Origin of the sequence: Pseudomonas sp. NPDC089918 (assembly GCF_050280605.1) — a bacterium.
Classification (GTDB): domain Bacteria; phylum Pseudomonadota; class Gammaproteobacteria; order Pseudomonadales; family Pseudomonadaceae; genus Aquipseudomonas.
Genome location: NZ_JBNNVP010000037.1, coordinates 1 through 57671, shown reverse-complemented (window position 1 = coordinate 57671; position 57671 = coordinate 1). Strand labels below are relative to the sequence as shown.

Annotated in this window: 48 protein-coding genes, 1 tRNA gene and 1 pseudogene (1 of these 50 running past the window's edge); 19 read left to right on the top strand and 31 right to left on the bottom strand. The window is 59.5% G+C overall.

What is annotated here, in order from left to right:
- From ACQKPC_RS23050 to creD, 4 genes are all read left to right on the top strand, one after another.
- A protein-coding gene (locus ACQKPC_RS23050; RefSeq protein ID WP_007904116.1) for an ATP-dependent zinc protease family protein crosses the window boundary here: on the top strand, positions 1-265 show its 3' portion. It extends 242 nt beyond the left edge of the window; 265 of the gene's 507 nt are visible here — the last part of the coding sequence; the start codon falls outside the window, past its left edge; it ends in the stop codon at positions 263-265.
- Positions 266-324: 59 nt separating this feature from the next.
- Entirely contained in the window at positions 325-1005 is a 681-nt protein-coding gene (gene creB, locus ACQKPC_RS23045; RefSeq protein ID WP_218395226.1) for a two-component system response regulator CreB, read from the top strand.
- Positions 1005-2432, top strand: coding sequence for a two-component system sensor histidine kinase CreC (creC, locus tag ACQKPC_RS23040; RefSeq protein ID WP_427626540.1), 1428 nt, complete (start codon positions 1005-1007; stop codon positions 2430-2432). The genes creB and creC overlap by 1 nt, the downstream gene beginning before the upstream one ends.
- A gap of 158 nt (positions 2433-2590) precedes the next feature.
- Positions 2591-3961 carry a cell envelope integrity protein CreD gene (gene creD / locus ACQKPC_RS23035; protein ID WP_427626538.1) on the top strand — a complete coding sequence of 457 codons (1371 nt, stop codon included), beginning with the start codon at positions 2591-2593 and terminating at the stop codon, positions 3959-3961.
- Positions 3962-4172: 211 nt separating this feature from the next.
- Here the strand turns inward: creD and ACQKPC_RS23030 are convergent, their stop codons facing one another.
- The 8 genes from ACQKPC_RS23030 to ACQKPC_RS22995 all read right to left on the bottom strand — a co-directional run bounded on the left by ACQKPC_RS23030 (position 4173) and on the right by ACQKPC_RS22995 (position 13495).
- Positions 4173-4802 (bottom strand): glutathione S-transferase, encoded by a 630-nt coding sequence (locus ACQKPC_RS23030; RefSeq protein ID WP_427626536.1) that lies wholly within the window; start codon positions 4800-4802, stop codon positions 4173-4175.
- Positions 4803-5085: 283 nt separating this feature from the next.
- A complete protein-coding gene (locus tag ACQKPC_RS23025; protein WP_427626534.1) occupies positions 5086-5265 on the bottom strand; it encodes a hypothetical protein in 180 nt (59 codons plus the stop codon).
- On the bottom strand, positions 5262-6392 hold the full coding sequence (locus ACQKPC_RS23020) for a PepSY-associated TM helix domain-containing protein (RefSeq protein WP_427626532.1): 1131 nt from the start codon (positions 6390-6392) through the stop codon (positions 5262-5264). The genes ACQKPC_RS23025 and ACQKPC_RS23020 overlap by 4 nt, the downstream gene beginning before the upstream one ends.
- Positions 6393-6464: 72 nt before the next feature.
- On the bottom strand, positions 6465-8894 hold the full coding sequence (locus ACQKPC_RS23015) for a TonB-dependent siderophore receptor (RefSeq protein ID WP_427626530.1): 2430 nt from the start codon (positions 8892-8894) through the stop codon (positions 6465-6467).
- Between the two features lie 220 nt (positions 8895-9114).
- Positions 9115-10086 (bottom strand): FecR domain-containing protein, encoded by a 972-nt coding sequence (locus ACQKPC_RS23010; protein WP_427626528.1) that lies wholly within the window; start codon positions 10084-10086, stop codon positions 9115-9117.
- A complete protein-coding gene (locus tag ACQKPC_RS23005; protein ID WP_032830771.1) occupies positions 10083-10601 on the bottom strand; it encodes an RNA polymerase sigma factor in 519 nt (172 codons plus the stop codon). Before ACQKPC_RS23005 ends, ACQKPC_RS23010 begins: the two co-directional genes overlap by 4 nt.
- Positions 10602-10850: 249 nt before the next feature.
- The gene (locus ACQKPC_RS23000) at positions 10851-11558 is read right to left on the bottom strand and encodes a 3'-5' exonuclease (RefSeq protein ID WP_063342325.1); all 708 of its coding nucleotides are present in this window, start codon (positions 11556-11558) and stop codon (positions 10851-10853) included.
- Positions 11555-13495 carry a putative nucleotidyltransferase substrate binding domain-containing protein gene (locus tag ACQKPC_RS22995; RefSeq protein WP_123497319.1) on the bottom strand — a complete coding sequence of 647 codons (1941 nt, stop codon included), beginning with the start codon at positions 13493-13495 and terminating at the stop codon, positions 11555-11557. Before ACQKPC_RS22995 ends, ACQKPC_RS23000 begins: the two co-directional genes overlap by 4 nt.
- Before the next feature lie 264 nt (positions 13496-13759).
- Here ACQKPC_RS22995 and ACQKPC_RS22990 point away from each other — a divergent pair, with 264 nt between their 5' ends.
- Positions 13760-14206 (top strand): response regulator, encoded by a 447-nt coding sequence (locus tag ACQKPC_RS22990; protein WP_007904163.1) that lies wholly within the window; start codon positions 13760-13762, stop codon positions 14204-14206.
- Positions 14207-14437: 231 nt separating this feature from the next.
- Here ACQKPC_RS22990 and ACQKPC_RS22985 read toward each other — a convergent pair whose 3' ends face one another.
- On the bottom strand, positions 14438-16615 hold the full coding sequence (locus ACQKPC_RS22985) for a malate synthase G (protein ID WP_427626525.1): 2178 nt from the start codon (positions 16613-16615) through the stop codon (positions 14438-14440).
- Between ACQKPC_RS22985 and ACQKPC_RS22980 the strand changes: the two genes are divergently transcribed.
- Entirely contained in the window at positions 16598-16864 is a 267-nt protein-coding gene (locus ACQKPC_RS22980) for a hypothetical protein (RefSeq protein ID WP_131816009.1), read from the top strand. The genes ACQKPC_RS22985 and ACQKPC_RS22980 overlap by 18 nt on opposite strands.
- Positions 16865-17199: 335 nt before the next feature.
- Complete coding sequence (locus ACQKPC_RS22975; protein ID WP_427626522.1) at positions 17200-17718, top strand: glycine cleavage system protein R; 519 nt, start codon at positions 17200-17202, stop codon at positions 17716-17718.
- A gap of 214 nt (positions 17719-17932) precedes the next feature.
- Here the strand turns inward: ACQKPC_RS22975 and rarD are convergent, their stop codons facing one another.
- From rarD to ACQKPC_RS22950, 5 genes are all read right to left on the bottom strand, one after another.
- Positions 17933-18820 (bottom strand): EamA family transporter RarD, encoded by an 888-nt coding sequence (gene rarD, locus ACQKPC_RS22970; protein WP_427626520.1) that lies wholly within the window; start codon positions 18818-18820, stop codon positions 17933-17935.
- Between the two features lie 160 nt (positions 18821-18980).
- Positions 18981-19955, bottom strand: a complete 975-nt coding sequence (locus ACQKPC_RS22965; RefSeq protein WP_192344821.1) for a serine/threonine protein kinase — start codon at positions 19953-19955, stop codon at positions 18981-18983.
- Between the two features lie 207 nt (positions 19956-20162).
- Entirely contained in the window at positions 20163-22064 is a 1902-nt protein-coding gene (locus tag ACQKPC_RS22960) for a PhoX family protein (protein WP_427626518.1), read from the bottom strand.
- Positions 22065-22280: 216 nt separating this feature from the next.
- On the bottom strand, positions 22281-23045 hold the full coding sequence (locus ACQKPC_RS22955) for a TOBE domain-containing protein (RefSeq protein WP_427626516.1): 765 nt from the start codon (positions 23043-23045) through the stop codon (positions 22281-22283).
- 185 nt (positions 23046-23230) lie between these two features.
- On the bottom strand, positions 23231-23971 hold the full coding sequence (locus tag ACQKPC_RS22950) for a ComF family protein (RefSeq protein ID WP_427626514.1): 741 nt from the start codon (positions 23969-23971) through the stop codon (positions 23231-23233).
- Positions 23972-24061: 90 nt separating this feature from the next.
- Between ACQKPC_RS22950 and bioB the strand changes: the two genes are divergently transcribed.
- From bioB to ACQKPC_RS22915, 7 genes are all read left to right on the top strand, one after another.
- Positions 24062-25117, top strand: coding sequence for a biotin synthase BioB (gene bioB, locus ACQKPC_RS22945; protein ID WP_427626512.1), 1056 nt, complete (start codon positions 24062-24064; stop codon positions 25115-25117).
- 238 nt (positions 25118-25355) lie between these two features.
- Positions 25356-26534, top strand: a complete 1179-nt coding sequence (gene bioF / locus ACQKPC_RS22940; protein ID WP_427626510.1) for an 8-amino-7-oxononanoate synthase — start codon at positions 25356-25358, stop codon at positions 26532-26534.
- Positions 26527-27258 (top strand): alpha/beta fold hydrolase, encoded by a 732-nt coding sequence (locus ACQKPC_RS22935; protein ID WP_427626508.1) that lies wholly within the window; start codon positions 26527-26529, stop codon positions 27256-27258. The genes bioF and ACQKPC_RS22935 overlap by 8 nt, the downstream gene beginning before the upstream one ends.
- Positions 27251-28063: a malonyl-ACP O-methyltransferase BioC gene (gene bioC / locus ACQKPC_RS22930; RefSeq protein WP_427626506.1), complete on the top strand. Its 813-nt coding sequence runs from the start codon at positions 27251-27253 to the stop codon at positions 28061-28063. The genes ACQKPC_RS22935 and bioC overlap by 8 nt, the downstream gene beginning before the upstream one ends.
- A complete protein-coding gene (gene bioD, locus ACQKPC_RS22925) occupies positions 28060-28740 on the top strand; it encodes a dethiobiotin synthase (RefSeq protein WP_063342337.1) in 681 nt (226 codons plus the stop codon). Before bioC ends, bioD begins: the two co-directional genes overlap by 4 nt.
- Before the next feature lie 120 nt (positions 28741-28860).
- The gene (locus ACQKPC_RS22920; RefSeq protein ID WP_008076394.1) at positions 28861-29157 is read left to right on the top strand and encodes a hypothetical protein; all 297 of its coding nucleotides are present in this window, start codon (positions 28861-28863) and stop codon (positions 29155-29157) included.
- Between the two features lie 277 nt (positions 29158-29434).
- Positions 29435-31240 carry a phenylacyl-CoA dehydrogenase gene (locus tag ACQKPC_RS22915; RefSeq protein WP_007904189.1) on the top strand — a complete coding sequence of 602 codons (1806 nt, stop codon included), beginning with the start codon at positions 29435-29437 and terminating at the stop codon, positions 31238-31240.
- A gap of 89 nt (positions 31241-31329) precedes the next feature.
- On the opposite strand, the gene ACQKPC_RS22910 is transcribed toward ACQKPC_RS22915, so the two are convergent.
- Positions 31330-32916: a hypothetical protein gene (locus ACQKPC_RS22910; protein ID WP_427626503.1), complete on the bottom strand. Its 1587-nt coding sequence runs from the start codon at positions 32914-32916 to the stop codon at positions 31330-31332.
- Positions 32917-33321: 405 nt separating this feature from the next.
- Between ACQKPC_RS22910 and ACQKPC_RS22905 the strand changes: the two genes are divergently transcribed.
- The 4 genes from ACQKPC_RS22905 (at position 33322) to ACQKPC_RS22890 (ending at position 39107) form a co-directional block, all read left to right on the top strand.
- Entirely contained in the window at positions 33322-34611 is a 1290-nt protein-coding gene (locus ACQKPC_RS22905; RefSeq protein ID WP_427626501.1) for a GGDEF domain-containing protein, read from the top strand.
- A gap of 90 nt (positions 34612-34701) precedes the next feature.
- Positions 34702-36498 carry an acyl-CoA dehydrogenase C-terminal domain-containing protein gene (locus tag ACQKPC_RS22900; protein WP_427626499.1) on the top strand — a complete coding sequence of 599 codons (1797 nt, stop codon included), beginning with the start codon at positions 34702-34704 and terminating at the stop codon, positions 36496-36498.
- 268 nt (positions 36499-36766) lie between these two features.
- Positions 36767-38545 carry an acyl-CoA dehydrogenase C-terminal domain-containing protein gene (locus tag ACQKPC_RS22895; protein ID WP_427626497.1) on the top strand — a complete coding sequence of 593 codons (1779 nt, stop codon included), beginning with the start codon at positions 36767-36769 and terminating at the stop codon, positions 38543-38545.
- A 403-nt stretch (positions 38546-38948) separates the two neighbouring features.
- On the top strand, positions 38949-39107 hold the full coding sequence (locus ACQKPC_RS22890; RefSeq protein ID WP_007904205.1) for a YqaE/Pmp3 family membrane protein: 159 nt from the start codon (positions 38949-38951) through the stop codon (positions 39105-39107).
- A 152-nt stretch (positions 39108-39259) separates the two neighbouring features.
- Here the strand turns inward: ACQKPC_RS22890 and ACQKPC_RS22885 are convergent, their stop codons facing one another.
- The 11 genes from ACQKPC_RS22885 to ACQKPC_RS22835 form a co-directional block, all read right to left on the bottom strand.
- The gene (locus ACQKPC_RS22885) at positions 39260-41092 is read right to left on the bottom strand and encodes a S9 family peptidase (RefSeq protein WP_427626494.1); all 1833 of its coding nucleotides are present in this window, start codon (positions 41090-41092) and stop codon (positions 39260-39262) included.
- On the bottom strand, positions 41058-42194 hold the full coding sequence (gene pqqE, locus ACQKPC_RS22880; RefSeq protein WP_192345008.1) for a pyrroloquinoline quinone biosynthesis protein PqqE: 1137 nt from the start codon (positions 42192-42194) through the stop codon (positions 41058-41060). The genes ACQKPC_RS22885 and pqqE overlap by 35 nt, the downstream gene beginning before the upstream one ends.
- 10 nt (positions 42195-42204) lie before the next feature.
- Positions 42205-42480 (bottom strand): pyrroloquinoline quinone biosynthesis peptide chaperone PqqD, encoded by a 276-nt coding sequence (gene pqqD / locus ACQKPC_RS22875; RefSeq protein ID WP_192344807.1) that lies wholly within the window; start codon positions 42478-42480, stop codon positions 42205-42207.
- Positions 42477-43229, bottom strand: coding sequence for a pyrroloquinoline-quinone synthase PqqC (pqqC, locus tag ACQKPC_RS22870; RefSeq protein WP_063342344.1), 753 nt, complete (start codon positions 43227-43229; stop codon positions 42477-42479). The genes pqqD and pqqC overlap by 4 nt, the downstream gene beginning before the upstream one ends.
- A 148-nt stretch (positions 43230-43377) precedes the next feature.
- A complete protein-coding gene (gene pqqB / locus ACQKPC_RS22865) occupies positions 43378-44289 on the bottom strand; it encodes a pyrroloquinoline quinone biosynthesis protein PqqB (RefSeq protein ID WP_192344806.1) in 912 nt (303 codons plus the stop codon).
- An 84-nt stretch (positions 44290-44373) separates the two neighbouring features.
- Entirely contained in the window at positions 44374-44448 is a 75-nt protein-coding gene (gene pqqA / locus ACQKPC_RS22860; RefSeq protein ID WP_009045898.1) for a pyrroloquinoline quinone precursor peptide PqqA, read from the bottom strand.
- A gap of 156 nt (positions 44449-44604) precedes the next feature.
- Positions 44605-47043, bottom strand: a complete 2439-nt coding sequence (gene pqqF, locus ACQKPC_RS22855) for a pyrroloquinoline quinone biosynthesis protein PqqF (protein ID WP_427626491.1) — start codon at positions 47041-47043, stop codon at positions 44605-44607.
- 38 nt (positions 47044-47081) lie between these two features.
- Positions 47082-47876, bottom strand: coding sequence for a carbon-nitrogen hydrolase family protein (locus ACQKPC_RS22850; protein WP_427626489.1), 795 nt, complete (start codon positions 47874-47876; stop codon positions 47082-47084).
- A gap of 12 nt (positions 47877-47888) precedes the next feature.
- Positions 47889-49571, bottom strand: coding sequence for a flavin monoamine oxidase family protein (locus tag ACQKPC_RS22845; RefSeq protein WP_008067390.1), 1683 nt, complete (start codon positions 49569-49571; stop codon positions 47889-47891).
- Positions 49572-49790: 219 nt separating this feature from the next.
- Positions 49791-50252 (bottom strand): Lrp/AsnC family transcriptional regulator, encoded by a 462-nt coding sequence (locus ACQKPC_RS22840; protein ID WP_090179061.1) that lies wholly within the window; start codon positions 50250-50252, stop codon positions 49791-49793.
- An 81-nt stretch (positions 50253-50333) separates the two neighbouring features.
- Positions 50334-51431, bottom strand: coding sequence for a pyridoxal phosphate-dependent aminotransferase (locus ACQKPC_RS22835; RefSeq protein ID WP_427626487.1), 1098 nt, complete (start codon positions 51429-51431; stop codon positions 50334-50336).
- A 175-nt stretch (positions 51432-51606) separates the two neighbouring features.
- Here ACQKPC_RS22835 and ACQKPC_RS22830 point away from each other — a divergent pair, with 175 nt between their 5' ends.
- On the top strand, positions 51607-52254 hold the full coding sequence (locus ACQKPC_RS22830) for a peptidase M41 (RefSeq protein ID WP_427626485.1): 648 nt from the start codon (positions 51607-51609) through the stop codon (positions 52252-52254).
- A 54-nt stretch (positions 52255-52308) separates the two neighbouring features.
- Here the strand turns inward: ACQKPC_RS22830 and ACQKPC_RS22825 are convergent, their stop codons facing one another.
- From ACQKPC_RS22825 to ACQKPC_RS22805, 5 genes and pseudogenes are all read right to left on the bottom strand, one after another.
- A complete protein-coding gene (locus ACQKPC_RS22825) occupies positions 52309-52749 on the bottom strand; it encodes a transcriptional regulator (RefSeq protein WP_008067397.1) in 441 nt (146 codons plus the stop codon).
- Positions 52750-52754: 5 nt separating this feature from the next.
- Entirely contained in the window at positions 52755-53078 is a 324-nt protein-coding gene (locus tag ACQKPC_RS22820) for a DUF4258 domain-containing protein (protein ID WP_427626483.1), read from the bottom strand.
- Positions 53079-53254: 176 nt separating this feature from the next.
- Positions 53255-53331: transfer RNA gene (locus ACQKPC_RS22815), tRNA-Ile, on the bottom strand.
- 15 nt (positions 53332-53346) lie between these two features.
- Positions 53347-57093, bottom strand: coding sequence for a bifunctional diguanylate cyclase/phosphodiesterase (locus tag ACQKPC_RS22810; RefSeq protein ID WP_427626481.1), 3747 nt, complete (start codon positions 57091-57093; stop codon positions 53347-53349).
- 122 nt (positions 57094-57215) lie between these two features.
- Positions 57216-57578 (bottom strand): annotated as a pseudogene (locus tag ACQKPC_RS22805) (sigma-70 family RNA polymerase sigma factor); the annotation flags it as partial.
- Between the last annotated feature and the right edge of the window lie 93 nt (positions 57579-57671).

Sequence of the window (57671 nt, the reverse complement as noted above, 5' to 3'; positions counted from 1 at the left end):
CTACGAACACAAGGTCGCGCGGATCAGCAAGATCAAGACTCGCTCCGAAGAAGACGACGATGACAAAGAAGCGATCGAACCCACCAAACGGCCAGTGGTTGATCTGGAACTGTGCCTGGGCAATGTCAAGCGCACCGTCGAAGTCAACCTCACCGACCGCAGCAGCTTCAATTACCCGCTGTTGATCGGCGCCAAAGCACTGCGTGAATTCGGTGCGGCGGTGAACCCGGCACGGCGTTTCACGGCAGACAAACCCGACTGCTGATTGACGGCGAATCAGCCTTGGGGCACCGTTCGCCCACTTAACTAGCGGGCTCGGATGCCATGCCTCATATCCTGATTGTCGAAGACGAAGCGGCGATTGCCGACACCCTGATTTTCGCCTTGCAGGGCGAGGGCTTTACCACCACGTGGTTGAACCTTGGCGCGGCGGCACTCGAGCATCAGCGCGCCACGCCGGCCGACCTGATCATCCTCGATATCGGCCTGCCGGACATCAGCGGCTTCGAGACCTGCAAGCAATTGCGGCGTTTCAGCGAAGTGCCGGTGATGTTCCTCAGCGCCCGTGATGCCGAGATCGACCGCGTGGTGGGTCTGGAGATCGGCGCCGACGACTACGTGGTCAAACCGTTCAGCCCCCGGGAAGTGGCGGCGCGGGTCCGGGCGATTCTCAAGCGCATGGCGCCACGACCGGTGGCGGAGGCGGCGTCAGCGCTGTTTCGCATCGACAGCGAACGGGTGCAGATCAGCTATCGCAACCAGCCGCTGAGCCTGACTCGCCATGAGTTTCGTTTGCTGCAATGCCTGCTGGAACAACCCGAGCGAGTCTTCAGCCGCGAGCAATTGCTCGATGCGTTGGGTGTGGCCGCCGACGCGGGCTATGAGCGCAGCATCGACAGCCACATCAAAAGCGTGCGCGCCAAGTTGCGCCAGGTGAAGGCCGACGCCGAGCCGATCCAGACTCACCGCGGCCTCGGTTACAGCTACAGCCCGGGGCACAGCTGATGCCATTGGGAATCCGGATTTTTCTGGTTTATGTGCTGTTCATCGGCCTGACCGGCTACTTCGTGCTCAACACCGTGATGGAAGAAATCCGCCCCGGCGTGCGCCAATCCACCGAAGAAACCCTGGTGGACACCGCGAACCTGATGGCCGAGATCCTGCGGGACGACTTCAAGGCCGGCACCCTCAGCCAGAACCGCTGGCCCGAGTTGCTCAAGGCTTACGGTGAACGGCAACCGAAGGCGAAAATCTGGGGCATGCCGAAGAATCAAGTCAACCACCGTATTTACGTGACCGATGCCAAGGGCATCGTGGTGCTCGATTCCAGTGGCATCGCGGTTGGCCAGGACTACTCGCGCTGGAACGACGTCTATCTGACCCTGCGCGGCGAGTACGGCGCACGTTCGACGCGCAGCAACCCGGATGATTCGAATTCGTCGGTGATGCATGTCGGGGCACCGATTCGCGACAACGGCCAGATCATCGGCGTGGTGACGGTGGCCAAGCCCAATAGCTCGCTGCAGCCTTACGTTGATCGCACCGAGCGGCGATTGCTGATTTATGGCGCCGGGCTGATTGGCCTTGGTTTGCTGTTCGGTGCGCTGTTGTCGTGGTGGCTGAGCGCGGCGCTGCGGCGGTTGACGGCGTATGCCCAGGCCGTCAGCGATGGCCGGCGGGTCGAGGTGCCGCATTATCGTGGCGGCGAGCTGGAACAACTGGCCACGGCGGTGGAGCAGATGCGCACCCAGCTTGAGGGCAAAGCCTACGTCGAACGTTATGTACACACCCTGACCCATGAATTGAAAAGCCCGCTGGCGGCGATCCGTGGTGCGGCGGAGTTGCTGCAAGGCGAGATGCCGCTGGCTCAGCAGCAGCGTTTCGTCAGCAACATCGACAGTGAAAGCGCACGTATGCAGCAGTTGATCGAACGACTGTTGAACCTGGCGCAGGTGGAACAGCGCCAAGGGCTGGAAGAGCGGGTGGCCGTGCCGCTGGCGGGTTTGGTCGATGAGCTATTGAGCGCGCAGGCTGCGCGAATCGAAGGCAAGCAGTTGCGTGTGGAACTGCAGATTACAGCGGATCTGAACCTGCTCGGCGAGCCGTTTCTGTTGCGCCAGGCGCTGGGTAATCTGCTGGAGAACGCTCTGGATTTCACCCCGGATCGTGGCTTGCTGCGATTCAGTGCCGCAAAGCTCGGTGAGCAAATCGAATTCAAGTTTTTTAACCAGGCCGAGGCGATTCCCGACTATGCGTTGCCGCGCTTGAGCGAGCGCTTCTACTCACTGCCGCGTCCGGACAGTGGGCGTAAAAGTACGGGGTTGGGGCTTAACTTCGTTGAAGAAGTGGTCAAGTTGCATGCCGGTGCGATGAGTGTCGGTAATGTCGATGGCGGCGTGCAGGTGAGTTTGCATCTGCCTTTAGCCCGATAAAGATCGCAGCCTTCGGCAGCTCCTACATGGGTACGCGTTCGGCGTAGGAGCTGCCGAAGGCTGCGATCTTTTCTAAAATCCACACACTCTCCACATTCCCCCCACAAAACCCCCACACATCGACTCCAGACTTTCCCCATCCAAACAGGGAGAGTCCCATGAACCGTAGCTTGACCCTAAAACTGGGGGCGATTGCCCTTTTGATTCTGTTGCTGCTGATCCCGTTGCTGATGATCAACGGCGTGATCCAGGAGCGCCAGCAACTGCGCGACGGTGTGCTCGAAGACATCGCCCGCAGTTCCAGTTACAGCCAGCAATTGAGCGGCCCGCTGATGGTGGTGCCCTATCGCAAAACGGTGCGCACCTGGAAAACCAACGAAAAAACCAACCAGCGTTACCAGGACGTTCGCGAGGAACGCGGCCGTTTGTATTTCCTGCCGGAGCGCTTCGAACTGGACGGCCAGGTCCAGACCGAACTGCGCGCCCGGGGTATCTACGAGGCGCGGCTGTTTCATGCCGACAACCGTATCAGCGGGCATTTCTCGGTCCCGGCACAATTGGGCATCAAAGAGGACTTCGCCGATTACCGCTTCGATCAACCGTTCCTGGCCGTCGGCATCAGCGACATTCGCGGCATCGAGAATGCATTGAAACTCGAACTCAATGGCCAAAGCCTGGACTTTGTACCGGGTAGCCAGGTGGGCTGGTTGGGCGAGGGTGTGCATGTGACGCTACCAGCGCTGGATACCCGGCAGGCCACGGAACTGGCCTTCGGTTTCGACTTGCGCCTGCAAGGCACCGGCCAGTTGCAGGTTCTCCCGGTGGGCAAGACCAGCAAGGTTTCACTGGCCGCCAACTGGCCACATCCCAGCTTCATCGGCAACTACCTGCCGGCCCAGCGTGAAATCACCGATCAGGGTTTCACCGCCAATTGGCAAACCTCGTTTTTCTCCACCAACCTGCAAGAGGCGTTGAACAGTTGTGTGTCTGGCGGCCAGTGCGAGGCGTTCAGCGGTCGCAGCTTCGGCGTGAGTTTCATCGACCCGGTGGACCAGTACCTGAAAAGCGACCGGGCAATCAAATACGCGCTGCTGTTCATCGTCCTGACCTTCGCCGGTTTCTTCCTCTTCGAAGTGCTGAAAAGCCTGGCGGTCCACCCGGTGCAATACGCGCTGGTGGGCGTGGCGCTGGCGTTCTTCTACCTGTTGCTGTTGTCGTTGTCCGAACACATCGGCTTTGCCCTGGCGTATCTGCTGTCGGCGAGTGGCTGTGTGGCGTTGATCGGTTTCTATGTCTGCCATGTGCTGCGCAGCGTGCGCCACGGCTTGAGTTTCTCGACGGGGCTGGCGGCGTTGTATGGCTTGCTCTACGGCTTGCTGAGCGCCGAGGATTACGCGCTGTTGATGGGCTCGTTGCTGTTGTTCGGGCTGCTGGGCGTGTTCATGGTGCTGACCCGCAAGCTGGACTGGTATGGGATCGGGCAGAAAACCGCGAAACCTTTGGTCTTTGATATTGGAGCCGTGGAATGAGCCGGTCGTTGGGGTTGCGCGAAGATCAGCGGGTGGGTGAGGTATTGGCGACGCGGATTGCCGGGTTGTTTCCGTTAGATCCGGTGTGGTGCATTCGCGAGCAAGCCCGCTCCCACATTGGCTCTGTGTTGTTACAAATATGGAATGAACAACACAAATCCCCTGTGGGAGCGGGCTTGCTCGCGAAGAGGCCGGTACAGCCAGCGAATATCTAAACCTTCGGCATCGTAGCAATCATCGAAGGCCGCTGACTCACCTCAAAATACCACTCTGCCAGCTTCGGATTCTCTTTGCGCCATTCCAGATCCGGATGGCGCAGATCCAGGTAACCCAAGGCACAGGCCACACTGATCGCCGCGACATCGAAATGGCTGGTCAGCTCGGCAATCGCGTCGGCTTCCAGCAGGGCCAGAGCGCGACGAATCTTGTCGCGCTGACCGTCAAGCCATTCGTCCCAGTGTTTTTCCGGCGCGCGCAGGGCTACTTCATAGCGAATCATCACCGCGGCATCCATGATCCCGTCTGCCAGTGAAGCCAGTGTCATGCGCCGCCAGCGCGCCGAGCCTTCACGAGGAATCAGCGGATTGCCGACGTGCTGATAGTCGAGGTAATCGAGGATCACCCGGCTGTCGTACAACACATTGCCGTCGGCCAGGCGCAGCGCCGGAATCTTGCCCAACGGGTTGTCTTCGTTGAGGGCCAGATCCGGGCTGACAGGCGTGAGCTGGCTGGCTTGCAGCGCCACACGGTTCGTCTGCCCGGTTTCATGCAGCAGCACCATGACTTTGCGAACGAAGGGCGACGCGGGGTTGTGGAACAAGGTCATGCTGGGGGCGGACATGGCAACCTCTCGATCGTGGGCAGTGTCGGCAGCATAGCGCTTTAATGCTTGAGCTCAAGCACGAGCTCACGGCTGAGCACGGAACGAAATGTGGGAGCGGGCCTGTGTGGCGAGGGGGCTTGCCCCCGTTGGGGTGCGCAGCGCCCCTGAAACCAGCCGCCACGATCTTGAATCAGAAAGTGGTGACCGGTTTACGATTGCTTCGCAACCGAACGGGGGCAAGCCCCCTCGCCACACAAGCCCCTCTTGCCACACAAGCCCGCTCCCACAGGTTTTGTGGCGTTCAATGGCGTTGCAGCAGCCCGCGCATGGCGAGGAAGGCAGGGATGCCCAGGCCGAGCCAGCTCAATGCATCCCACACGCCATCGCCCAGCAACGCGGCAAACAGCCCCGCGGCGCTGAGCAGGGCAATGACGGTGGGCGTGGCGAAGACCTTCCAGAAGCTCGACTGTCTCGGTCTCATGTCGGGCACTCCGCGTTTTCGAGTACAGGTTTCGCGACCTTGCGCCGCACCACCCACAAGTAAACCCCACTGCCGAGCACAATGATGGTCAGCACATCGAGGGTCGCCCAGAGGATTTTCATCGGCATGCCGCCGTAATCTCCGAAGTGCAGCGGCTGCGACATGCCCATGGCGTCCATGTACCACGGCCGTTCGGCCACCGCCGTGACTTGCAGGGTGCTGGCGTCGATCAACACCGGTGTCAGCAGGTGCGAGGTCAGGTGAGTGCTGCCTTTCATGAATACGGCGTAATGGTGTTCGCTGGAAAACCGGGTGCCGGGGAAGGCGATGAAGTCGGGCTGCATGTCCGGCGCGACGTCTTTGGCGATGTCGAGTAAGCGAGTCGCAGGCGCCAATTGAGTCAGCGGCGGCGCATCGCGGTAAGGCGCGATCATCGCGCTCAGGCTGTCGTTGCGCCACGCAGCGATCAATAAGTCGGCACAGGCGCTGATCACGCCAGTCACGCCGACCACCAACGCCCAGGTCAGCGTCACCACGCCGATCAGGTTATGCAGGTCGAGCCAACGCAGGCGGGTGGATTTGTCGTGGCGCACGGTGGCGAACTTCAAGCGCCGCATGAACGGCAGGTACAGCACCGTGCCGGAGACAATCGCCAGCACAAACAGGATGCCCATGAACGCCAGCAGCAACTTGCCCGGCAGGCCAGCGAACATGTCTACGTGCAAGCGCAACATGACCATCATCAACCCGCCATTGGCCGAGGGCATTTCCAATGCTTCGCCGGTGCGAGCGTCGAGCATGAAGGTGTGGGACGAGTTCGGCTCGGTGCCGGCAGTGGGCGCCATGATCGCGATGACGCCGTTGGGGTCTTCGTCGTCGTAGCCGAAATACTGCATGACCTCGCCGGGACGATGCTTTTCAGCCGCGTGCACCAACTGCTGCAAATCCAGCTGCGGGGTATCGGCCGGCATCGATTTCAACTCGGCGGCATCGCCCAGCAGATGGTCGATCTCGTGATGGAAGATCAACGGCAGGCCGGTGAGGGCCAGCATCAGCAGGAATACCGTGCAGATCAGGCTGGTCCAGGTGTGAATGCAGGACCAGCGGCGGATGGTTTTGCTTTTCATTTCATGGCCTTCAGAAAGACCAAAGCCGTCCTCGAAGGACGGCCTGGTCGTGGCGCGTGTCAGTTCAGGCGATTACCACTTGTACGTAGCACTGGCGACGACACTGCGTTGGTCGCCGTAGTAGCAGTAGAAGCTGTCGCAAGTGGAGATGTAGTCCTTGTCGAACAGGTTGGTGGCATTGAGTGCCAGCGAGGCACCTTTCAGACTGTTATCCAGACGGCCCAAGTCGTAATGGACCGTCGCGTCGAACACTGTGTAGGCATCAGCCTTGCCCAGCCAGGTGTTGCCCTGGTCGCCATAAGTATTGCCGGTATAACGTGCGCCGGCACCGATGCCGAAACCATCCAGCACGCCGTTGTGCCAGGTGTAATCGGCCCACAGCGAGGCTTGCTGGTTAGGCATCAGTTGCAGGCGATTGCCCTTGAAGTCACCCTTTTGTACTTCGGACTTGGCCAGGGTGTAGGCGGCGATGACTTTCAGGTTGTCGGTGACGTCGGAAACGGCTTCCAGCTCCAGGCCTTTGACTTTCACTTCGCCGGTCTGGCTGGTAATCGAGACGTTGTCCGAGTTGGTCGTGGTGACGGAGACGTTTTTCTGGGTCAGGTTATAGACCGCAGCCGTCAGCAGGGTGTTGCTGCCCGGCGGTTGGTACTTGATGCCCAGTTCCCACTGCTTGCCTTCAGTCGGCTTGAACGACTCGGTCGGCGATGCCGTGGCTTTGCTGGTCGGCTGGAACGACTCGGCGTAGGACAGGTAGGGCACGAAGCCCGAGTCGAACACATAGCTGATCGCTGCGTTGCCGCTGAATTTTTTGTCCCGTTCGGTGTTGGTGGCATCACCCTTGTTGAAGAATTTGGTGCCCGTGTGGATCCAGTCCTCACGACCACCGAGGGTCAGACGCCATTGGTCGAGGGCCATTTGGTCCTGGACATACAAACCGGTCTGGTAGGTCTTCTGGTCATAGTCATAGAACGCCGTCGAGCGTGACGGGCGAACGATTGGCTGGCCATAGATCGGGTTGTTGACGTTGGTGGTCAGACCGTCACCGAAGATCGAGGTGTAGTTGGTATTGGTGCGCTGGTGATCGAGGCCGATCAACAGGGTGTGACGGATGTCGCCGGTCGCGAAGTCGCCCTGGAAGTTGTTGTCCACAGCGAACTGGCTGATGTCCTCGTCGACACTGGTGCTAGAGCGGCCAACGTTGCCCTCGGCATCGACCTGGGTGAACGGGTAGGCGCCCGGCGTGAGAGCCTGGAAGGACAGGTCCGACTTGGTGTAACGCAGGTTCTGCTTGAACTGCCAGACATCGTTCAAGCGATGTTCAAAGGCGTAGCCCAGTGCGTAGTAGGTGCGGTCGTAGTATTCCCAGTCCGGGTCACCGAGGTTTTTGTGATGGGAGATATCGCCGAGCGGCGAATGGATCTTCGTGCCTTGCACCGGCAGGAACTGGCTGGTGATGCCTGTGTCGTCACGGGTAAATTGCGTCAGCAGCGTGAACTTGGTGTCAGGGTCGATGTTCCAGGTCAGGCTCGGTGCAATGTTGTAGCGTTTGTTGTCGATGTGATCGACCTGTGTGCCGCTGTCGCGCAATACACCACTCAGACCATAGGTAAACCGGCCTTCGTCATCGATCTTGCCGGTGCTGGCGAAGCTGATTTGACGATGGTTGTCGCTGCCGTATTGCAGCTGGATTTCATGGCTCGACTCGGCGCTGGGACGGCGGCTGACCATGTCCAGCAGACCGCCCGGCGGCGTCTGGCCGTAAACCGAAGAGGCCGGGCCGCGCAACAGGGCGAGGCGATCAAGGTTCCAGGTTTCCTGTTTCGGGTTGGCGTACACGCCTTTAGGCAGTGGCAGGCCATCGAGGAATTGCGTCGGTTCGAAACCGCGCACGAGCAACCAGTCGGCGCGGGTGTCGCTGCCGTAGCTGCTGGCGACGATGCCGGGCATGTAGCGCACGGCATCATCGATGTTTTGCACACCGCGATCTTCCATTTGCTGGCGGGTGGCGACGGAAATCGAACGCGGTGCTTCGACCAGTGCGGTGTCGGTCTTGGTGCCTGCGGCGGTGCGCGTGGCAACGTAACCTTCGACCGGGCTCCAGGCAGTTTCCGCATTTTCCAGGCCAATGACGGCGGTTTCCGGCAAGGCCATCACGCCCTCGGGCACGGCCACCAGGCTGTAGGTACCGGCGCTGCTCTGTTCCAGTTGCAGGCCGGTGCCGCGCAGGGCTTCACGCAGGGCGCCGGTGGCGTCGAATTGGCCCTTCACCGGGGCCGAGGTCTTGCCCGCCGCCAGCGATGGATTCAACGACAGCGCCAAGCCGGCCTGGCTGGCGATCTGGTTCAGGGTGCTGGCCAATGGCGCAGCCGGCAGGTTGTAGGCGCGAACACTGGACGCCTGTTCGGCGGCCATCAGTGGACCGCTGGCCAAAGGGGCGCAAAGGGCAATGGCGACCGCCAGCAAATGGGGGCGCAACACGGTGTCTAGCGAACGGGACATACAGCGGCTCCTGAATGGAAATATTTCTCAATTGCCTAGGTGCCGGACGAGAATTCAAAAGTGATAGGGCGAGATGAAAATAATTTCGATTCAGTAAACCAGTCGCTAAGGGATCGTTCCCACGCTCTGCGTGGGAATGCCTCAATGGACGCTCTGCGTCCGCTTCGGCATGTGACGCGGAGCGTCACGCGCTGCATTCCCACGCAGAGCGTGGGAACGATCATTTAGCGTCAGTTTTTGCTGCGACCGTCACCCACCATGGCGTGTGCTGTTCGATCTGCACCGGCAGGGTCGGTAAAAGCGCACTCAACGCCTTGTCGGTATCGTTCAGCGGGAAGCTGCCGGTGATGCGCAGGTCGGCGACCTCTGGCGTGACGCCAAGATGCCCGCGACGATAGCGAGCGAGTTCCTGGACCAGATCCTCTAGCCGCGCGTTGTCCACCACCAGCATGCCGCGGGTCCAGGCATCGGCGCCGAGGTTGAGGGCGATGATGGGGCCCAGGCCATTGCTGCGCATCAGCACTTGCTGGCCTTCGCGCAGGATCTGTTCCTCGGGGCTCGATTCGGGATGGGCGGCTACCGCTGATTGCAACACGCTCAGGCGTGTGCCTTTATCTTCACGCTTGACCAGGAACCGTGTCCCCAGCGCTCGCATGCTGCCTTCGCGAGTTTCGACGATAAACGGCCGGGCATCGCCATGGCCGGTTTCGACGAGGATTTCCCCTTCCTGAAGGACGATCAGCCGCTGCTTCTCATCGAAACGCACATCCACTGCGCTGTGGGTGTTGAGGTTGATCTGCGTGCCATCGGTCAGGCGCAGGGTGCGTTGCTCGCCGGTGGCGGTGCGCTGGTCGGCCAGCCAATAGTCGATGGGCAGATAACGATCACCGGCGAACAGCGCCAGGCCGATCACCGCGACGACGCTGGCCAGACCACTGCCGAGCTTGCGCACCCGGCGCCGGATGCTTTCACGCGATTGCAGCAGGGCAGTGCGGGCCGGGCCGCTGGCGACGCTGAAACGCTGGTCGAGCATGCCTAACTGACGCCACGCCCGAGCATGTTCTTCGTGGGCGGCGTGCCATTTGGCAAACTCTTCGCGCTCGACTACGTTGCCGGAATCCAGCGACAGTTGCCAGGCAATCGCGGCATCCAGCACCTGCGCCGACACGGGCTTAGAGTTGACCGGGCTCATACCGGCTCACCATACAACGCGATGTAGCACTGGCGAATGCCTTGGGCGAGGTACTGACGAACTCGCGGCACCGACACACCCAGACGCTGAGCGATTTCGGCGTGGCCGAGACCATCGAGACGGTTATAGAGAAACGCTGCCCGGGCCTTGCTCGAGAGCTTGCCCAGCAGGCGATCGATGGCTTTGAGGTCTTCGAGGATCAGTTGCTGTTCTTCCACCGAGGGTTGTTCGCCTTCGGGAACCAGCATCAATTCGGTGAGGTAGGCCTGTTCCAGTGCGGCACGGCGGAAATAGTCGAACAGCAGACCCTTGGCGATCGCCACCAGAAATGCCCGGGGTTCGCGAGGTGCCTTCAGTTCGTCACGGCCCAGCAAGCGCACGAAGGTGTCCTGGCTCAGGTCTTCGGCCCGTTGCGGGCAGGCCACGTTGCGCCGTAGCCAGGCTAATAGCCAACCGCGATGGTCGCGATACAACGCACCAACGAGCTCACTCTGGGGGCTTTGGACTGACGACACGCAACATCACCGAAGGGGAAGTGTTAAGTAACGAGAATTGTTCGCGATTGTGGCAGAGGCGGGGGAGGTAAGCAATTGGCGCTGGTCGGGTGGTTTTGGCGGGGGAAATATCCAGTCAGACCAAGTTATCGTTCATCGCGGGCAAGCCACGCTCCCACAGGTTTTGTGCCGTTTGCGAAATCGGCGGACGACGAAAAACCTGTGGGAGCGTGGCTTGCCCGCGATGGGGCCCGAACAGTCACCGAAGATCTAGAAAGACGGAGCCTGTCGCCGCCGCTTCCACTGACTCAGCCGCTGTTGCAAATTCAACGGGCTATGAATCTGCTGCTGTCGCGCCCGGCTGAATAAAATCAGCACCAGCTCCGCCGTCGCCAAGGCATCGGCACTGGCGTTATGCCGCTCGAAAACCTCCAGCTTGAACCAGTCGATCCACTCGTCCAGCCCGGCCTCGCGAATATGTGCCTGTGGACAAAGCAATGGCGCGATGTCGGCCACATCCAGAAACGGATGCTGCAATTTGTAGCCCAGATGTTCTTTCAGCGCCCGCCCCAGCATGTGCTGGTCGAACGGTGCATGAAAGGCCAGCACCGGACTGTCGCCGACGAACTCCATGAACTCGAGCAAGGCTTGTGCGGGGTCGCTGCCGGCGGCAATGGCGCTCGGGCCCAGACCGTGAATCAACACGCTGGGGCCGAGTTTGAGTTCGGTGCATTGCAGCGTGCGTTCGAATTGCTGGCTGAAATCGATCGCCCCGTCCTCGATCACCACCGCACCGATGGACAATAGCCGGTCCTTATTCAGGTTCAGCCCGGTGGTTTCCAGGTCGAGTACCACCCAGCGTTGTTCGCGCAGGCTGCAATCGCCCAGCTCGGCCACGGCCGGCAAGCGCTCCAGACGTTGTTGCAGTTCGCCGGGCAAAATGGGGCTTACCGGCCGCAGCCATGAAAACAGGCTCATAACTGATACCGCAGGGTCAGGCTGCTTTGCAGGCGTTGGGCCTGGCGCAGGGATTCACGCAGGATGCGTCGGTCCAGATGATTGAGGCTGTCAGGATCGACGCGGTTGGAGTAGGGAAAATTCTCCCGGGTCTGTAGCTGATGTTGCTGCATGCGGGTTTGCTGAATGAAGTGATACGCCTCTTCATACGCCGCGCCGTCCAGCCGTTCGATGACTTCTTTGTCCACCAATTGGCGAAAGCGCTCCAGGGTATTGTTGGCGTCGATGCCGTGGGCCAGGGCCAGCACTCGAGCGCCATCGACGAAAGGGGTCAAGCCCTGGAGTTTCAGGTCGAGGGTGGCTTTCTCGCCATTCTTGCGAGCCAGCACGAATTCGCGGAAACGTCCTACGGGTGGACGGTTGCGCAGGGCGTTTTCGGCCATCATGCGTTGGAACAAGCGGTTGTCGCCGACCTGATCGAGAATGCCTTGGCGCAGTTGCTCGCAGCCTCGCTCATCGCCCCAGACCACGCGCAGGTCGAAATAGATGCTCGACCCCAGCAGGTTTTCCGGAGTCGCCTCGCGGATAAACGCCGCAAAACGTCGCGCCCATTCGGCCCGAGACAAACACAGCTCGGGGTTGCCGGCCATGATGTTGCCTTTGCACAGGGTGAAGCCGCACAGCGCCAGGTTCTGATTGATCTGCTGGGCGATGGGCAGCAACTTGCCGCGAATCTCGGCGGCGTGGGCCGCGTCGCGGGCTTCGAACAGAATGCCGTTGTCCTGATCGGTGTGCAGCGTCTGCTCGCGGCGGCCTTCGCTGCCGAAGCACAGCCAACTGAACGGCACGCCGGGGTCACCTTTCTCGGCGAGCACCAGTTCGATCACCCGGCACACGGTGTGGTCGTTGAGCAGGGTAATGATGTGGGTGATCTGGGTCGAGGATGCTCCGTGTGCCAGCATCCGCTCCACCAATTGGCCGATCTCGCCGCGCATCGCCACCAGGTTTTCCAGCTTCTGGGCACTGCGAATAGTCCGCGCCAGATGCACCAGATCGACCCGTTGCAGGGAAAACAGGTCGCGTTCCGAGACCACGCCGCACAGGCGCTGATCCTTGACCAGGCAGACGTGGGCGATGTGCCGTTCGGTCATTGCAATCGCGGCATCGAAGGCGCTGTGGTCCGGCGTCAGGTAAAACGGCGCCCGGGTCATATGCCCTTCGATGGCTTCATTGAAGTCGCTGGTGCCGTTGGCCACCACATGCCGCAAGTCGCGCAGGGTGAAAATGCCCAGCGGCGCCTTTTGCTCATCAACCACCACAATGCTGCCGACTTGTTGATTGTGCATCAGCGTTACGGCTTCACGTAGCGCAGTGCTCGGACTGCAGGTCACCGGGTGACGCATGGCCAGTTCACCCAGTCGGGTATTGAGCGAGTACTGGGTGCCGAGGGTTTCCACGGCTTTTTGCTGGACTTGCTGGTTCACCTGATCCAGCAAACTGCTGACTCCGCGTAGGGCAAAGTCGCGAAACGGGCTGGAAAGTGCGAACAGTTTGATGAACGCCAGCTTATTCAGCTGCAGGCAAAAGGTATCTTCGGCCGCCAGGTGTTCGGTGCGAGTCGCCCGCTCCCCCAGTAACGCGGCGAGGGGGAAACACTCGCCGGTGGTGATTTCGAAGGTGGTTTCGGTCCCCCCCTTGGCCGTGTGCGGACGTTCGCCCACGACCCGGCCCTGTTTGACGATGTAGAAATGCTCAACCGGGCCATCGGCAGGTTTGATGATGCTTTCGCCGGGGGCATAAAAACGCAGCTGACATTGCTCGACCAGATAGGCCAGGTGGGCGTTTTCCATCTGATTGAACGGCGGGAAGCGCTGTAGGAATTGCAAAGTGCCCTGGATGTTCTGCAACACCGCGGTTTTCCCTGCCTGGGTGAAGGCGTCCGCTTTACTCATAACCATTACCGCAGTCTTTTTCTGATTGTTGTGTCGGATCGTTGTGTCAGATCGTTCCAGCCATGGTCGGCCCCTACGGGCAGGGTGCCCATTGGACGTAAGTCTAGGTAGGCAGTGCCACGGTCGGAATATGGGAAATGTCTGACACAACTGAGGGAAAAACCTCCTACATTGTCTATTGGAATAATTTCCGACGAAGTGCACATTGAAGTCTGCTGAGCGATGTCTGACCACTGTGTCAGGGATCGAATCGAAAACGTTGAGAAAGCCATGTCCGACCACGATATTTTGAGTGATGCCGAGCGCGAAGCGCTCAGTGCCGTTATGTTGGAACCAGACTTGCCGCCGCAGCGGGTGCTGATCGTCGATGACGATAAGGACTCCAGGGAATTGCTGTCGGAAATTCTGGGGCTGGACGGCATTCACTGCATGATGGCGGCCAGTGGCGAAACGGCGCTCAAATTGCTGGAGACGAAGTCATCAATCGGGCTGGTGATTACCGACCTGCGGATGGGGCACGTTGATGGTCTGGAACTGATCCGTCAGGTGCGGGAGTCGGCTCGTGCGGCATTGCCGATCATCATCGTCTCCGGCGACGCCGACGTGAAGGATGCGATCGAAGCCATGCACTTGCACGTAGTGGACTTTCTGCTCAAGCCCATCGATAGCGGCAAACTGCTTGAATTGGTCAAGCATGAGCTGGGGATGGATGTGTAGCAGCTGTGGGCGAGGGGGCTTGCCTGTGGCGAGGGAGCTTGCTCCCGCTGGGTTGCGAAGCAGCCCCAAAACCAGCAATCCCAATGTACCTGGTACACCGCATACACAGGATTTACGACTGCTGCGCAGTCGAGCGGGAGCAAGCTCCCTCGCCACAGGGGACCGCCGCGGCGTAAAAAAAAGCCCTGATCTTTCGATCAGGGCTTTTTCATGTCCGACATCAGCGTTTACTCAAAGGCCATTGGCAGCCTTGAATTCGCGGCGACGACGGTGCAGAACCGGCTCGGTGTAGCCGTTCGGCTGTTTGGTGCCTTCGACCACCAGTTCGACCGCCGCCTGGAAGGCGATGTTGCTGTCGAAGTTCGGTGCCAGCGGACGGTACAGCGGGTCGCTGGCGTTCTGACGGTCAACCACCGGCGCCATGCGCTTGAGGCTTTCCATCACCTGATCTTCAGTGACGATGCCGTGGCGCAGCCAGTTGGCGATGTGCTGGCTGGAAATACGCAGCGTCGCACGGTCTTCCATCAGGCCGACGTCATTGATGTCCGGCACTTTCGAGCAGCCCACACCCTGGTCGATCCAGCGCACCACGTAGCCAAGAATGCCCTGGGCGTTGTTATCCAGTTCGTTCTTGATCTGCTCCGCGGTCCAGTCTGGGTTGACGGCCAGCGGGATGGTCAGAATGTCGTCCACCGAAGCGCGAGCACGTTTAGCCAGCTCGGCCTGACGGGCGAACACGTCGACCTTGTGGTAATGCAGCGCGTGCAGCGCGGCGGCGGTCGGCGATGGGACCCAGGCGGTGTTGGCACCCGCCATCGGGTGAGCGATTTTCTGTTCGAGCATCGCTGCCATCAGGTCCGGCATGGCCCACATGCCTTTACCGATCTGGGCGCGACCTTGCAGGCCGGTGCTCAGGCCAATATCGACGTTCCAGTTCTCGTAGGCGCTGATCCATTTTTCAGCCTTCATGTCGGCCTTGCGCACCATCGGGCCGGCTTCCATGGAGGTATGGATTTCATCGCCCGTGCGGTCGAGGAAGCCAGTGTTGATGAACACCACGCGCTCGGCGGCAGCCTTGATGCAGGCCTTGAGGTTGACCGTTGTACGGCGCTCCTCGTCCATGATCCCGACTTTGAGGGTGTTGCGTGGCAAGCCCAGCACGTCTTCGATGCGACCAAACAGCTCGTTGGTGAACGCCGCTTCTTCCGGGCCGTGCATCTTCGGTTTCACGATGTAGACCGAACCGGTACGGCTGTTCTTGCGCGAGCTGTTGCCGTTGAGGCTATGGATCGCCGCGAGGCAAGTTACCAGACCGTCGAGAATACCTTCCGGTACTTCATTGCCGTCTTTATCGAGGATCGCGTCGATGGTCATCAGGTGACCAACGTTGCGCACGAACAACAGCGAGCGACCGTGCAGGCTCAGTTCTTTGCCATCGACACCGGTGTAAGTGCGATCGGCGTTCATGGTGCGGGTAAAGGTCTGACCGCCCTTGGAGACTTCTTCCGACAGATCGCCCTTCATCAAGCCGAGCCAGTTGCGGTAGATCACCACTTTGTCATCGGCATCGACCGCGGCGACCGAGTCTTCGCAGTCCATGATGGTGGTCAGCGCGGCTTCCATCAGGATGTCTTTGACGCCGGCCGCGTCGGTCTGGCCGACGGGGGTGCTGGCGTCGATCTGGATTTCGAAGTGCAGGCCGTTGTTTTTCAGCAGGATCGCAGTTGGAGCCGCTGTATCGCCGTGGAAACCGATCAGTTGCGCATCGTCGCGCAGGCCGGTGTTGCTGCCGCCTTTGAGGGCGACCACCAGTTTGCCGTCAATGATCTTGTAGCCTGTGGAGTCGACGTGGGAGCCGGCAGCCAATGGCGCGGCTTCGTCGAGGAAGGCGCGGGCGAAGGCGATGACCTTGTCGCCGCGAACCTTGTTGTAGCCTTTGCCTTTTTCCGCGCCGTCCGCTTCGCTGATGGCGTCGGTGCCATAGAGCGCGTCATACAGCGAACCCCAGCGGGCGTTCGAGGCGTTGAGCGCGAAGCGCGCGTTCATCACCGGCACCACCAGCTGTGGACCGGCCATGCGGGCGATTTCGTCATCGACGTTTTGTGTCGTTGCCTGGAAATCAGCCGCTTCTGGCAGCAGATAACCGATGTCTTGCAGGAAGGCTTTGTAGGCCACCGCATCGTGCGCAACACCTGCACGAGCCTGGTGCCAGGCATCGATACGTGCCTGGAAATCATCGCGTTTGGCGAGTAGGGCTTTGTTCTTCGGCGCCAGGTCATGGATGACCTTGTCGGCACCGGCCCAGAACGTGTCGGCGTTGAGGCCGGTACCGGGAATGGCTTCGTTGTTCACGAAGTCGAACAGGACTTTGGCGACCTGCAGGCCACCGACTTGAACGTGTTCAGTCATTGCTTGCCTCACTCTGCTCAGCTATTTCGCTTTTCAGCTCTTCAATTTAACAATGAAGCCTCTGGCCATTTAAACCACAAACCCATCTACCAGTACATGCCATTGCTGGCGGCTGGGTTCGATCCGATCAACGGCTTTGCGGCCTTGCTGACAGGGCTTTCAGGGGTTGCGACGGCACCTGCGGCAGACATCGATCCAGCGTTATGTAGTGCGCGCTGCGGCATACTACATGATGAATTGCGGTTGTGAAAATTAGACTAATTACGTCGTTCTGCGACCCCATGACGCATTGCGGTCATGGCGAGGAACGGGATGTTCTCAAAAAACTATTAGATTGTTCCAGTTAAATATAAAAACTTGTACACATAATCTTCGAAGCCCTGCTATGGGGCACTGCTCTTTGTGGCGAGGGAGCTTGCTCCCGCTGGGGCGCGAAGCGGCCCCCTGCATCTATCCGAACAGTCCGCATTTTGGCAATTTGGCGACTGCTGCGCAGCCGAACGGGGGCAAGCCCCCTCGCCACAACCAGCCCCTTGCCTATACTTGCTTTTCTATAACAAAAGTCATGACAAGAGGGCTGCGCCATGAACCACCTCGTACTCACGGTATTCGCTCTGGACAAGCCCGGGCAGGTCGAGCGCATTGCCCAATGCATTGCCGAGCATGGTGGCAACTGGCTGGAGAGCCGCATGTCGCGGATGGCCGGGCAGTTCGCCGGGATCCTTCGTGTGGGTGTACCGGCCGAGGCTTACGATGAACTGGTAGACGCCCTACAGGGACTGTCGGCCCAGGGGATTCGCGTGATGATCGCCGAAAGCGGCATCGAACAATCCTGCACCTGGAAGCCGATTGCCATGGAACTGGTGGGCAATGATCGTCCGGGCATCGTGCGAGACATTACGCGCCTGCTGAGCGAACAGGGCGTGAACCTGGAAAGTCTGGTGACCGAAGTACGCCCGGCGCCGATGAGCAGCGAGCCTTTGTTCCACGCTGAAGCGATTCTCGCGGTGCCGCTGACTTTGTCGCTGGAGGTGCTGCAAGCGCGCCTGGAAACCCTGGCGGACGATCTGATGGTCGAATTGGTGCTGCGTAGCGAACCCTGAAAGGTTATCCAAGTTATACGTGCACCTGCCTGTGGATAACCTGTAGAGACACCTCGCCAGGCCACGTCGGCCGGGGCTCTTCAGGATCTGATCAAAAAACCAGCAGTTTCAGTGACTTGCGCACAATCGCCGGGGATCACGCTGTGGATAACCTTGGGAAGGATGGATGCAGGCCACGGGAGACGTGGCCTGTAGAGGTTTGTACGTTTTCTGATCAGCTGCGGCGGCGCAGACTTATCCACGCATCGACGCTGTAAACCGCCAGACCGGCCCAGATAAAGATGAACGCCACCAGCGTGCTGGACGACAAGTGTTCGCCAAACAGCAGAACGGCTTGCAGCAACACCAATGTCGGCGCCAGGTACTGGAGAAATCCGAGGGTGGTGTAGGGCAAGTGCCGTGCGGCGGCGTTGAAACACACCAGCGGCACCAGCGTCACCGGACCTGCAGCCACCAACCACCAGGCTTCAGAGGTGGTCCAGAATTCGGCTTGCGCGCTGCTCGCCGTCGGATTGAACAGTAGCCAGGCGACAGCAATCGGCACCAGCATCCAGGTTTCCACCACCAGCCCCGGCAGCGCCTTGACCGGTGCCTGCTTGCGGATCAATCCGTAGAAGCCGAAGGTCAATGCCAGCACCAGCGACACCCAGGGCAAACTGCCGACTTGCCACACCTGCTGCGCGACACCGATCGCTGCCAGGCCAACCGCCAGCCATTGCATGCGTCGCAGTCGTTCGCCGAGGATCAGCATCCCCAACAACACGTTTACCAGCGGGTTGATGTAGTAACCGAGGCTGGCTTCGAGCATGCGCCCGTTGTTCACCGACCAGACGTAGGTCAGCCAGTTGGCGGCGATCAACGTGCCGCTCAGGGCCAGGATTGCCAGCCGTCGCGGGTTCTCACGCAGCTCGCGCCACCAGCCGGGATGTTTCCAGACGAGCAGCAGCAAAGCACCAAACAGCGCGGACCAAAGCACTCGGTGGATGATGATCTCCACGGCGGGCACGCTGGCGATGGCTTTGAAGTAGAGCGGGAACAGGCCCCAGATGATGTAGGCACTCAGGCCCAGGATGTACCCGCGACGCGGGTTGGCGGCTTGCATGAGAATCCTTGCTTAGGCAGCTAACAAAGAGGGGATTGTAAGGAGGTTGTATAGATGTGTCGTGTCTGAAAGCAAAAGATCGCAGCCTTCGGCAGCTCCTACGGAGGAATTGCGTACACCTGTAGGAGCTGCCGAAGGCTGCGATCTTTTGATCTTGAATTTAAAAGAGCTTCAGTGGCTCTTCATTGAGCGCAGCCAATTGTTCACGCAGCGCCAGCACTTGATCGCCCCAATAGCGCTCGGTGCCGAACCACGGAAAGCTGCGAGGGAAGGCCGGGTCGTCCCAGCGTCGGGCGAGCCAGGCGCTGTAGTGCATCAGGCGCAAGGCGCGTAGCGGTTCGATCAGCGCCAGTTCCCGCGGGTCGAAGTCGTGGAATTCGTTGTAGCCGTCCATCAATTCCGACAACTGCCCCAGACATTCCTGACGATCACCCGCCAACATCATCCAGATATCCTGCACCGCCGGGCCCATGCGGCAGTCGTCGAGGTCGACGATGTGGAACATCTCGTCGCGGCACATCATGTTGCCGGGGTGGCAATCGCCGTGCATGCGGATGTTCTGGTGCGGCGTGGCCTTGTAGACCTCTTCGACCCGCTTGAGCAGGTCGCGGGCCACGGACTCGTAGGCCGGCAGCAAGCTTTTGGGTACGAAATTGCCTTCGAGCAATGTCGTCAGCGAGTCCTGACCGAAGTTCTTTACTCCCAGCGCTTCACGGTGTTCGAACGGTTTGGTAGAGCCGACCGCGTGCAGCCGACCCAGCAGTTGCCCCAGGCGATACAGCTGATCGAGATTGCCCGGCTCCGGCGCACGGCCACCGCGACGGGGAAACAGGGTGAAACGGAAACCGTTGTGTTCGTGCAGGCTGGCACCGTTGTGAATCATCGGTGCGACCACCGGGACGTCGCATTCGGCGAGTTCAAAGGTGAATTGGTGCTCTTCGAGAATCGCTTCGTTGGTCCAGCGCTGCGGGCGGTAGAACTTGGCGATCAGCGGTTCGGAGTCTTCGATGCCGACCTGATAGACACGGTTCTCGTAGCTGTTGAGCGCCAGAATGCGGGCGTCGCTGAGAAAGCCGATGCTTTCGACGGCATCGAGCACGAGGTCTGGGGTGAGCGTTGCAAACGGGTGGGCCATGCTGACTCCTGCGCGCAGCAGGCTGCCGCGTCGGGCCAAACATGGTAGCGCAGACGGGGCTTCTTTAGGGGGATCGTTCCTATGGGATCGTTCCCACGCTCTGCGTGGGAACGCCTCGCCGGACGCTCCGCGTCCGATTTTGGGACGCAGAGCGTCCCTTGCTGCATTCCCACGCAGAGCGTGGGAACGATCATGAGGGGGGGCTTATCAGGCGCCGACGATCCCGCCATCCTCGCGGGAAATCGCCATCACCGAAGACCGTGGCTTGCCGTTGGGCAGATGCTCGGGGAACGTCGACCCGCCGTTTTCCCCCGGATGCTGAATCCCGACAAACAAGGTTTTCTGATCCGGCGAGAAGCTGATCCCCGTCACCTCGCAGCCCACTGGCCCGACCATGAAACGGCGGATCTCCCCGGTGACCGGATCAGCGCAGAGCATCTGATTGTTACCCATGCCCGCGAAATCACCGGCATTGCTCGAATCGCCATCGGTGAGAATCCACAACCGCCCAGCCTTGTCGAAACCCAAGCCGTCCGGACTGTTGAACATGTTCTGCGGTGTGATGTTCGATGAACCGCCCTTCGGCGTGCCGGCGTGGACGCCCGGGTTGCCGGCGACCACAAACAGATCCCAGGCAAAGCTTTTCGAGCCGTGATCGTCACGGTCAGTGCGCCAGCGCAAAATCTGCCCGTAGACGTTCTTCTCGCGCGGGTTCGGCCCGCCCACCGGTTGCCCGTCTTCGCCACGCTTGGCGTTGTTGGTCAGCGTGCAATAGACCTGGCCATCCTTGGGGCTGACGACGATCCATTCCGGGCGGTCCATGCGCGTAGCTTTCACCACGCTGGCCGCGAGGCGGGCGTGAATCAACACTTCGGCTTGATCGGCGAAACCGCTGCTGGCGTCGATGCCGTTTTTGCCGTGGGTCAGTTCGATCCACTGACCCTGGCCTTTCGGGTGATCGGCATTGCCGTCGCCCGCATCGAAGCGCGCCACGTACAAAGTGCCGTGGTCCAGCAGGTCGCGGTTGGCCTTGGGGTTTTTATGGTTGATCTTGTCGCGGCTGACAAATTTGTAGATGAACTCGCCGCGCTCATCGTCGCCCATGTACACCACCGCGTGACCGTCACTGGTTTCGGCCAGTGCGGCGTTTTCATGTTTGAAGCGGCCCAGCGCGGTGCGTTTGACCGGCGTGGACTGCGGATCGAACGGGTCGATTTCCACCACCCAGCCATGACGATTGAGTTCGTTGGGGTTTTTCGCCAGGTCGAAGCGCGGATCGTGTTGATGCCAGTTGATTTCTTTACTGGCCGCCACCGCGCCGTAGCGTTTCTGCGCGGCATCGAATTTCTGCTCGGCATTGCTACTGCCGAAGCAGTCGGTGAAGTTCTCTTCGCAGGTCAGATAAGTGCCCCACGGCGTCTTGCCGTTGGCGCAGTTCTGGAAGGTGCCGAGGACGTTCTTGCCGTGTTTGTCGGCGCTGGTTTTCATCAGCTCGTGACCGGCCGCCGGACCGCTCAGGCTGATCGGCGCGTTGCCGTGAATGCGGCGGTTGTAGCGCGAGCCCTGGACGAACTGCCACTGGCCATTCTGGCGCTGCACTTCGATCACCGACACACCTTCGCAGGCCAGGGCCTTGCGCACATCTTCCGCCGATTGCGGCATACCACCGTGGGGGTAGAGGTAGCGGTAGTTGGTGTATTCGTTGTTGATCGCCATCAGCGCCCGGTCTTTTTCACCGGGGAATTCGAACAGGCTCATGCCGTCGTTGTTGTCGCCGAACTGGACTTCCTGCGCCTGGGCCGTACCGTTGCCGCTCGGGTCGAACGCCGGGCCATTTTTTTGCAGTGGCTGGCCCCAGCTGATCAACACCGAAGATTTGTAGCCCGGCGGCAGGGTGATGGTATCGGTCGTGGCGGCGGCGATGCTGTCGAAACCCAACAGTTTGCTGGAACCGGCGCTGACGCTGGCGGCCAGCACGCTGCGACTCAGCAGGTTGCCACCGAGAAACATCGCCGCACCGCAGAGGGCACCTGCGCTGATGAAGCCACGACGGCTGAGGCCGACCATCTTTTCGAGGTCGGTGGATTGGTTGTCTTCTAATAGGCTCACATCAGGCTCCCTGCGGGTTTTTGCAGCCACCTTAATGGTGGTTGATGAAGCTTTTGTTGCAGCCGCTGCATTGATTTTTTGTAGCAGCTGCCGAAGGCTGCGTTCGATCGCGAAGCGGTCGTAAACCTGCCACCGCGATTCCCAACGTCGGATGGCGACTGCTGCGCAGCCGAACGCAGCCTTCGGCAGCTGCTACAGGGTTGTGTGGTGTCTGATCTAGAGCGGTGTGCCCAGCAGAATGTTGGATGGCGCGAATTGCACCAGCACCGGTTTTCCGGCGGTGAGTTCGAGGGTCTTCAGGTGCAGCGGCTCGGCCAGGGCGCAAAGTGTCTGGCCATTGGGCAGGCCGATGCGCACTTCGCTGGGGCCGTCGTCGGCGTCGAGGATTTCTTCGATCATGCCCTTCAGGCAATTGTTGCCGGGCGTTGCGGTTTGATCGATGCCCAGCAGTTCCAGCCAACCGGCCTTGATCAGCGCCACTACTTCGGTGCCGGTCTGCAGTTCCAGGCGCAGAGTGCTGTCGTGGGTGATCTGCGCATCGATCCGCAAACCTTCGGCCAGTTCGAGACGGATGCGGTCGTTGCGTCCTTGTGCATCGATCGCCACGACCTTGCCGTGCAGTTGGTTGCGCGCGCTGGTTCTGAGCATCAGGCGACCGAGCAGGTCCAGATCACTGGCTTCTTCGGCGGCTTCCAGCACCTGAGTCTGCAAGGCTTGCAGCTTTTGATACAGGCGCAACACGCGCTCACCTTCGCTGGACAGTTTGGCGCCGCCACCGCCCTTGCCGCCGACGCTACGCTCCACCAGCGGTTTCTGCGCGAGGTTGTTCAGCTCGTCGATGGCGTCCCACGCCGCCTTGTAACTCAAGCCGGCGCTTTTCGCTGCGCGGGTGATCGAGCCTTGTTCGGCGATGTGTTGCAGCAACGCGATGCGCTGCGGGCGACGGGCAATGTGCTGGGACAACAATGTAGGCAAGGACATGGCGAGACGCTTTGGGCAGTGACGATGGGCAGGACGTTGGCGGCTTGGCGCGCAGGAGTCAAGTCAGGTCCCAATCGTTGTGGGAGCGAACTTGCTCGCGATGAGGCCATTACAGTCAACATTGATGTGTCTGATGCGCCGCCATCGCGAGCAAGCTCGCTCCCACAGTTTTTTGTGTTGTTAAGTCAAACCGCGTCGCCAGGTTTTGGGGTACGGGCCAGGCAGTAGACATCGACCCGCGCGGCGCCCGCCTCCATCAACAGGCGAGCCACGGCCTGGGCGGTGGCGCCGGTGGTCAGCACGTCGTCGACCAATGCGAAGTGGCGACCCTTGATCGAGGCCCTGGGCGCCAGGGCAAAGGCGTGGCGCAGATTCTTTTTTCGGGCATCGGCATTCAGCTCTTGTTGCGCGCTGGTGTCCTGAATCCTCAGCAGCAGCGTTTCATCATAAGGAATATCGAGGCTGACGCTGAGCCAGCGGGCGACCATCGCCGCCTGGTTGAAACCCCGCTGGCGCAGGCGTTTGGCGGCCAGCGGTACCGGTATCAGCGCGTCGGGCCGATCCAGGTCTTCATCGAAGCGATGTTGCAGGAACTGAGCAAGAAGTTCGGCGAGCAGGCGGCCTAACGGCCACTTTGCGCTGTGCTTGAAGCGGGTGATCAAACTGTCGACCGGAAAGCTGTAAGTCCAGGGCGCTGCGACTCGCTCGAAGGCCGGCGGTTGTTTCAAGCATTGGCCGCACGTCAGGCCCGTGGAAGGCAAGGGCAGGGCACAGGTTTGGCAGTGCTCGCCCAGCCAGGGCAGGTCGGTTTCGCAGGCCATACAGATTGGCCGGATATCTTCTGTCGCTTCGCTGCAGAGTAAGCAGTGTTGGTTATTGTTTAACCAGTTGTAAACCGGTCCTACGTATCGTGGTTGACAGCGCATCGCTCTTCCTTAAATATGCCGAACATCCGTGTCGCGTCTGTGGGTATTCCATTCCCCAGCCGCTTGCCAAGCATAAACAAGGAAACGCCCATGAGCGCCAGCACCACTGCAACCCTGCGTCATGACTGGTCTTTGGCCGAAGTCAAAGCACTCTTCGTTCAGCCATTCAACGACCTGCTGTTCCAGGCGCAGACGGTGCACCGCGCGCATTTCGACGCTAACCGTGTCCAGGTTTCGACGCTGCTGTCGATCAAGACCGGTGCTTGCCCGGAAGATTGCAAATATTGTCCGCAGTCCGGTCACTACAACACCGGCCTGGAAAAAGAAAAACTGATGGAAGTGCAGAAGGTCCTCGAAGAGGCTGCTCGTGCCAAGGCCATCGGTTCGACCCGTTTCTGCATGGGCGCGGCGTGGAAGCACCCGTCGGCCAAAGACATGCCGTACGTGCTGGAAATGGTCAAAGGCGTGAAAGCCATGGGCCTGGAAACCTGCATGACCCTCGGTCGTCTCGATCAGGACCAGACCGTCGCCCTGGCCCAAGCCGGCCTGGACTACTACAACCACAACCTCGACACTTCGCCTGAGTTCTACGGCAGCATCATCACCACCCGTACGTACAGCGAGCGCCTGCAAACCCTGGCTTACGTGCGTGATTCGGGGATGAAGATCTGCTCCGGCGGCATTCTCGGCATGGGCGAGTCCCTCGACGACCGCGCCAACCTGCTGATTCAGCTGGCCAACCTGCCTGAGCATCCAGAGTCGGTGCCGATCAACATGCTGGTGAAAGTCGCCGGTACGCCGCTGGAAAATGCTGACGACGTCGACCCGTTCGACTTCATCCGCATGCTCGCTGTCGCTCGCATCCTGATGCCAAAATCCCACGTGCGTCTGTCCGCGGGCCGTGAAGCGATGAACGAGCAGATGCAAGCCCTGGCGTTCTTTGCCGGCGCCAACTCGATTTTCTACGGCGAAAAACTGCTGACCACCGCCAACCCGCAGGCGGACAAGGACATGCAGCTGTTCTCGCGTCTGGGGATCCTGCCGGAAGCCCGCGAAGAGCATGCCGACGAAGTGCATCAGGCCGCCATCGAACAGGCGCTGGTGGAGCAGAAGAGCAGCGAGCAGTTCTATAACGCGGCTGTCTGAGACCTTCACCGATTTCTCTGAAGGAATGCAAAACCCTGTGGGAGCGAGCCTGCTCGCGATAGCAATTAGATATTCAACACAGATGTTGGATGTCATGGCCTCATCGCGAGCAGGCTCGCTCCCACAAGGAACTGCGTAGAACCTGTGGGAGCGTGGCTTGCCCGCGATGGCCGCGACTCGGTTTGCAGCCAAGTCCTATGTTCCTGCATCAGATTGTGAAATGACCTTCGAGGCCTGCATGTCTTTCGATCTCGCCGCACGCCTTGCTGCCCGTCGTGCCGAAAACCTTTATCGCCAGCGTCCGCTGCTCGAAAGCCCTCAGGGGCCGGAAGTGGTGGTCGATGGTCAGCCGTTGCTGGCGTTCTGTAACAACGATTACCTGGGCCTGGCCAATCACCCGCAGGTGATCGAAGCCTGGCGCGCCGGAGCGTCGCGTTGGGGCGTGGGCGGTGGTGCTTCGCATCTGGTGATCGGCCACAGCGGCCCGCATCACGCACTGGAAGAAGCCCTCGCCGAGTTCACCGGCCGTCCGCGAGCTCTGCTGTTCACCACCGGTTACATGGCCAACCTCGGCGCGGTCACCGCGTTGGTCGGGCAGGGAGATACGGTGCTCGAAGACCGGCTCAATCACGCGTCGTTGCTGGACGCGGGGTTGTTGTCCGGTGCGCGTTTCAATCGCTATCTGCATAACGACGCGGCCAGTCTGGCCAAGCGCCTTGAGAAGGCCTCCGGCAATACGCTGGTGGTCACCGACGGTGTGTTCAGCATGGACGGTGACGTCGCCGACTTGCCGGCGCTGGCGCGGGAAGCCAAGGCCAAAGGCGCGTGGCTGATGGTCGATGACGCGCACGGTTTTGGTCCGCTGGGCGCCAATGGCGGCGGGATCGTCGAGCATTTCGGTCTGAGTCAGGAAGATGTGCCGGTACTGGTCGGCACCCTCGGCAAGGCTTTCGGTACGGCCGGTGCTTTTGTGGCTGGCAGTGAAGAGCTGATCGAAAGCCTGATCCAGTTCGCTCGGCCTTACATCTACACCACCAGCCAACCACCAGCGCTGGCCTGCGCGACGCTGAAAAGCCTGGAGCTGTTGCGCAGCGAACACTGGCGACGTGAGCATCTGCAGACGCTGATTCGTCAGTTCCGCCAAGGCGCCGAACAGATTGGGCTGGAGTTGATGGACAGCTTCACGTCGATCCAGCCGATCATGATTGGTGATGCCGGGCGCGCGGTGCGGTTGTCGCAGATGCTGCGCGAACGCGGGCTGATGGTGACTGCGATTCGTCCACCGACCGTACCTGCCGGCAGTGCCCGATTGCGGGTGACCCTGACCGCCGCTCACAGCGAGGCGCAGGTACAGCTATTGTTAAATGGACTGGCCGATTGTTTTCAACAACTGGGACCGGAGCCAAGCCATGCGTGATCGTCTGATTCTGCTGCCGGGCTGGGGTCTCGGGATTTCGCCGCTGGAGCCCTTGGCAGCTGCCTTGCGGGGTTTGGATGAGCACCTGCGCGTCGAGATCGAGCCATTGCCGGAACTGGAATCGAGCGACCTCGAAGAATGGCTCGATGAGTTGGACTCGACGTTGCCGCAGGATGCCTGGCTCGGTGGCTGGTCATTGGGTGGCATGCTGGCGTCCGAGTTGGCGGCACGACGCGGTGACCGCTGCTGCGGCTTGGTGACCCTGGCGAGCAACCCTTCTTTTGTCGCCCATGAACGATGGTCGAGCGCGATGCCCGGCGAAACCTTCGATGCGTTTCTGGCCGGCTGCAAGGCTGACTCGCGCATGACGTTGAAACGTTTTTCGCTGCTGTGCGCCCAAGGTGCCGAAGACCCGCGTGGGATGTCGCGACTGTTGCTCGCTGGCGCACCGCATACATCTTCGCCGGTGCTGATGAGCGGCCTGGAGTTGCTTGCCCAGCTGGATACCCGGCAAGCGTTGCAAGCGTTTCGCGGCCCGCAATTGCACTTGTTCGCCGGCCTCGACGGGCTGGTCCCGGCCGAAGCGGCGGGGGATTTGCTGGTGCTGCTGCCGGATGTCGAAATCGGTCTGATTGAGCAGGCCAGCCACGCGTTTCTTCTGGAAGACCCTCACGGTGTGGCGGGGGCGATTCAGGCCTTTTTGCATGAGTTCGGTGATGACTGATTTATCCCTTCCCAACCTGCCCGGCGGCTTGCCCGACAAGCGCCAGGTGGCGGCATCCTTTTCCCGCGCGGCGGCGAGCTACGACAGCGTGGCCGAATTGCAGCGCGACGTGGGCAGCGAGTTGTTACGTCGGTTACCGGAAGATTTTGTCCCTGCTCGTTGGCTGGATATGGGCTGCGGCACAGGGTATTTCAGCCGAGCCTTGGCGCAGAGGTTTCCTGCGAGCGCTGGCGTGGCGTTGGACATCGCAGAAGGCATGCTCAATCACGCTCGTCCCTTGGGCGGCGCGACCCATTTCATCGCGGGCGATGCCGAGCGCTTGCCGTTGCAAGACTCGACCTGCGACCTGGTCTTCTCCAGCCTGGCGGTGCAATGGTGCGCGGATTTCGCCTCGGTGCTCAATGAGGCGTATCGGGTACTGAAACCGGGCGGTGTTTTTGCGTTTGCTAGTCTGTGTGTAGGCACGCTGTACGAATTGCGCGACAGCTGGCGTCAGGTGGACGGCATGGTGCACGTCAACCGCTTCCGCGAGTTCGGTGTTTACCAACAGCTTTGCGCGGGCAGCGGCTTGAAGATCGTCAGCCTCGAAACGCAGCCGCATGTGTTGCATTACCCCGATGTCCGCAGCCTGACCCATGAGCTCAAGGCACTTGGGGCGCATAACCTGAACCCCGGTCGGCCAGGCGGTTTGACCGGCAGGGCGCGGATCCTCGGCCTGATCGAGGCTTACGAGCAGTATCGTCAGGCACAGGGACTGCCGGCGACTTATCAAGTGGTTTACGCCGTGTTGGAGAAACCCTTATGAGTGCAGCCTATTTCATCACCGGTACTGACACCGATGTCGGCAAGACCACCGTCGCCGCAGGCTTGCTGCATGCCGCGCGATTGGCGGGCTTGAGCACGGCAGCGGGCAAACCGGTGGCCTCCGGTTGCGAGCTGACGCCCAAGGGGTTGCGCAACGCCGATGCGCTGGCACTGTTTGCCGAGTGCTCGATACCGTTGACCTACGATCAGGTCAATCCGGTCGCGTTCGAACCGGCGATTGCACCGCATCTGGCGGCGCGAGAGGCTGGCGTGGCGTTGACCGTGCAATCACTGTTGACACCGATGCGGCAGATTCTCGATATGCAGGCGGACTTCACCTTGATCGAAGGTGCTGGCGGCTGGCGAGTGCCGTTGGCGGATCAGGACAATCTGTCGGACCTGGCGATGGCGCTGGGTCTGCCGGTGATCCTGGTGGTCGGCGTACGGCTGGGTTGCATCAATCATGCGCTGCTGACAGCCGAGGCGATCGCACGAGATGGTTTGCAGTTGGCAGGGTGGGTGGCCAACATCATCGATCCGAAGACGTCGCGCCTTGAAGAGAACCTCGCGACATTGGCCGAGCGCATCCCCGCGCCATGCCTGGGGCGAGTGCCAAAACTCAAGTCGGTGACAGCCGACGCGGTGGCCGCGCATTTGCAGCTGGACCTGCTGGACTGAATTTGTTGCTTGGGTTTTACCTATGACAAGGCACTGTGCCATTAGTGTTTTTGTCGGGCCTTTTGTCGGCGTGTCTGGTTCAATGGCCGCTGTTGATCCTTTGTCGGACGAGTTCCCCCCATGGAAATCTCAGGAAACACCGCTTTTTATGCCGGTCTGAGCACTATTCAGACAGGGCAGAACCGCGTCGATCAGGCTTCGGGTCAGATCGCCAACAACACCATCGAACGTTCGGTCACCAGTCAATCCTCCGAGGTTCAGGTTGATCGCCTGCGTTCGGTAGACCGCAGCCAGCAATCGGATCTGGCCAGCAATATGGTCGAGATGTCCCAAGGCAAGTTCCAGGTGGAACTGGGCGTCAAAGTCGCCAAGGCATCCGATGAAATGCTGGGTACGCTGATCGATACATTTGCCTGAACCCTCGCTGAATCCGCTACTCCAACGCCGCGCCTGTTCGCGGCGTTTTTCTGCGTAAGTCCTTCTGCCTCAACTAATCTCTCCTACATGGCGTGTTGCTCAGTCAACGGCGGTGGGCAGCGGCGTGTCCGAGGTTTTCATGACGCGATGACGAACGGCAAAAGATCGGCGCTTGACAAGAATTGGGCGTAAACGTATGTTTCAAACAACTGTTTGACCGCCACAACAAATCAACGCGGTCGTTCATTCCCGGTTACATCAGCAGAGGTTTATCGCTATGCCTGACTACAAGGCCCCCTTGCGTGATATTCGCTTCGTTCGTGACGAACTGCTCGGCTACGAAGCGCACTATCAGAGCCTTCCGGCTTGTGCAGACGCAACTCCAGACATGGTTGACGCCATTCTCGAAGAAGGCGCCAAGTTTTGTGAGCAGGTGCTGGCTCCGCTGAACCGCGTGGGTGACACCGAAGGCTGCACCTGGAGCGAGTCCGGCGTTAAAACCCCGACCGGTTTCAAAGAAGCCTACAAGCAATTCGTCGAAGGTGGCTGGCCAAGCCTGGCTCACGACGTAGAGCATGGCGGCCAAGGCCTGCCAGAGTCTCTGGGGCTGGCTGTCAGCGAAATGGTTGGCGAAGCCAACTGGTCGTGGGGTATGTACCCAGGCCTGTCCCATGGCGCGATGAACACCATTTCCGAACACGGTACGCCTGAGCAACAAGAGGCTTACCTGACCAAACTGGTTTCCGGCGAATGGACCGGCACCATGTGCCTGACCGAACCGCACTGCGGCACCGACCTGGGCATGCTGCGCACCAAAGCCGAGCCTCAGGCCGACGGTTCCTACAAAGTGTCTGGCACCAAGATCTTCATCTCGGCCGGCGAACACGACATGGCCGACAACATCGTCCACATCGTTCTGGCACGTCTGCCGGATGCACCGGCCGGTACCAAAGGCATTTCCCTGTTCATCGTTCCGAAGTTCCTGCCGAACGCAGACGGCTCGATTGGCGCACGCAACGCTGTGACCTGCGGTTCCCTGGAACACAAGATGGGCATCCACGGTAACGCCACTTGCGTGATGAACTTCGACGCGGCCACCGGTTACCTGATCGGCCCGGCGAACAAAGGCCTGAACTGCATGTTCACCTTCATGAACACCGCACGTCTGGGTACCGCGCTGCAAGGTCTGGCTCACGCCGAAATCGGTTTCCAGGGCGGCCTGAAATACGCTCGCGATCGTCTGCAAATGCGCTCCCTGACTGGCCCGAAAGCGCCGGACAAAGCCGCTGACCCGATCATCGTTCACCCTGACGTACGTCGCATGCTGTTGACCATGAAGGCGTTCGCCGAAGGCAACCGTGCGATGGTTTACTTCACCGCCAAGCAAGTCGACATCGTCAAGTACGGCGTCGATGAAGAAGAGAAGAAGAAAGCCGACGCACTGCTGGCCTTCATGACGCCGATCGCCAAAGCCTTCATGACTGAAGTCGGTTTCGAATCCGCTAACCACGGCGTACAAATCTACGGCGGCCACGGCTTCATCGCCGAGTGGGGCATGGAGCAGAACGTTCGCGACAGCCGCATTTCGATGTTGTACGAAGGCACCACCGGTATCCAGGCACTCGACCTGCTGGGCCGTAAAGTGCTGATGACTCAAGGCGAAGCGCTCAAAGGCTTCACCAAGATCGTCCACAAGTTCTGCCAGACCAACGAAGGCAACGACGCGGTCAAAGAGTTCGTCGAGCCATTGGCTGCGCTGAACAAAGAGTGGGGCGAGCTGACCATGAAGGTCGGTATGGCTGCCATGAAAGACCGCGAAGAAGTTGGCGCCGCGTCGGTGGACTACCTGATGTACTCCGGTTACGCCTGCCTTGCCTACTTCTGGGCTGACATGGCGCGTCTGGCTGCCGAGAAACTGGCTGCCGGCACCACCGAAGAGGCGTTCTACACCGCCAAGCTGCAGACTGCGCGCTTCTACTTCCAGCGTATCCTGCCGCGTACCCGCACTCACGTTGTAACCATGCTGTCGGGCGCCAACAACCTGATGGACATGAAAGAAGAAGACTTCGCGCTGGGTTACTAAGCCTCACGCCACTCTTCAATAAACCGCCGCTTCTTTTGGGAGCGGCGGTTTTTTTTATGGGCGCCAGACGCGCAACGCTGCAGCATCCATCAAGGCGTCGGGATAAAAGGCGTGCCGTCGCAATAGAAGTTCCCCGGCAAAACCCCCCTGACCGGTACAGCCACCGGTGCTGACCGAATCGCTTGCCCGGCCGCATTGAGCGTCGTATAGAAAACGTACATTACCCCTCTGCCGATCAGGCCCATGGTCAATGGATACGGCACGTTCAAGGTCTGACCCAGCGTCGCAGCGTCGGCTGACAGCAAGGCGGAGACGGTGACTGGCGGATTGATCAGCGTCGAGCCATCGTCCTGTCGACTGAGTGCACAGTTCACAGTAACGGTCGCATTGGCCCGCAAGAGCACCGAGGGAGGGATATACACCTCAATGAAACGGTTGGAATAGGGCAGGTTGCCGGGTTGTGGGGAGTTGCAGGTGAGATTGCCGTCGTTCAGGTTTCTCACCACTGGCGGCAGCAACTGCATGAAGGTCGACAGATTGAAGATCAGATTCCTGGCGTCCAGCCCGTCGAAGTTTCGCCCGCCACTGATGATCCTGAACCTGACGGAGGCCGGCGTATCATTGGTGGTGGCTCCCGGAACAGCGGCTTGCACGCGTGCCGCAGGTACCACCAACCGCATCGGCAACGACTGCCCTGCATACACAACAACCAATGCCGCCAGCGCACCGACGAGCACCGTGATGGAGTCGCCGATCTGCAAACCGTCAACACTGTCCAGCCACACCTCCATCCCGGCCGGCTCACTTTGGTTGATATCCCCCAGAGTCACTGTGTTGTCGGGCGCAATCGCCAGAGGCACCCGGGGTATGGCGATGTTCGTAGGGGTGATTCGCACGGCTACCTTGATCTCAAGTATCTGCGAGTCCCGCGCACGGTTACCCGCCTGGTCAATGAGGCGGTAGGTCAGTTGCTGCGTGCCGTTGCCACGGTTGCGAATAGTGGCCGCCGACACGGGAATAAGGCGATCAGCCGGCAAGTCAGGCAGGGTAATCGGTGGGGTATACGGCACCTGCATGTGGACGTCGGTGTGTCCGTAGTAGAACACTCCGCGCAACGCTGTCTGGTTGTTGATCTCTGCATGCTCAGGAATCCGAAACAAGACAGGGTCATTGTTGGCCAGGTATTCATCGGTAATCAGTGGCGTCGCCAGATTCTCCGGCGGCAGTGGGCGCGGTGGTGTGATGGACAGGTAGCCAAAAGGTGCAGTCTTCTTAATCAGCAACCGGGTGCTGGCGGTGGCGCTCAGTCGATTGTCGCCGTCATCCAGAACGTACGTGAGCCGATACTCGCCTTCACTGCCGACCTTACGGCGCGGTACAAGCACCTCGAAATCCCCGGTGGGATACGCCGCCATTTGATGGTGGGCAAGGATTTCATACTCACCCGGAGACGGTAACTCTGCGTATATCCGGATAATGGGGCGCGACCCGGCGGGACCGGGCTGTGGCAATGCCGGGATGCCAATACGCAGGTCACGTGCCGCCGCCGTCAGGGGAATCAAGTTACCGGAATTGGGTATGGCTTCCGCCACGCTCAGCGGTAGCAGCCTGGGTATCGCATCACGAATCAGAGCAAGTGAAGTGGTGCTGACTGCCCCGATAATTGGCTCTTCCATACGTGTCACTCCTGTCAGGTTCGGACGACACTCTCCTATCCCGAAAGTGGTGGTCGGGCTCCGGTGAGTGGTACAGGGAATTAAACGCCGTTAAAACAACGACCGATACTGTCAGAAATGACAGTTGTAAGTGGCGCGCATGTTGCATGAGGCATGGTATTGCCAAACGCCAGGCTCTGAAGGCTTTCCTGCTCCGGCGATCCAAAGTCTGTCAAAAGCCATGGTTGATCGATCTAATGGCTATCAGCCACTTTTTTTCTGAAATACCTGGCAAATCGCTCAGAAAAACCGAATTCCTGCCGTTATAGAGGGTGTGGTGTGATGCAGATCACATTGCGTGTGCTTAATTGCGCCAAGTGAAGGCGCAATGCCATCTTTGATTTGCCCGGGCCGGAGCTCAACCCCTTGCCGCGTTCTTCTGCTGTTCATATCAACCATTTCCTGCCGTCGCTGGTCCTGTTACTGGCGGGGCTTGCCGCGGCCTACGTCAAAGATCTCAACGTATTCTTCACGTCATTGTTCAATGTCCTGCCGACCATGGTCCTGCTGCTTGGCGGGTCGTATTGTGCGGTTTATCGGCGACAGCGCGAGCTGTTCCTGATGGTCACGGTGTACATCGCCTACTTTTTGCTTGACACCCAGACCGACTACTACCGCGACAACGGTAGAGTCCGTGACGATGCCGGCGTGGTCTTCCATCTGTGCTGTCTGTTGCTGCCATTACTCTTCGGCTTGTTCGCCGCCTGGCAGGAGCGCACCCATCTGTTTCAGGACATGGTGGCGCGTTTCGCCGTGTTGCTGGCGTTCGGCAGCGTGGCGCTGGGGCTGGAACAGAGTTACCCACAGGCGTTGTTGATGTGGCTCTCGGAGATCCGCTGGCCAGCCCTGCATGGCGCCTGGATGAGTCTGATCCAGTTGTCCTACCCGGTATTCATCGCCTCGTTCCTGTTACTGGCCTGGCAATACTGGCGCAACCCAAGACCCTTGCATGCTGCGCAATTGGTGGGTCTGTTGGGATTGTTCTGGATGTTGCCGAAGACCTTCATCCTGCCGTTTACCCTGAACATCATGTGCAGCCAGGTGATGTTGATGATTGCCGCTGCAGTTGCCCATGAAGCCTATCAGATGGCGTTCCGCGATGAGCTCACCGGCCTGCCGGGTCGCCGCGCCCTGAACGAACGCATGCAACGGCTGGGGCGCAATTACGTGCTGGCCATGGGCGACGTCGATCACTTCAAGAAATTCAACGACACCCACGGCCACGATGTCGGCGATCAGGTGTTGCGCTTGGTCGCCAGCAAGCTGTCGAAAATCAGCGGGGGCGGTAGGGCGTATCGCTACGGCGGTGAAGAATTTGCTCTGGTGTTCGCAGGCAAAACCCTCGAAGAGTGTATGCCGCACCTGGAAGTCATCCGCGAATCCATCGCCACCTACAACATCCAGCTGCGCAATCAGGACAACCGTCCCCAGGATGACCAACAGGGACGCCAGCGCCGCGCCGGTTCAGGCGCCTCGAGTGTATCGGTCACCGTCAGCATTGGTGTCGCCGAGCGGTTGGAGCAGCGCACGCCGGAAGAAGTGCTCAAATCCGCTGACCAGGCGCTCTACAGCGCCAAAGGCGCGGGGCGAAACTGTGTGATGGCTTTCGGTCAGAACCGCCGTGGCGCGGTGCGCATGGACGCCGCTGCGGGTTGAGTGATGATGGCGCATTCAGCGTCTGGACTGTGATTGTGAGGCGTGGTGCGCGGCAGTAGGTTTGAGCAATCTGCTGCCGGAGAAATGACCATGCCCGAGTACAAAGCTCCCCTGCGCGATATGCGCTTTCTGATCGACCACGTCTTCGATTTTCACAGCAACTACGCCGCGCTGGGCGCCACCGATGCCAGCCCGGACATGATCAATGCGATCCTTGAAGAAGGCGCGAAATTCTGTGAGAACGTTCTCGCACCGCTGAACCGAAGCGGCGACGAAGAAGGCTGCCATTTCGACAACGGCGTGGTCACAACGCCTACAGGTTTCAAGCAGGCTTTCGCGCAGTACGTGGAAGGCGGCTGGCATGGTCTGGCGGCGGATCCGGCTTACGGCGGCCAGGGTTTACCCAGTTCTTTGGGGCTGGTCATCAGTGAAATGGTCGGTTCCAGCAATACCTCCTGGGGCATGTACCCCGGCCTGACTCACGGTGCGATGTCGGCGATTCACGCCCATGGCACCGAAGAACAGAAACAAACCTATCTGAGCAAGCTCACCGCAGGCCAATGGACCGGCACCATGTGCCTGACCGAAGCCCATTGCGGCACCGATCTGGGCATCATCAAGACCCGCGCCGTGCCTCAGGCCGATGGCAGTTACGCGATCTCCGGCAGCAAGATTTTCATCTCCGCCGGCGAACACGACATGAGTGACAACATCATTCACCTGGTGCTGGCCAAACTGCCGGACGCGCCTGCCGGTACCAAGGGCATTTCGCTGTTTATCGTTCCTAAATACCTACCCGATGCCGAGGGCGAGGCGGGTGAGCGCAATGGCGTTTCCTGCGGCTCGATCGAACACAAAATGGGCATCAAGGCCTCGGCCACCTGTGTGCTGAATTTCGATGACGCGAAGGGATTCTTGATCGGTGAGCCGAACAAGGGCCTGAACTGCATGTTCACCATGATGAACCACGCGCGGCTCGGCACCGGCATGCAAGGTCTGTGTCTGGGTGAGGCAAGTTTCCAGGGTGCGATCAAATACGCCAACGACCGCCTGCAAATGCGCTCGCTGACCGGCCCGAAAGCACCGGAAAAAGTCGCCGACCCGATCATCGTTCATCCCGATGTACGCAGGATGTTGCTGACCATGAAGGCCTTCAACGAAGGCAACCGGGCGCTGACTTACTTCACCGCACAGTTGTTGGATGCTGCACATCTGAGCCCGGATGAAACGGCGCGTCAGGACGCCGAAGACCTGTTGGCATTCCTGACGCCGATCTGCAAAGCCTTCATGACCGACACCGGGCTGGAGGTGACCAACCTCGGCATGCAGGTGTTTGGCGGCCACGGTTTCATTCGTGAGTGGGGCATGGAGCAGCTGGTTCGCGACTGCCGGATCGCGCCGATCTACGAAGGCACCAACGGCATTCAGGCGCTGGATCTGCTTGGGCGAAAAGTCCTTGGCAGTCAGGGAAAACTGCTGCGCGGCTTCACCAAAATCGTCCATAAATTCTGCGCGGAAAACGCTGAGCATCCGCAACTCGGCAGCTACGTGGCGCAGCTCAATAGTCTGAATCAGCAGTGGGGCGAGTTGACCACCAAGGTCGGCATGGCCGCGATGAAAAATCCGGATGAAGTCGGCGCTGCCTCGGTGGATTACCTGATGTACAGCGGCTATATCATCCTCGGCTACCTGTGGCTACGCATGGCGTTGGTGGCTCAGGCGCAGTTGGATGCGAGCGGCGGCGATGCCGATTACTGCAAAGGCAAACTGGCGACCAGCGAGTTTTACTTCAAGCGTTTGCTGCCGCGTACGGCTGCTCATCGGGCGGCCATCGAGGCGGGCAGCGATTGCCTGATGAAGCTGCCGGCGGAGTTGTTTGCGCTCTGACGGTTACCCGAAAAGCTTCGCGGGTAAGCCTCGCTCCTACGGTTTTATGTCGTCCATGTGAAATGCATGCGACACAACCTGTAGGAGCGAGGCTTGCCCGCGAATGCGTTCTGGCAGGCGATAACTATCTCCGCTGAAATGCTTGTGACTAAAAATAACAAAACAGTCATGAGTTGACCCTATGTGTCGTAAAAGTTGTTGAGGTACACTCGGACACAACGAAATCACTATTCTACGAACCACCTGTTTAGATCTTGCGAGGTTTGCCATGGCTGACTACAAAGCGCCCCTGCGCGATATGCGCTTCGTCCTCAATGAAGTTTTCGAGGTCGCCAAACTCTGGGCCGAACTGCCTGCGCTGGCCGAGACTGTCGATGCTGAAACGGTCGAAGCCATTCTCGAAGAAGCCGGCAAGGTCACCAGCAAAAGCATCGCGCCCCTGAGCCGCGCGGCTGACGAAGAAGGTTGCCGCTGGGCCGACGGTGCCGTCACCACCCCGGCCGGTTTCCCACAGGCTTATCAGACTTACGCTGAAGGCGGTTGGGTCGGTGTCGGTGGCGATCCGACCTACGGCGGCATGGGCATGCCCAAGGCGGTTTCGGCGCAGGTCGAAGAAATGGTCAACTCTGCGAGCCTGTCGTTCGGTCTGTACCCGATGCTGACCGCCGGCGCCTGCCTGTCGATCAACGCCCACGCCAGCGAAGAGCTGAAAGCGGCGTACCTGCCAAACATGTACGCCGGTGTCTGGGCCGGCTCCATGTGCCTGACCGAGCCGCATGCCGGTACTGACCTGGGGATCATCCGCACCAAGGCCGAGCCTCAGGCCGACGGTTCCTACAAAGTCAGCGGCACCAAAATCTTCATCACCGGCGGTGAACACGACCTGACCGAAAACATCATTCACCTGGTACTGGCCAAACTGCCGGACGCACCGGCGGGGCCGAAAGGCATATCGCTGTTCCTGGTGCCCAAGTTCATGGTCAATGCCGATGGCAGCCTGGGCGCACGTAACCCGGCGAACTGCGGTTCGATCGAACACAAGATGGGCATCCAGGCGTCCGCGACCTGCGTGATGAACTTTGACGAAGCCGTGGGTTACCTGGTCGGCGAGCCGAACAAAGGCCTGGCGGCGATGTTCACCATGATGAACTACGAGCGTCTGGGCGTCGGCATCCAGGGCCTGGCCACTGGCGAGCGTTCGTACCAAAACGCTATCGAGTATGCTCGCGACCGTCTGCAAAGCCGCTCGCCGACCGGCGCGCAAAACAAAGACAAGGTCGCTGACCCGATCATCGTCCACCCGGACGTGCGTCGCATGCTGCTGACCATGAAAGCCTCGAACGAAGGCGGCCGTGCTTTCTCGACTTACGTGGCGATGCAGCTGGACACCGCCAAGTTCAGCGAAGACGCCACCACCCGCAAGCGCGCAGAAGACCTGGTTGCATTGCTGACCCCGGTGGCCAAGGCATTCCTGACCGACCTGGGTCTGGAAACCACGGTTCACGGCCAGCAGGTGTTTGGCGGTCACGGCTACATCCGTGAATGGGGCCAGGAGCAACTGGTGCGCGATGTTCGCATTACGCAAATCTACGAAGGCACCAACGGTATTCAGGCGCTGGACCTTGTAGGACGCAAGATCGTCGGCAGCGGCGGGGCGTTCTACACACTGTTCGCCGACGAGATTCGTCACTTCACCGCGACAGCCAATGCTGACCTGGCGGAGTTCACCCAGCCGCTGAATGATGCAGTGGACACCCTCGACGAACTGACCGCGTGGTTGCTGGATCGTGCAAAAAATAACCCGAACGAGATCGGCGCGGCGTCGGTCGAGTATCTGCAGGCATTCGGCTACATGGCCTACGCCTACATGTGGGCACTGATGGCCAAGGCAGCTTTCGGTAAGGAAGCGGAGGACGATTTCTACGCGAGCAAACTCGGTACGGCGCGGTTCTATTTCGCACGTCTGCTGCCGCGTATTCACTCGTTGAGCGCGTCGGTAAAGGCGGGCAGCGAATCGCTGTTCCTGCTGGACGCAGGACAATTCTGACCCTTTAACGTTATGTAAGCATTCTCTTACATAACGTGCTGCTGTTTTCCCATAGGCGAAGATTGGATCCAGAGCTAATCTACTTCACATGGACGTCGCGCAGGAAGCGCAAAGCAACAACACGGACACGTAGGATTCTGCCAGGACGGCGGAGTGAAATGGATGTCAGGGAAACAGTCTGCAAAGCCCCGCTTCGGCGGGGTTTTCTTTTGCCTGGAAAAAAGTGCTCAGCTCAACCCGTCCAGTATCCCCGGCCTGCTCAGGTATTCCTCCAGACTTCTATTTCCTCCAGCAAAGTCCGCAACTAAGGGCTGCAATCCGAATCCACACTGAACCCTGAAGAACACCGCAGTGTCGATAAACTGTATGGCCCATAGAGCCAACATCAATCAGGAGCTTCCCCATGGATTTTATTCGCATCATCATCGCCATTCTGTTGCCGCCACTGGGTGTGTTTCTGCAAGTCGGTTTCGCCGGGGCATTCTGGCTGAACATTCTGCTGACGTTGTGCGGTTACATTCCGGGGATCGTGCATGCGGTGTATATCATCGCCAAGCGCTGAGTCTGGCCGCGCCGATTAGATCGCATTCGCGAGCAAGCCCGCTCCCACATTTGATCTCTGCTGTTCACACATAATGTGTTCACAGAAGGTCCAGTGTGGGAGCGGGCTTGCTCACAAATGGGCACCGCAAACACCTGCACTGAGCGCAGGCTTCAGTCCGCCAACTCCATCACCCGCCGATAAAACAGCCACTCCTGCTCCAGCGCATGGGCCTGATTGCCGGCCTTGCGAAAGCCATGGCGCTCGTCGGCGTAATAATGCGCTTCGACCAGAAGGCCGTTGTCCTGTAGCGCAGTGACCATGTCGCGGGTCTGTTGCGGCACCACCACGGCGTCCAGTTCGCCCTGAAAGAAAATCACCGGAACGCTGATGTCATTCGCGTGCAGCAATGGCGTACGTGCGGCGTAGCGTTCGGCGTCTTGTTCAGGGTCGCCGATCAACCAATCCAGATAATCACCTTCGAACTTGTGCGTAGCACGGCCTAGCGCAACAGGATCGCTGACGCCATACAGGCTGGCACCCGCACGAAAGACCTTGTGAAAGGCCAGTGCGCACAACGTGGTGTAGCCACCGGCGCTGCCTCCACGAATAAACGCTTTGTCGCCGTCGATCAGTCCCTGATCGGCGAGGTAGGCCACCACCGCACAGGCATCTTCCACATCCACCTCGCCCCAGCTCAAATGCAGCGCCTGGCGATAAGCGCGGCCATAGCCGCTGCTGCCTCGGTAATTGAGGTCGGCCACGGCGAAGCCGCGTTGCGCCCAATACTGGATTCGCGGGTCGAACATCGGGTAACAGGCTGAAGTCGGGCCGCCGTGAATAAACACCACCAACGGCGGTTTCGTGTCGTTGGTCATTGCCGGGTAGAAGAAACCGTGGGCCTCGCCCGAACCGCTTGGATAACGCAGGGTTTGCGGGCGACTGATCTGTTCGGCGGGCAGCGGTGAGATACCGCCGGCCAGAACGTTGACCTGGCGTGTTTCACGGTCGATGGCAATGATTGCCGATGAACTGACCGGTGAAGCGGCGATGCAGTAGATGAAGTGCTCATCCTGTGCGAGATGGCGGAAGCGGCTGTAGTCGCCAGTGAAATCGTCACGGGAACCATCGCCATGACAAAGCCCCAGTCGACCAAAACCACCTTCGGTCCAACTCGCCAGATAAGTGTCTTCGCTCAACGGTAACCAGGTGCAACCACCCAGTTGCCAAGGCGCGGGTCCATGGTCGGCGGCAGCGCTTGGAAGTGGACTCAGACCGTTGCTCGACTCCACCCACGGCTGCCAGAGACCACCGCGATCCGTCAGACAATACAGGCGGCTGCTGTTATCGAATCGAGGTTGTTGCAGTGACTCCTGGGCACTATCGCCGGCCACACATCGAGGTTGCGCAAAACTGCGATCGCTCTGGCGTTCGGCAACCATCAGGCGGGTAACGGTCCAGGGCTGATCCGGGCGATTCCACTCGATCCAGGCCAGACGCTGCCCGTCAGGGCTCACGGTCGGTGCCGAGTAGAAATCGGCACCTTCGGCCAGCAGATGACGTTGGCCGTCAACCAGATCGAGAGCCACCAGGCGATGTTGATCGCGGTTCTCTTCCACCGCCAGCACCTGCCCGTCGGCGAATTGCAGATCGCCGTAACGGCATTCATTTGAAGTCAGGGCCTCAGGTGCCTCACCCGTCAGCGATTGCCGATACAGCTGCTGATCGGCCTCGTTGACGAAAACCAGCCCGTCATCGGTCAGACAAAACGCGCCGCCGCCATATTCGTACACCCGGCTGCGCACACTGAAGGTGGGCGGCGTCAGGCAACGAGCCTGGCCGTCGCGCCACTGCCAGATCCGGCAGGCGGCGTCCTCGGGGCGGTATTCGTTCCAGAACAGGCCATGTTGCCCGACCTGTAACTCGGCGAAGTCGATGCCGGACGCGACAGCCCTGGCGGCGCTCAAGGGTTCAGCTTTTGGCGATGAGGCGTGAGTTTCGTTCATTGCGAAAGGCCAGTTGTTCAATGGTCTGGGTCGCGTGTTCGGCTTCTTCGCGGGCCTTGAGAATCACGCCGTGATGTTCCGACTTGCTGCACACCGGGTCGGCGTTGCTCGCGTCACCCGTGAGCATGAACGCCTGACAGCGACAGCCGCCGAAGTCTTTTTCTTTCTCGTCACAGGAGCGGCACGGCTCGGGCATCCAGTCGTAACCGCGAAAGCGGTTGAAACCGAACGAGTCGTACCAGATGTGCTGCATGCTGTGGTCGCGCACGTTGGGAAACTGCACCGGCATCTGTCGGGCACCATGACAAGGCAGGGCGGTTCCGTCCGGGGTGACTGTCAGAAAAATACTGCCCCAGCCATTCATGCAGGCTTTCGGGCGTTCTTCGTAATAGTCCGGCGTCACGAAAATCAGCTTGCACGGATGCCCTTCGGCTTCCAGTTTGGCGCGGTATTCATTGGTGATGCGTTCGGCGCGAACCAATTGTTCTTTAGTCGGCAACAGGCCAACCCGATTGAGCTGGGCCCAGCCGTAGAACTGGCACGTCGCGAGTTCGACGAAGTCCGCTTCAAGGGCAATGCACAGCTCGATGATCCGGTCGATCTTGTCGATGTTGTGCCGATGGGTGACGAAGTTCAGCACCATCGGGTAGCCGTGAGCCTTCACCGCGCGAGCCATTTCGAGCTTTTGCGCGAAGGCCTTTTTTGAGCCGGCCAGCAGGTTATTCACTTGCTCGTCGCTGGCCTGAAAACTGATCTGGATGTGGTCCAGACCGGCCTTCTTGAAGTCGCTGATTTTCTGTTCAGTGAGGCCGATGCCGGAGGTGATCAGGTTGGTATAAAAACCCAGCTTGCGCGCTTCAAAGATCAACTCGGCGAGGTCTTGGCGCACCAGCGGCTCACCGCCGGAAAAACCCAGCTGCGCCGCACCCATCTCCCGGGCTTCGCGAAAGACTTTGATCCACTGCTCGGTGGTCAACTCTTTGCCCTGCTCGGCGAAATCCAGCGGATTGGAGCAGTACGGGCATTGCAACGGGCAGCGATAGGTCAGCTCGGCCAGCAACCACAGTGGCAGGCCGATTTCAGGCTTGGGCGGTAACTTGATTGACGTGGAGTCAGGCAAGTTCGATCCAGTGCTGAGCACGGGCAACCTCCATGAATTGCTCGATGTCTTCACCAAGCTCGGGCACGTCGGGGAACTGCGCGTCCAGTGCGGCGATGATCGCTGCGACGTCCCGCTGGCCATCGATCAAGCCGCCAATCAGCGCGGCGCTGTCGTTGAGTTTGATCATGCCTTCCGGGTAGAGCAGCACATGGCCTTTTTGCGCCGGTTCGTACTGGAAACGGTAGCCGGGACGCCAGGTCGGGGTTTTGCTGCGATCGAAACTCATAAGGTGATTCCTTTATGCCAGACCCGCTGTTCGGTCACGCTGTGGTACGGCGGGCGGTTCAGTTCGTAGGCCATGCTCATGGCATCGAGCATGCTCCAAAGAATGTCCAGTTTGAACTGGAGAATTTCCAGCATGCGCTCCTGGCCTTCCCGGGTAGTGTAGTGCTGCAAAGTGATCGCCAGACCATGCTCCACATCCCGGCGCGCCTGGCCTAGGCGAGTGCGGAAATACTCGTAGCCGGCCGGGTCGATCCACGGGTAATGCTGCGGCCAGCTGTCGAGGCGCGATTGGTGGATCTGCGGCGCGAACAGCTCGGTCAGCGAACTGCTGGCGGCTTCCTGCCAACGGGCCCGGCGGGCGAAGTTGACGTAGGCGTCGACGGCGAAACGCACGCCAGGCAGCACCAGTTCCTGAGAGCGCAGTTGATCCGGGTCGAGGCCGACGGCTTGGCCGAGGCGCAGCCAGGCTTCGATACCACCCTCTTCGCCGGGGGCGCCGTCATGGTCCAGCAAACGCTGAATCCACTCGCGACGAATCTCCCGGTCCGGGCAGTTGGCCAGAATCGCGGCATCCTTGAGTGGAATGTTCACCTGGTAATAGAAACGGTTAGCGACCCAACCCTGGATCTGCTCGCGCGTCGCCCGGCCTTCATACATCGCCACGTGATACGGGTGATAGATATGGTAGTAGGCACCCTTGGCGCGCAGGGCCGCTTCGAATTCGGCGGGGGACATTGCGGTGTCAGTCATTGCGGTTCTCCGGGAAACAAACCTAGATGTGTAGCGCTTGTGCGGGCCTCATCGCGAGCAGGCTCGCTCCCACAGGGTTTCGCGTGGCAACCCCATCCAGTGTGGGAGCGAGCCTGCTCGCGATAGACCGCGCAGCGGTCTCGGTTTCCTACAACACAATACTCATGCCGTCATACGCCACTTCAACCTCGCGCCGAACCAGCTCCGCACGCTCCGGCGAATCTTCATCGAGAATCGGGTTGGTGTTGTTGATGTGGATAAGCACTTTGCGTTGCTTGGGCAGCTGTTCCAGCACTTCGAGCATGCCGCCAGGGCCGTTCTGCGCCAAGTGGCCCATTTCCCGGCCAGTGCGCGTGCCGACGCCACGGCGCTGCATTTCGTCGTCGTCCCACATCGTGCCATCCACCAACAGGCAATCGCTGCTGGCCATGATCTTCAGCAGCGATACGTCGACCTTGCCCAGGCCCGGTGCATAGAACAGTTTGCCGCCGGTGCTCAGATCTTCGACGATCAGGCCGATGTTGTCGCCCGGGTGCGGGTCGAACCGATGCGGCGAGTACGGTGGTGCAGCGCTACGCAGGGGCAGCGGGGTGAAGCGCAGGTTCGGGCAGGCCGGGACGGTGAAGCTCTGATCGAGTTCGATACGGTTCCAGTTCAACCCGCCATTCCAGTGCGTCAGCATGGTGAACAGAGGGAAACCGGTGCTCAGGTCTTCGTGGACCATGTCGGTGCACCAGACCTGATGCGGGCAACCTTCGCGCAGGCTGAGCAGGCCGGTGGTGTGATCGATCTGGCTGTCCATCAGGATGATTGCGCTGATGCCGGTGTCACGCAGCGCGCGGCCCGGCTGCATTGGCGCAAAACTCTGGAGCTGGGCGCGGATGTCCGGCGAAGCATTGCACAGCACCCAGTTCACGCCGTCATCGGAAATCGCGATGGACGACTGGGTGCGCGCCTCGGCCCGCAGGCTGCCGTCGCGAAAACCTGCGCAGTTCACGCAGTTGCAGTTCCACTGGGGGAAACCGCCGCCGGCGGCGGAACCTAGAATCTGGACAAACATGGCCGCTCCATCATTGAAAGCTGAAAATAAAAACGCCCCGGCGAGCCGAGGCGTAGCACTGCATTCTCTACCAGACGGCAGAGCTTAGCGGCTTGCGAAGTACATGGTGACTTCGAAGCCGATACGCAGGTCGGTGTAAGCAGGTTTGGACCAGGACATAGAAGCGCTCCTTCAGGTGGATGGGACAGTTGAGACCTATACATATAGTCCACCTCCAGCTGGAGATGTTCAGATAGTTAGGTGGCTATGTTACTCAAAATTACAGAGCGATTGGCCACGAATCTTTGAGAAAGCTAATTGCAGCGCCGGTAATGATCATTTTGCCACTTGCCAAAGCGTAGTCGGGCAAGGCCCATTGGCCAGGCAGCGCCATCCGCCGTCGGCTCGGTTCAGTCGTTGTGCCGCCGCCAGCAAGGCTTCACGGTCGATCATCAGAATCGCCTGAGGCAGACGCTGCAGGTAATCAGACGAGTGGCCGGCCAGTTTGCCTTGCCAGAGCAGCTCGGCGGCCTGGGCGTTGGGCAGGGCGATGCTGTCGAATTGATCGGCCAGGGCTTGGCGCTGAGCGATGAAGGTCGCGTCATCGATGCGTTCGATCATCCCTTCCAGTTCGCTGAGGAACTGTTCGATGTGTTCCAGTGAATTCATGGGCGCGACGCTCGGCGATTGCACGCCGAACAGCAGCCCGGTCTGACCGTTTAGCTGGCGTAGCCCACTGAATACGGCGTAACCGAGCTGCAGCTCCACCCGCAGGCGCTGGTAGAACGGCGTCTGACATACGTGTGCGAGCAAACGCCAGGCGGCCTCATCGGCGATGTCATGGGTTGCTGTCGGACAAAAGAGCAACAGCGCGTGTTCGCTGGAGGCGGTATCGACGGAGTTCCAGAGATGCTGCGAGCGAATCGACGGAGGTGGCGTCAATTGACTGTCCGCAGTGCCGGGAATACGACTCAAGGCAAGCCCCATCGCCGCTTGTGTCTGGGTAGACAGGCTTGTTGCCAGACCGTCCCAGCGTGCGCCCGACCAGAGTTGCTGTAGGTCATCTGAGACTACGGTGTGCTCAAGGCATAGATCGGGCAGTGCCTTGAGCAATTGTCGAATCGGCATCAATGCAACGGCCGCCGGCTCTTCCTGTGAGAAATCGGCATCAGGTTTTGTCAGTTCTTTCAGCGCATGTTCGAGGACTGTCGGCATCGGTTCCTGCAGCCCCGTCATTTTCAATAGCCATTCGTTGCCCGAAGCACTGAAGGAAAAGTCGACACCGGCCTGACGCGCATCTTCGCGCAGCAACCGCAGGTTGTTTTCCAGATTCGACTGAAGGCGGCTGTGAGGTGCGAATTCCAGGCGCCAGCGCAGATAAACCGCACCTTCATCCGTGTTATCCGGCAACGCCTGACTGAACTGCATCGGCGAACGTTCGCGCCGACTGCGTGAGCGATCCTGGGCAAAAGTCCGCAGGCCGCGATGGGCGCTGGTCTGGCCGCGAATCAATCCGGCATTCGGGGCTGGCGTCTCGGCGCGCAAAAACGGGTTGGGGGTCGGCAGTTGCCACTGGTCGGTGAAGTTATCCACAGCGCCGATTTGTTTGAGGATTGCCTTGAGGGCGACAACGCCCTGTTCGGATAATCCGAGTTCAAGCTGTTCGCTGTCTCGTTGGGCCAGTTGCAGGGCGCTGCTGACTTGCTGTTGGCGCTGCAGCAGGGCGGCGTACTCTTCGCGCAATTCGGCCCAATCCTGATGGGAGGCAAAAAAGCCCAGCCAATCCAGAAGCCGTTCGCGGATCACATTGTCCGGTTGCGTAGCGTGGGCGGGCCGTGTGAGTTCGATGTGCAGCAAGGCTTGGCCAGCGTAGTGATAGAGCGGCGTGGCTTTCAGGTTGTCCGCCAGCCCATGCTCTCGCAGCTGCGCCAATAGGCCTCCGGGTTTTTTGGCGTTCAGCCAGTGGCACAGGAACGCCAGCGCTTCGGGCGATGAGTCGGGCAGTGTTTCGAAGGTGAACAGCAGATCCAGCCGACGTTCTCCAGCCTGTTGATAACTATTGTCTGAAGAATCCATCAACAGGGTGGGTTTTGTCTGAGGGACTTTCTCGCCGGAGGGAATAGCATCGGCAAACGCCTGTGCCATCTCCTTCAACTCATCGAGACTCTGTGGCCCGGCCAAACTTAGGGTCATCTGCCCGGTCTGGTAAAACTGCTGATAAAAGCCCTTCAACGCTTGCTGAAATTCCGGGTGCGGCACCGGCAAGCTGTAACGGTTACCAGCATGGAATGCCCGCAACGGATGAGCCGCCGAGAGTCCATCGTACAGCGCGAACTGTTGTTGGGCCGCCGCATCCCGCGACCAAGCGACAAATTCGGCGTGCAGCACTTCCCGTTCTCGCCGCTGATCGTCTGGATTCATACGCGGATGAGCGAGCATGTCTGACAAACGCTCCAGCCCACCGTTAAACGCCTGAGGCGGCAGCTCGAAAAATAAGTCCGTCGTACGTTCGCTGGTTCGCGCATTCACTTGCCCGCCATGACCTTGCACGTAGGCCATCAACCCTTGCCCTGCAGGAAAGCGCTCTGTACCCAGGAACAGCAAATGCTCAAGAAAGTGCGCCAGCCCCGGCCAGGCCAGTGGCACGTCGTGACTGCCTGCAGCGACCCGCAACGCAGCGGCGCAGCGCTTCAAATCCGGCGCATGACGCAACGTCACCCGCAGGCCGTTGGCGAGGGTTTCAGTATGAAGGCGAGGGTGATTCAGCGCAGGCATGAGCACTTCCAGAACAGAGAAGCGCTAATGCTAGCGGATTAGGGCTTGTTCAGCTCGCCGTATAGCTCGGGACGGCGGTCGAGGAAGTAGCGATTGGCGGCGCGGGAATCGATCATCAGCTGACGATCCAGTTCACCGACAATCAGCGCTTCATCAAGTCCGGCCTGGGCGATGCGGCTACCATCCGGAGCGGCGATGCTGCTTTGGCCGCAATACTGGATCTCGTCTTCGTGCCCGCAATAGTTGGCGTAAGCCACATAACACTGGTTTTCGAAGGCCCGTGCGCGGACGGTGACGTCGGCAATGAAATCGTAGGGAATCATGTTCGCCGTCGGTACCAGGATCAGCTCTGCACCGGCCAATGCCAGGCGCCGGGCGTTTTCCGGGAACTCCAGGTCGTAGCAGATCAAAAAGCCAAGCTTCCAGCCGTTGAGTTCAACCAGCGGAAACTCGTCCGGCCCGGGGCTGAACATTGAGTGGTCGAGGTCGCCGAACAAGTGAGTCTTGCGGTAGTTGCACAACCGCTCGCCATTGGCGTCGATCAACTGCACGGCGTTGTAGATCTGCCCGTCTTCGGTACGCTCCGGGTAGCCATACAAAATGGCGATCCCTGTCGTTTTGGCAATGCGCGCGATTTGCTGCGCCGATTCACCGTTGTGCACCTCCGCCAGCACGCTGACCGCATCGATGCCGATGTTGTAGCCGGTCAGGAACATCTCCGGCAGCACCAGCAAGTCTGCGCCCTTGGCCTCCAGCGCCAGTTGATGCAGGCGTTGCAGATTACCTGCGACATCCAGGGGCAGCGGTGGACATTGGTAAAGGGCTACGCGCATTTCGGATTCCTCTTACTCGGGCAGGGCGATCGGACCGATTTCGTTGAACACATCTCCTGGACCCGGGTTTTCGGCGTGAGTTTCACCGCCGAAGTGTTTCATGATCCCCCACACCGCGTTGAGCGACGTCTGCACCGCGCCTTCGACCCATGCCGGCGTCCACGAAACGTCGTCGCCGGCGATGAAAATCCCGCGCTGCTCGGCCGGCATGTCGTCCTGCATGAAGTGCGCGTACATGCGCTGATTGTAGCGGTAGTGGCCGGGCAGGGCGCCTTTGAACGCTCCGAGGAAATGCGGGTCGGCTTCCCAGGACACGGTGATCGGATCGCCGATGATCCGCGCGGCGATATCGACTTTCGGGTAGATCTTCTTCAATGCATCCAGCGCCAGCTTCACGCGTTTTTCCACCGGGTGCGGGAGCATTTTCAGCGCGTCGCTCATCCACGAGTACGACAGGCAAATCACCCCAGGCTTGTCGTCGCCATTGTCGAATAGATAGGTGCCGCGGGTCAGGCGATCAGTGAGGGTCATGCTCATCAGGTCGCGGCCTGTTTCCGGGTCCTTGTCCTTCCAGAATGGGCGATCGACCATCACGAAGGTTTTCGACGATTGCATGTAGCGGGTGCGGTCCAGGGCCATCCACATCTTTTGCGAGAACAGGCTTTCGTCGCATTCGATCTGGGTGGTCAGCAGCCAGCTCTGGCAGGTAGTCAGTACGGCCGCGTATTCGCGTGTGTCGCCGTAGTTGTCGGTGACGGTAAAACGCCCGTTCGGTGCGTGGGCGATTTTTTTCACGCCGGAGCGTGGCGCGCCGCTGTGCAACGAACTGAGACTGGTGCCTTCAGGCCAATGCACGCAACGCTCCGGCACATGGCGCCAGATGCCCAGCGGCACTTGTTCCACGCCGCCGACTACCAAGTGCTGGTGATCGTCGCAGTTGGTCATCACTACGCGGAAGATTTCCAGCATCGAGTTGGGGAAGTCCGAGTCCCAGCCGCCAGTACCGAAACCGACTTGGCCGAATACTTCGCGATGATGGAACGAGAGCTTGGCGAAGGCTTCGGAGGTGGCGACGAAATCATAGAACGTGCGGTCGTCCCACAGCGGCACCAAGGTGTTCCACAGTTCCTTGAGGCGCGGCACGTCGCGGTCACGGATCGCTTGCTGGATATCGGAGAACTGCGAGCCGGCTTCTAGAGCATCGGCCCAGGCGTCAGCGACTTCCTGGAACAGTGCAGGAAGATCCGCCAGTTTCTGTGCGTAATGAGTTTTACCTTCCAGATCGATTACCGTGCTGCCCGACGCAGGCGTCAGCGGGTTCGGGAAGGGCTTGGTCTGGAGACCGAGCTTGTCGACGTAGTGATAAAACGCAGTGGACGACACCGGGAAACGCATACCGCCGAGCTCGGCGATGATGCCTTCAGCGCCATTGAAGGCCTGCGAGCGCAGACGGCCGCCCATCTTCGAGGCTTCGTAGACGACGGGTTTAAGGCCCAGCTTCATCAATTCGTAGGCGGCCACCAGGCCTGCAATGCCTGCGCCGACAATCGCCACTTCGGCGCCGTGATTGTGTGCCGGAATGCTGCCCAGCCCGGCCGGGTGCTCGATCCAGTCGTCGAAAGCGAAAGGAAAGTCCGGGCCGAAAACGGTGACCGGTTTTTTACCGTCTGCAGGATGGCGATTGTTCTTGTTCATGGCTGACCTTGCTGGCGACCTGACGCAGAGTGCGCGTCTGAGTATAGGAAAAGATGGCAGCCATTCTAGAGAGCGTAGAACACGTTAATAAGACGCAATGTGTCGTCATTTTGCTAATTACTTGATCAATATGACGACGTATCGCTACACACTGTTCAATGTGGGAGCGAGCCTGCTCGCGATGAGGCTCGATCAGGCAATGGAATTATCGGTTGAAACTCAAACTGGCTGCCCCCGATCAATCTTGCTGCTCAAGATGATCGAAGTCGTCGTTTTCTCCACCCCATCGACACTGCCAATCTGATCCAGCAACTGATCCAGCTGCTCCGGCGAGTCGGTGCGCAACCACGCTACATAATCGAATTCGCCACTCACCGCACACAGCTGCTGCACCTGCGCCATGGCGCTGAGACGACGCAGCACTTCCTTGCCGGACCGCGGTTGCACGGTAATCCCGACGTACGCCTGCAATCCCCCATCCACCACGCGCTGTCCCAGGCGCACACCGTAACCGGTGATCACCTTGGTCTTTTCCAGCCGCGCCAGGCGCGACGTGACGGTGGTGCGGGCGATGCCCAGTTGACGGGCGAGCATGGCGACACTTTCGCGCGCGTTGATTTGCAAGGCCGCGATCAATTGGCGGTCGATTTCGTCAAGGACGGGCGGGCGGGTGTCAGGCAAAGGGGCATCTCCAGCGGCACAGATCAATGGGCAGGCATGTTACAGGCACATCCTGCACGGTGCTCGTGGCGGTTGTCTGGACTAGCCTTGGATGACCTGACCAAACGCCTCGCGAAACCGTCGCATTTGCGCGTCGGTCCCCACACTGACCCGAACCCAGGTCGGCCAGCTCTGCCAGACCCGACCAATCCGCACGCCACGATCGGCCAGTGCCTTCACGACTTCATCCCCCGGGCGCCCGACATCAATCATGAAGCAGTTCGCCTGCGACGCTGTGCAGCGAAAGCCGCGTGTTTTCAGCCAGGCGATGGTCTCATCACGCAGTCGGGCATTGTTGTGCTTTCGCTGGGGCAACAGTTCGGCGTCTTCAAGGCTGGCAATCCCGCCGAGCAGCGTCGAGACGGCAGGCACGTTGTAATTGCCGAATACTTCCAGTTGCTCAAGCAATGCCGGATGACCCACCGCCACGCCGAGGCGGGCGCCGGCCATGCCGTAGATCTTGGAGAACGTGCGCAGCACCAGCAGCTCTGGATGATCCTTGACCAGCGGAATGCAGGTCGGCACATCCGAAAAGTCGAGGTAGGCCTCATCAACCAGCAGGATCGAGCCCTTGGGTTTCCCGGCGAGCACCCGTTCGATGTCCGCGCGCGGGGTAATTGTGCCTGTCGGATTATTCGGATTGCACAGGTAGATCAATCCGGCATTCGAGTCAGCTGCCAGCATTCCTTGAACGTCGTGGGCGTGTTGAGCATTGAGCGGCACTTCATGCACCGGGACTTTTATACCGCGCGCCGCTTCAACGGGATCTTCATAGGAGGGCGTAGCGACCACCAGACTGGCGTTCTGTGTAAAGGCATGCACCGCGTGCTGCAAGGCCGCTTTGGAGCCGCTATAGGTCTGAACGTACTCTTGCGGCACGCCTTGTTGGCGGGCGAACAGGGCATTGAGTTTGTATTGGGTTTTATAGGGGTAGCGCCCGCATAAGGCGATCCCTCGTTCCATCGCTTGCCGGGCAGCAGGCGTAGGCCCCCATGGGCTTTCATTGAAGTTGATCAGTATTTCATCGGACGGAACGGGCGCGGCGACCGTCGGACTCTGCGCCCGAACCCACGGTGTGTGCGCCAAAAAAGGCAGGGCGGCAGCAAACCCCATGATTGAACGACGCGTGATATCGACCATAAAAATTCCTTTTCCGGATCATCAGATGCGTCTCGGTCGGTTTACCAGGACACTGATGTAACGAAATGGTTAATGATTGATTTAGGTTGGCTAAACACTGGTCGATAGCATGGACACGAGCCGTTACTCTCATAGTCGAATACGCAACGGAGGGCTGTGACGGGAGATGATGGGAATGATGAAGAAAATGCCTCCCGCTATACGGGAACATGCATTGCAGATCGCGAATCACGAAATGGGGCACTACGTGGTTGCCCGAGCCTTGGGATTTGAAACGGGTGATGTGACCTTGAAAGTCACCATGGACCTGAGGCATCAGGCCGGGGCTTCCATTATCTTGACGCGGCCAATTTCCTCGATAGAAGAAATGAAGGAGCATCTGGAAGGTCGGCTGATCGTCCTCTTTGCAGGAGCCATGAGTCAGACCTTACCTGCAAAGCATTCGGCCAGGAAACTTGTCGATAAATTGAAAGCGACAGCCATCCTGAATGGAGAGCTCGGGGCAGAACAGGATTACGCAAAAGTAAGGGAGTTACGGCACTTGCTGCGAAATATATCCTACCCCGCTACGGATCCTGCGTCGTCCGAGCGCATAACTGCCGAGCTTAAAGAAATCACTGATCGTGTGTGGTTGCGGACCCAACAAATCGTAGAGGCATTGGCCGATACGATTACCGGACTGGGCGCGGCGCTGGTAGACGGCATGGTCATTGTGGAGCAATGGGGTAGGCCGGCGGATACTTATGAGGTCGTGTTGACGAGGGAAATGCTTGAGCGGTTGCGGCCTGTGCAGGCCATTCCATTGTTGAGTGTCTGGGGCTGAAAAGTGCCTAAAAAAGCCCGGCGTTTTTGCCGGGCTCTATCGCAGCATTCAGGCTCAAGCGCATGCTTTGTCTTGATTGTGCCATTCACCTGCAAACTCCAGATTGAGTTTGTAAAGGTCGTGGTCCAATTTGTTGATGGTATTGATAGCGGCCATCAGATCCGCTTCGCCAGTTTTGGCTTCAAGATAAAGACCCCGCAAGTACCGGTCGTTCACCATCGGGATTTTATCGGTTTTTTCCCAGATCGCGACGGCCTGGCTCGTCAAACCTACGATCTCGGCGAGGCTTTCCTGGGACAGCCCAAGCTCTTTTCTCAAAAATCTGAACTCGGCGCCTGTCAGTAATGAAGGCTTCTCCGCGATGGCCTTGCCGATTACGTCATGTAGGCCTTTCACATCCGTGATGGCAACAGACTCGCCATATGCGGTCTCTTTCACCACGAAGCCATTGCTAAGCCATACGTTTGGTAGGCCGCTTTCTACGTAGTGGTACATAAAACTCACCCCTTCTTTTGTATCGTGGTCACTATGACGAGAAATGTCCCGTCGTCATCGATGTCGATTGCGCCGACGACCTGGAGAGGTGACCCAGCTCTAAACCAAGAAATAGTAAACCTCCAATCACCCCCAGGCTGCTGAAACGGCCCTTCGGTGATCTGCCCCTTACCTAAACAGTCCATTACATCCGGCATGCTCACGCCTCGCTCAATCATCCGCGCCTTGGCGTGCGGCGAGTAGAAGATGCGTTCCGATACCTCCGAAAGCTCACGTATTATTTCAAGAGCTTTCTTTTTTGGCAGTGGAAAGGGGAGAAGGATGGTCATTAGTTTTCTATAGTATTTATAGGTTGTGCCATCCTAAAGTGCAAGATTGGTTTGTCAAATTCTATTGTGTGTCTGCGACCTTTGTGGACGTTTCAGCTGCGTTGAAAAAACAAAAGCGTTAGGAAAACCTGAGTGACAGACACGAAAAAGCCGCGCATTTGCGCGGCTTTCGTGTTTGGTGGGCCCAGTAGGACTCGAACCTACGACCAAGGGATTATGAGTCCCCTGCTCTAACCAACTGAGCTATAGGCCCTCAGTAGGCCGCGGATTATAGCGATGGTTTCTCGGCTGTGCTATCCGAAAAATCCAATATGGCTGTACGAAGAAACGTCGCGGCGAATTCGTCGGGGGGAAGTGGCAGGCTGACGATGTAACCCTGGATCTGTTCGCAGCCTTCGGCGGTGAGAAATTGCTGCTGCGCCTGGGTTTCGACGCCCTCGGCGATGACTGTGAATTGCATGCTGCGGCCCAGGGCGATGATTGCGCGAACAATGGCCGCGTCGTGTGGGTCGTCCGGCAGGCCGCGGACGAAGGATTGGTCGATCTTGAGGATGTCCAGCGGCAGGCGTTTGAGGTAGCTCAGGGACGAATAGCCAGTACCGAAATCATCGATCGCCAGTTGCACACCCAGGCGTTTGAGTTGATGCAGCACCGCCAGCGCTTCTTCGGCCTGGCTCATGATGAAGTTTTCAGTGATTTCCAGTTGCAGGAAGCCGGGATTGAGGTGGTTGTCTTTGAGCAATTGCTCGATCCGGCCGAGCAGGTTCGGCTGGCGCAGTTGCGCGCCTGCGAGGTTGACTGAGAGTGGGCCCAGGCACTCATAGACCTGATTCCACTCGTACATCTGTCGGCAGGCGGTCTCAAGTACCCAATCTCCGATTTGCAGGATCATGCCGTTTTCTTCAGCCAGGGGAATGAAGTGCTCGGGAGGTACATCGCCAAAGGTGGGGTGATGCCAGCGGATCAGCGCTTCGGCACCCACCACTCGATGGTCATTCAGACTGATTTTGGGCTGGTAGTACAAAAACAGCTCATTGCGCTCGATGGCGCGCCGCAGTTCATGTTCTAGCGCCACGCGCTCACTGGCTTGGGCGGTGAGGTCGCGGGTGTAGCTTTCAACCCGGTTACGACCCTTGGCCTTGGAGCGATACATCGCGGCATCGGCGTTCTTGACCAGCGTGGCGACGTCGCAGCCGTCCTTGGGATACAGGCTGGTGCCGATGCTGGCGCTGATGAAAAACTCGTGTTCACCGGCCTGGAAAGGGGCGGCGAAGCAGTTCAACAGCTTGGTGGCTATGTTGTCGGCATCGCTGGACTGTTGCAGGCCCGGGAGCAGGATGATGAATTCGTCGCCACCGAGCCGTGCCACGGTATCGATATCGCGTAGCTGCTCCTTGAGGCGCACGGCGATGCCTTTGAGCAACAGGTCGCCGACCGGGTGGCCGAGGCTGTCGTTGATGTGCTTGAAGCGGTCCAGGTCGAGGAACAGCACTGCGCCTTGGCCGCCGTTTTCCTGCTGGCTGTTCAGTGCGGTCAGCAGCCGACTCTCGAACAATGTGCGGTTTGGCAGGCCGGTCAGCGGGTCGTGGTGCGCCTGGTAGTCGAGTTTGGCCTGAGCGTGCTTGAGGCTGGAAATGTCCGCGAACACCGCAACAAAGTGGGTTATGAATTTTTCCCGGTTGCGCACTGCACTGATGGTCAGCCAGCTCGGGTAAAGCTCGCCATTCTTGCGCCGGTTGGAAATCTCGCCCTGCCAATGACCGTCGGCGGTCAACTGATGCCACATCGCCGCATAAAATGCGCTGTCATGCAGGCCCGAGGCGAGCAGGCGAGGAGTATGGCCCAGAGCTTCGCTCTCGCTGTAGCCGGTAATTTCGGTGAACGCACGATTGACTGCACTGATGTGCTGCTGGGTGTCGGTGATCAATACACCCTCGGCAGTGCTCTCGAACACCGTGGCGGCCTGCTGCAGTTTCTCCTGCATCAGATGCCGCTCGGTAATGTCCCGGGCAATGGTCAACATGCAGTCTTCATCGCCGATGGGCAACGGCCGGCTTGAAACCTCACAGAGCCGGATCTGCCCGTCTTTGCGACGGATGTGGCAACTGAAGTCGCGCACGAAACCATCCCGGTGCAGCAACTCGAGCATCTGCTTGCGTTCGTTGAGATTGACCCAGATCCCCAGGTCCAGGGCCGACCGATCCACGGACATCGCGCTGTTGAAACCGGTAATACGGCTGAAGCCTTCGTTGACTTCCAACAGCAAACCGTCGCTCTGCCGGGACAGCAGCAAGCCATCGGGGGAGGCATGAAAGGCCTTGGCGAATTTTTCTTCGGAGGTTTGCAGTTGTTGCTGGGTTTCTTTGAGCTGACTGATGTCCCGCACGACGACCACCAGGGCCGGGGTCGTATCGAGATCGAAAGGCTCGGCGGAAATCAGGCCGGTAAACACCTGGCCATTGCTGCGGCGAAAGGGCATCTCCAGGTTGCGGATGCTGCCGGCCTGCAAACGCTGCAACAAACCTGGCCCCACGCCCGGTACGCCCCAGATGTTCAGGTCGGTGGCGGTCTGGCCTATGACGTCTTCGGCCTTGAGGCCGATCTGTTCCTCGAACGCTTCATTGACTTCCAGCAGACAACCGTCGGAAAGCCGCGCGATCACCAGAATATCCGGGCATTGCTGGAACACTGAAGCGAACTTCTGTTCCGACAGGCGCAACGCCTCTTCGGTGCGCTTGGCTTCGCTGATGTCGATCATCAGCCCGCGCAGTACCGGTTCATGGGCGTGCTCGATCAGGCTGACGATATCGCGGACCCACAGGCAGCGGCCGTCGGCGGTGATGACCCGGTAATCGACGCTGTGATCGCGCCCGGCTGCCACTTCACGGTCGCAGAAGGTTTGGGCCCGGGTCAGATCCGCCGGGTGGATGATGTTGCGCCAGAAGCCTGGAATCAGCCAGTGGGGCAATGGGTAACCAAGGAGCTCCTCAGCATGAGGTGACACGTAGCTGTAGGTGTAATCGCTGATCCGGGCTTCCCAGGCGATGGCCGAAAGACTCTCTACCAGCCCGCGATAATGGTATTCGCTGCTGCGCAGCTCCTGTTCCAGAGCGACCCGTCGGGCAATTTCCGAACTGAGTCGGCGGTTGATCCGGATAACCACTGCCAGCACGATCATCAGAAACAGTAATCCAGGCAGGCCGTAAATCAGCACGTCGAGCCAGATGGTTCGATGGTCCAGGACGTTACCGACCCAATGTTCCTGGATAGCACTGATTTCACTTGGGGTCATGTCTGCCAGGACTTTGTCCAGGATGCTGACCAACAGTTTGTTGTTCGGTGGCACGGCCATCGCCAATTGGTAGCGATAGGGCGTTTCACCGCTGACGTAAAGTCCGTCGAGCTTGAGCTGGCGCAGGCTCCAGACACTGGAGGCGAGATCGCCTACTACGGCGTCCACGGCGTCGGTGGCGAGCGCTTGCAGCGCCGAGCTGACGTTGGGCATCGCCACCAGATTCAGGTCGGGATGGCGGGTGCGCAATAGTTCATGGGGGGCGTAGTTTTCCACCACGGCGATCTTCAGCCCGTAGAGGTCTTCGAGTTTGCGCGGTTGGGGGCCTCCGACGTGAGCCAGAATGACAATCGGAAAGTCGAGATAGGGGCGGGTGAACGACAGATACGTCTGACGCTCGGGAGTCGACATAATGCCCGGCAAGATGTCTAGCTTGCCTTGTTTGGCCTGCTGCAAGACTTCAGTCCAGCTGACCGGCTCGATGGGCGTGAGTTTGATGGCCAGCCGTTGACGGATGACGTTGATGTAGTCCGCTGCCAAGCCCTGATAACGCCCGTGCTCGTCGCGAAACTCAAACGGCGGCCAGGACGCGTCCACGCCCAGGCGCAATTCCGGGTGAGCCGTTAGCCAGCTACGTTCTTCGTCGGTCAGAGTCAACGCGCCAGCCGTTGCGGTCCAGGTCATCAGCGACAGCAAAAAAAACACGGTCGGCCATCTGGGCATAACGGTCTCGTTACGGCTTGGGGGAATGCTTCGAGTGTAGACGGGCTATGCGGCGGGGGGGATGTACGGGGCATTTAATCTGCATAAAGCAAAACCCCCGGCCTGGGCCGGGGGTTCTGTGATCACTCGTCGAGGAAGGAGCGCAAATGCTCGCTTCTCGTCGGGTGGCGCAGCTTGCGCAGCGCCTTGGCTTCGATCTGACGAATCCGTTCACGGGTCACGTCGAACTGCTTACCAACCTCTTCAAGGGTGTGGTCGGTATTCATGTCGATACCGAAGCGCATGCGCAGAACCTTGGCTTCACGGGCAGTGAGGCCGGACAGGACTTCGCGAGTCGCTTCTTTAAGGCTCTCAACAGTGGCGACATCGATTGGCGACTGCATGGTCGAGTCTTCGATGAAGTCACCCAGATGAGAATCTTCGTCATCACCGATCGGGGTTTCCATGGAGATCGGCTCTTTAGCGATCTTCAATACCTTGCGGTAAAGAGGTTGTGTGACGCTTCGGCGATATACCTCTAAATGTATTGATGCTCGATGCCCGTCTTGGAACGGCGGCGCTTTCTTCGCTTTATTTAT

Excerpts from the sequence above, each read along its gene's own strand:
- creB (WP_218395226.1), top strand. The coding sequence starts at position 325 with ATGCCTCATATCCTGATTGTCGAAGACGAAGCGGCGATTGCCGACACC.
- creC (WP_427626540.1), top strand. The coding sequence starts at position 1,005 with ATGCCATTGGGAATCCGGATTTTTCTGGTTTATGTGCTGTTCATCGGC.
- creD (WP_427626538.1), top strand. The coding sequence starts at position 2,591 with ATGAACCGTAGCTTGACCCTAAAACTGGGGGCGATTGCCCTTTTGATT.
- ACQKPC_RS23030 (WP_427626536.1), bottom strand. The coding sequence starts at position 4,802 with ATGTCCGCCCCCAGCATGACCTTGTTCCACAACCCCGCGTCGCCCTTC.
- ACQKPC_RS23025 (WP_427626534.1), bottom strand. The coding sequence starts at position 5,265 with ATGAGACCGAGACAGTCGAGCTTCTGGAAGGTCTTCGCCACGCCCACC.
- ACQKPC_RS23020 (WP_427626532.1), bottom strand. The coding sequence starts at position 6,392 with ATGAAAAGCAAAACCATCCGCCGCTGGTCCTGCATTCACACCTGGACC.
- ACQKPC_RS23015 (WP_427626530.1), bottom strand. The coding sequence starts at position 8,894 with ATGTCCCGTTCGCTAGACACCGTGTTGCGCCCCCATTTGCTGGCGGTC.
- ACQKPC_RS23010 (WP_427626528.1), bottom strand. The coding sequence starts at position 10,086 with ATGAGCCCGGTCAACTCTAAGCCCGTGTCGGCGCAGGTGCTGGATGCC.
- ACQKPC_RS23000 (WP_063342325.1), bottom strand. The coding sequence starts at position 11,558 with ATGAGCCTGTTTTCATGGCTGCGGCCGGTAAGCCCCATTTTGCCCGGC.
- ACQKPC_RS22995 (WP_123497319.1), bottom strand. The coding sequence starts at position 13,495 with ATGGTTATGAGTAAAGCGGACGCCTTCACCCAGGCAGGGAAAACCGCG.
- ACQKPC_RS22990 (WP_007904163.1), top strand. The coding sequence starts at position 13,760 with ATGTCCGACCACGATATTTTGAGTGATGCCGAGCGCGAAGCGCTCAGT.
- ACQKPC_RS22985 (WP_427626525.1), bottom strand. The coding sequence starts at position 16,615 with ATGACTGAACACGTTCAAGTCGGTGGCCTGCAGGTCGCCAAAGTCCTG.
- ACQKPC_RS22975 (WP_427626522.1), top strand. The coding sequence starts at position 17,200 with ATGAACCACCTCGTACTCACGGTATTCGCTCTGGACAAGCCCGGGCAG.
- rarD (WP_427626520.1), bottom strand. The coding sequence starts at position 18,820 with ATGCAAGCCGCCAACCCGCGTCGCGGGTACATCCTGGGCCTGAGTGCC.
- ACQKPC_RS22965 (WP_192344821.1), bottom strand. The coding sequence starts at position 19,955 with ATGGCCCACCCGTTTGCAACGCTCACCCCAGACCTCGTGCTCGATGCC.
- ACQKPC_RS22955 (WP_427626516.1), bottom strand. The coding sequence starts at position 23,045 with ATGTCCTTGCCTACATTGTTGTCCCAGCACATTGCCCGTCGCCCGCAG.
- ACQKPC_RS22950 (WP_427626514.1), bottom strand. The coding sequence starts at position 23,971 with ATGCGCTGTCAACCACGATACGTAGGACCGGTTTACAACTGGTTAAAC.
- bioB (WP_427626512.1), top strand. The coding sequence starts at position 24,062 with ATGAGCGCCAGCACCACTGCAACCCTGCGTCATGACTGGTCTTTGGCC.
- bioF (WP_427626510.1), top strand. The coding sequence starts at position 25,356 with ATGTCTTTCGATCTCGCCGCACGCCTTGCTGCCCGTCGTGCCGAAAAC.
- ACQKPC_RS22935 (WP_427626508.1), top strand. The coding sequence starts at position 26,527 with ATGCGTGATCGTCTGATTCTGCTGCCGGGCTGGGGTCTCGGGATTTCG.
- bioC (WP_427626506.1), top strand. The coding sequence starts at position 27,251 with ATGACTGATTTATCCCTTCCCAACCTGCCCGGCGGCTTGCCCGACAAG.
- bioD (WP_063342337.1), top strand. The coding sequence starts at position 28,060 with ATGAGTGCAGCCTATTTCATCACCGGTACTGACACCGATGTCGGCAAG.
- ACQKPC_RS22920 (WP_008076394.1), top strand. The coding sequence starts at position 28,861 with ATGGAAATCTCAGGAAACACCGCTTTTTATGCCGGTCTGAGCACTATT.
- ACQKPC_RS22915 (WP_007904189.1), top strand. The coding sequence starts at position 29,435 with ATGCCTGACTACAAGGCCCCCTTGCGTGATATTCGCTTCGTTCGTGAC.
- ACQKPC_RS22910 (WP_427626503.1), bottom strand. The coding sequence starts at position 32,916 with ATGGAAGAGCCAATTATCGGGGCAGTCAGCACCACTTCACTTGCTCTG.
- ACQKPC_RS22900 (WP_427626499.1), top strand. The coding sequence starts at position 34,702 with ATGCCCGAGTACAAAGCTCCCCTGCGCGATATGCGCTTTCTGATCGAC.
- ACQKPC_RS22895 (WP_427626497.1), top strand. The coding sequence starts at position 36,767 with ATGGCTGACTACAAAGCGCCCCTGCGCGATATGCGCTTCGTCCTCAAT.
- ACQKPC_RS22890 (WP_007904205.1), top strand. The coding sequence starts at position 38,949 with ATGGATTTTATTCGCATCATCATCGCCATTCTGTTGCCGCCACTGGGT.
- ACQKPC_RS22885 (WP_427626494.1), bottom strand. The coding sequence starts at position 41,092 with ATGAACGAAACTCACGCCTCATCGCCAAAAGCTGAACCCTTGAGCGCC.
- pqqD (WP_192344807.1), bottom strand. The coding sequence starts at position 42,480 with ATGAGTTTCGATCGCAGCAAAACCCCGACCTGGCGTCCCGGCTACCGT.
- pqqC (WP_063342344.1), bottom strand. The coding sequence starts at position 43,229 with ATGACTGACACCGCAATGTCCCCCGCCGAATTCGAAGCGGCCCTGCGC.
- pqqB (WP_192344806.1), bottom strand. The coding sequence starts at position 44,289 with ATGTTTGTCCAGATTCTAGGTTCCGCCGCCGGCGGCGGTTTCCCCCAG.
- pqqF (WP_427626491.1), bottom strand. The coding sequence starts at position 47,043 with ATGCCTGCGCTGAATCACCCTCGCCTTCATACTGAAACCCTCGCCAAC.
- ACQKPC_RS22850 (WP_427626489.1), bottom strand. The coding sequence starts at position 47,876 with ATGCGCGTAGCCCTTTACCAATGTCCACCGCTGCCCCTGGATGTCGCA.
- ACQKPC_RS22845 (WP_008067390.1), bottom strand. The coding sequence starts at position 49,571 with ATGAACAAGAACAATCGCCATCCTGCAGACGGTAAAAAACCGGTCACC.
- ACQKPC_RS22835 (WP_427626487.1), bottom strand. The coding sequence starts at position 51,431 with ATGGTCGATATCACGCGTCGTTCAATCATGGGGTTTGCTGCCGCCCTG.
- ACQKPC_RS22830 (WP_427626485.1), top strand. The coding sequence starts at position 51,607 with ATGATGAAGAAAATGCCTCCCGCTATACGGGAACATGCATTGCAGATC.
- ACQKPC_RS22825 (WP_008067397.1), bottom strand. The coding sequence starts at position 52,749 with ATGTACCACTACGTAGAAAGCGGCCTACCAAACGTATGGCTTAGCAAT.
- ACQKPC_RS22820 (WP_427626483.1), bottom strand. The coding sequence starts at position 53,078 with ATGACCATCCTTCTCCCCTTTCCACTGCCAAAAAAGAAAGCTCTTGAA.
- ACQKPC_RS22810 (WP_427626481.1), bottom strand. The coding sequence starts at position 57,093 with ATGCCCAGATGGCCGACCGTGTTTTTTTTGCTGTCGCTGATGACCTGG.